This is a genomic window from Roseovarius sp. PS-C2 (genome assembly GCF_018862045.1).
Lineage (GTDB): Bacteria > Pseudomonadota > Alphaproteobacteria > Rhodobacterales > Rhodobacteraceae > Roseovarius.
Window position 1 is genome coordinate 274,780 of record NZ_JAHKSQ010000002.1, and the last position, 54,731, is coordinate 329,510.

Genomic DNA, 54,731 nt, shown 5'->3' on the forward strand with positions numbered 1-54,731 from the left:
CCACGGGGCAGGCCTTTGGCATGCAGCGGGCGCAGGGGCTGAAATATTTCCGTGCCGATATTTCCGTGCCGCCATCCCATGAGATCGGCCAGATCGAATGGCCCGGCAAAACCGCCGACGCGGCCACCGACTTTGTCGTGACAAATACCGATGTCCTGCCGGGGCAGGGGGCGCTCGTGCGCGAGGTGCGCCGCGCCTATCCGGGGCAGCAGACGCTGGTTTTCGTGCACGGCTATAACAACACCCTGTCCGATTCGATGTACCGGCTGGCGCAGATCCGGGCGGATTTCGATCTGGCGATGCCCTCGGTTCTGTTCTCGTGGCCCTCGGCGGGCGATCCGCGCGGCTATGTCTATGACCGCGACAGCGTGCTCTATGCGCGCGATGAATTCTTGTCGGTTCTCGACGCCCTCGCCGCCGCGCCGGGCGAACGGGTGTTCATCCTTGCCCATTCCATGGGCTCGCAACTGGTGATGGAAACCCTGCGGCAGGCGGCGATCCGGGGCGACCATGCACTTTTGAACCGGATCAGCGGCGTGGTCCTGATGTCGCCCGACATCGACCCCGAACTGTTCCGCAAACAGGTCGAGGCCATAGGCAACCTGCCGCAACCCTTCCTGATCTTCACCACCCGGCAGGATCGCGCGCTGTCCATCGCGGGCCTGCTGACCGGGCGCAAGGAACGGCTGGGGCTGATCGACGGGCCGGACAAGGTAAAGGGACTGCCGGTCAAGGTTGTCGATTTTACCGCCCTGGCCGATGGCGAAGGCTATAATCATTTCGTCCCCGTCACCGCCCCGGCGGCGGTCAATCTGCTGCGCGACATGATCTCTCAGGCCGGTGCCGGGGCCGAGGGGTTCGACGATTACATGGTGCTGAGCCCGCAAGCCGCCCAGTGAGACCGGGCGGCTGAGATCGGGCCAGTTGCGTCCCTTGCGTCCATCATGGATGCGACAGGCGGGGAAAGGACCGGGTTTCGTACAAAACGCGCGTACACTTCGTACGTTTTGTACGATTTGCGCGGCGTTCAGCCCTCCATCGCCTCCAGCTCGTCGATCAGGCGCGAGATCATGCTCAGTCCCTTGTCCCAGAACGCCGGATCGCTGGCATCTAGCCCGAACGGGGCCAGCAATTCCTTGTGATGCTTCGATCCCCCGGCCTTGAGCATATCGAAATACTTGTCCTGGAACCCTTCGGGGGTTTCCTCGTAAACCGCATACAGCGCATTCACCAGACCGTCGCCGAACGCATAGGCATAGACGTAAAACGGCGAATGCACGAAATGCGGGATATAGGCCCAGAAGGTTTCGTAGCCGTCCATGAATTCGAATGCCGGGCCAAGCGATTCCGCTTGAACGGACATCCACAAGCCATTGATATCATTCGGAGTCAGCTCTCCGCCCCGGCGGGCGGCGTGCAGCTTGCATTCGAAATCGTAAAACGCGATCTGCCGGACCACGGTGTTGATCATGTCCTCGACCTTGCCCGCCAGAAGCACCTTGCGCTCGGTGTCCGTTTTCGCCTTGTCCAGCATCTTGCGGAAGGTCAGCATCTCGCCGAACACACTGGCCGTTTCCGCCAGCGTCAGCGGGGTGTTCGCCAGCAACTCGCCCTGATCGGCGGCCAGCACCTGATGCACTCCGTGGCCCAACTCATGCGCCAGGGTCATCACGTCGCGCGGCTTGCCCAGGTAATTCAGCATCACATAGGGGTGCACATCCGTCACCGTGGGATGCGCGAAAGCCCCCGGCGCCTTGCCCGGCTTGACACCTGCATCAATCCAACCCTTTGAAAAGAAAGGATTTGCAATGTCGCCCATGCGCGGATCAAAGGCCGAATAGGCCTCCATCACGATATCGCGGGCACCGTCCCAGTCGACGATCTTGCTGTCCTCGATCGGCAGCGGCGCGTTGCGATCCCAGACCTGCATCCTGTCCAGACCCAGCCATTTGCGCTTGAGTTCGTAATACCGATGGCTCAGTTTCGGATAGGCCGCGACCACCGCTTCGCGCAGCGCCTCGACCACCTCGGGTTCCACATCGTTGGACAGGTGCCGCCCGGTTTGCGGCGTCGGCATTCCGCGCCAGCGGTCGATCACCTCTTTTTCCTTGGCGGACGTGTTGTGCACGCGGGCGAATGTGCGGATGTTCTGCCCGAACACGCGCGCCAGCTCGTGCGCGGCGGCCTCGCGCTTGCTGCGGTCCTGCTCGGTCAGCAGGTTCAGGGTGGCCTCGATGCCCATGTCCTCGCCATCGACGGTAAAGCTCAGACCGGCGATGGTTTCATCGAACAGGCGTTCCCACGCATCGCCGACCACGCCCAGATCGTGCAGGAATTTCTCAAGCTCGTCAGACAGTTGATAGGGTTTCATCGCACGAATGCGATCCAGCACCGGCTTGTAACGCGCCAGATCGGCGTTTTCCGCATACATCGCCGTCAGCGCCTCTTCCTCCAGCCGGTTCAGTTCCAGCGTGAAGAACACCAGAGGCGTGGTGTAATTGGTGATCTTTTCCTGACAATCCGACAGGAACTTGGCCCGCTCTCCATCCGTGGTTTGCTGGTGATAGCGCAGCCCGGCAAAGGACATGATCCGTCCGGCGATGTTGCTGATCTTCTCGTCGCGCTTGATGCACTCCAGCAGGCCATTCGCATCAAGATCGGCCAGCTTCCCCTCGTAATCGTTGGCAAAATCCGCACAGGCCTTTTCCAGCCAGTCCAGATCACGCTTGAGTTCGGGCGCGTCGGGGCTGGCGTAGAGGTCCGTCAGATCCCACTCGGGAAGCTTGCCCAGATTGTCGTCGCCGGAACCGGCATTCGCGTCATATGCGGGCTGGGGATGGTGGAACATGCAGGAAACCTCCGTTGATTTACGCCAACACATATGCCCACGCACCGGGCGGCTCAAGGCTTGTTCGGGAATGTACGGAAACCCCTGGGCTGGCGGAGCGGTCTGCTGGCCCCTTGCACCGCTCCGGTCAGCAGTTATTCTGCCGCCGAAACAAGCGAAGGGGACAGGGTATGCGGTTCGTCAGATATGGGGAGGTGGGGCAGGAAAGGCCCGGTATGCTGGATGCCGAGGGCCGCTTGCGGGACCTGTCAGGCGTTATACCCGACCTTTCCGGTACTGTTCTTGCCAAACTGCCCAATGTCGACCCCAAAGGCTTGCCATTGGTCGAAGGAGAGCCGCGCCTTGGCCCGCCGGTGGGCCAGGTGGGCAAGTTCATTTGCATCGGACTGAACTATTCGGATCACGCCGCCGAAACCGGTATGAGCGCGCCCGATCATCCCATCGTTTTCATGAAGGCCACTTCGGCCATCTGCGGACCGAACGACACGATCTTGCTGCCCCGTGGATCGGAAAAAACCGATTGGGAGGTGGAACTGGGCGTGGTGATCGGCAAGCCTGTCAAATATGTCAGCGAGGCCGAAGCCCTGAATCACGTGGCCGGCTATTGCGTGATCAACGACGTGTCCGAGCGCAGTTTCCAGATTGATTTGTCCGGTCAGTGGACCAAGGGCAAAAGCTGTGACACGTTCGGGCCGATCGGCCCCTGGCTGGTTACGCCGGACGAGATCGGCGATCCGGGTGCGCTTGAGATGACGCTCGATGTCAATGGCGAGCGGATGCAGAACGGAACCAGCGGAACAATGATCTTTACCGTACCGCAGATCATTTCCCACCTGAGCCAGTTGATGAGCCTTCAGCCCGGTGACGTGATCGCAACCGGCACTCCACCGGGCGTAGGGATGGGGATGTCTCCGCAGCGTTTTCTAAAGGAGGGCGACGAGGTGGTGGCCGAAATCAAAGGACTGGGCCAGCAGCAGCTTTCGGTCGTTCGCGATTCATAGCAGGCACCATGCCTGTCGAGCGGTTGTAATGATCGCAAATCCGGGTGAACACCTGTGTGCGGATTGCGGCGCTGTCCATCAGAACCTCGTGTCGCCCGCCGTTGATCAGTTCCAGATCGCCTTGGGGCCAGCGTTCCATCCGGTCGTGGATTCGATTGACATCGACAATATCCTCGTCAGTGCCCAGAATGGTCAGGCAAGGCATGTCGGGCGACGGGCGGCGGGCGAGCAACCGGGTTTCCTTGAGCGCTTCGTGCAGCCAGTGCAGGCTTGGGCCGCCAAGGCCCAGTTGCGGATAGGCGCGGGCCTGGTCGATCATGTAATCGTACATGCTGCGGTCGCAGGTCAGCTTGTTGGTCTCGAACGGTTCACTCAGAACATAGTTGTCCTGAGACGTTCCCGGCGCATAGACATGCCCCATACCCAGTTGCCGGCCACTCCAGGATAGCGACCACGCCAAAGGCCGCAGCGAACTTGCCATGCGGATTCCCCACATCGGCCCGGAAAAGACGCAGCTTTGTACCGGCAAGCCCTCCATGATCGCACGCAGGCCGATGCAGCCGCCCATCGAATGCCCCAGAAGGTGCCACGGGCGGGGCAGGTTCAGCGCCTGTGCGGCAGCTACGGCGGCAGCCACGTCATGCTGATAATCGGTGAATTTCAGAACATGGCCCGACATGGTGTCGTTTAGCAGCCGGTCGGCCAGCCCCTGACCGCGCCAGTCAACCGCCAGCGTGGAATAGCCGCGCAGCGCGAAATCCTGCGCTGCGCGACCGTATTTTTCGGCATACTCGGTGCGGCCGGGAAACAGCAGCACCGTGCCTTTCTTCGCATCCCGCGCCCATGCGCCAACACGCACGCGCAGGCCGTCTTCGGTGGTCAGCCACCAAGCCGCGCCATCGTCGGGGCCATGCGCCACATCCGCGAAGAAAGGTGCGTTTTCCATCAGGCCAGAATGCTGCCCAGTTTCATGGCCATTCCCATGTCGCCATCGACGCTGAGCTTGCCCGACATGAAGGCGGCGGTCGGGTCGAGGTCGCCTTCGAGGATGGCCTGAAAGGTTTCCGCATCGGCGCTCAGGGTCACGTCCGCGTCGTCGTCCGCCGCGCGCGCGCCATCGGAATCGATCATGATCGCGCCTTCGCCTTCGATCTGGAATTTGGCCGTTCCGTCAAAATCGCCGCTGATTTTTCCATTCAGGGCCGTCACGGCACTGTCGATGATATCGCTCATCCTTGTGATCCTTCTGTTTTCGTTGCGCCGGGGGGTGTGAAATCCGGCAGTAAACGCTACATTCAGAGTCGTTATGAGCGCAAAACATCGACATCTCAATCGTATCGTCGCGGCATTTCTGGCAGTAGTCATGATTTCCCTACCTGCCGCCGCGCAGGACACGTCACGCCTTGACGATCTGTTCGAGCGTCTTTCGCAAGCCGAACCCAACGATGCCAGACGGGTGGCCCGCGATATCGAACATGCGTGGTCGCAGTCGGGCTCGCCTGCCATGGACTTGCTGCTCGAGCGCGGGCGCGATGCTTTGGAAGGGGGCGATTCGCAGGCTGCGATCGAGCATTTTAGCGCCCTGACGGATCATGCGCCGGATTTCGCCGAAGGGTGGCATATGCGCTCTGTCGCCTATTCGCGGGTAGGCCGTTACGGTCTGGCGCTTGCCGATGTCGAACACGCGCTTGCGCTCAACCCCCGCCATTTCAACGCGATTTACGGTCTGGGTGTCATTCTGGAAGAGTTGAACCAACCCGATCTGGCCCACCGTGCCTTTGCCCGTGTTCTGGCTATACATCCCCATCACGAGGCCGTAACCAAGGCCCTGGAACGACTGGACAATCAGGTGGACGGCTCAGCGCTGTGATCTGACCGGAACGGAGCAAGCCAATGGCCGAGCAGTCAAGAACCCTGGCGGTTCTGGGGCCGACGAATACGGGCAAGACCCATTTCGCGATCGAGCGGATGCTGGGCTATCGCACGGGGGTGATCGGCCTGCCGCTGCGCCTTTTGGCGCGCGAGGTTTATGACAAGATCGTCGCCTTGCGCGGGCCATCGGTGGTTGCCCTTGTTACCGGGGAAGAGCGGATCGTTCCCGAGCGCACCCAATATTGGGTCTGCACGGTCGAAGCGATGCCCGAAGGCCTGGGCGCGGATTTTGTGGCCATCGACGAAATCCAGCTTTGCGCCGATCCCGAGCGCGGCCATGTCTTCACCGACCGCCTGTTGCGGATGCGGGGCCTGCGCGAGACCCAGTTTCTGGGCAGTCAGACCATGCGCGGGGCAATTGCCGCACTGGTGCCCGGAGTCGAGTTCCTGAGCCGCGAGCGCATGTCGCAATTATCGTATTCAGGTTCAAAAAAGATAAGTAAAATGCCTGTGCGCAGCGCGATTGTCGGCTTTTCGGTTGATAATGTATACGCGATTGCCGAGCTGTTACGCCGCCAAAAGGGGGGTGCAGCAGTGGTTATGGGGGCGCTCAGCCCGCGAACGCGCAATGCACAGGTGGAATTGTACCAAAACGGCGATGTTGATTATCTGGTAGCGACAGACGCCATCGGTATGGGGCTGAATCTGGATATCGACCACGTTGCGTTTTCGTCGCTGACGAAGTTCGACGGTCGCCGGATGCGCCCCTTGGCCCCCAATGAGCTGGCGCAGATCGCGGGCCGTGCGGGACGGGGGATGAGCCACGGCACGTTTGGGGTGACCGGTGAAGCGCCCGAGCTGCCCGGCGAAGTGGCGCAGGCGATCATGGATCATCGCTTTACCCCCATTCGCAAGCTGGAGTGGCGCAACTCCGATTTGCCGTTTGGAAACCTCGATGCGCTCATTCAGGCACTGGAGGCCAGGCCCGACGATCAGTGGCTGGCTCGCGCCCGCGAGGCCGATGACCTTGGGGCGCTGAAAACCCTCGCGCAGGTGGCTGAGGTCCGTGCGCGGGCCAGTGACGGGCCTTCGGTGCGGCTGTTGTGGGATGTTTGCCGGGTGCCCGATTTCCGGGGTATCAGCCATGCCGAACATGCCGGGCTGCTGGAGCGCATCTATTGCGATCTGCACGAACATGGACGGGTGCCCGACGATTGGCTGGCACGGCAGGTCAAGAGGATCGACCGGACCGATGGAGATATCGACACATTGTCGAAACGTCTCGCCTATATCAGGACTTGGACGTATGTTGCGCAGCGAAAAGGCTGGGTCGATGACGAAACGCATTGGCGCGGCGCGACGCGCGCGGTAGAAGACCGCTTGTCGGATGCGCTGCACGAGCGTCTGACCCAGAGATTTGTGGACCGGCGCACATCCGTGCTTTTGCGCCGGCTCAAGCAGAAGGAGGCCATGGTGGCCGAAGTGAACGAAAACGGTGATGTGACGGTCGAGGGCGAGTTCGTCGGACGTCTGGAAGGGTTCCGCTTCATGCAGGACAAGGCGTCGGCAGGGCAGGAGGCCAAGGCGATTGCGCAGGCCAGCCTGCAAGCGCTTGCGCCGCATTTCCATCTCAAGGCGGACCGGTTCTATAACGCGCCGGATACCGAGATCGACTTCACCGAACAAGGTGGCCTGATGTGGGGCGATCAGGCCTTGGGCAAGCTGGTGGCGGGGGCTGATCCTCTGAAGCCGCAGGTCGAGGCGTTTGTGGATGCCGCCGCCGGTGCGGACGTTGCGCAGAAGGTACAGCGCCGTCTGCAACACTTCATCGACCGCAAGGTCGCGACCCTGTTCGAGCCGCTTTTGAACATCCAGCGGGATGAGGCGCTGACCGGCCTTGCGCGTGGTTTCGGCTTCCGTCTGGTCGAGAATTTCGGCGTCATTCCGCGCGGCGAGGTGGCCGAAGACGTCAAGGAACTGGATCAGGATGCGCGCGGCGCGCTGCGCAAGCACGGTGTGCGGTTTGGACAGTTCACCATTTTCATGCCGTTGCTGCTCAAGCCTGCGCCGACGCGCCTGCGTCTGGTGTTGTGGTCGCTGGCGCAAGGGTTGTCCGACTTCCCCGAAGCTCCCCCGCCGGGGTTGGTGACGGTGCCCGCAGGCACGGCGCTGCCGCGTGGTTACCATTCGATGGCAGGCTATCGCGCAGCTGGCGAGCGGGCGATCCGAATCGATATGCTGGAGCGGCTGGCCGATATGCTGCGCAACGAGGACAGCCGCGCCGGGTTCGAGGCCAGTGCCGATATGCTGTCGATCACGGGCATGACGCTGGAACAGTTTGCCGATCTGATGCAGGGTCTTGGCTACAAGGCCGAAAAGGGCGAGCGGGAAAAGGTCAAACCGGTCGATCAGTCCGTCGTTGAAGCCCCCGCCGAGGAAACTGCCGAACCGATGGCGTCCGAACGGGTCGAAGATATCCCCGATGAGGGCGAGGCGCCTGTCGTTGCCGAACCAGCCGAACAAACCGAGCAACCCGCCGATATTCCCGCTGCGACGGAAGGCGAGGTGCTGCCGGGTGAAGCGCCTGCTGCCGATCCCGCAGAGCCCGAGATCGAGGTGTTTTATACTTTTACCTGGGCCGGGCGCGCAGCGCGGGGCCGACCGCAGGGGCGGGGCAAACCACACAGTGGCGACAAGCCCAAGGGGAAGGGCGGAAAGCCACCCAAGGGCAAGCCGCGCCGCGATCAGGGGCCCAAGACCTTCTCGGCCAAGCCGCAGAAAAAGAAAGACCAGATCGACCCGGACAATCCCTTTGCCGCGGCCCTTATGGGGCTGAAGGACAAGGGCTGAACCGGGGCTGTATTCGGTTTGCACGATACCCCCGCCAAGATCCGCCTGGACAAGTGGTTGTGGCAGGCGCGGTTTTTCAAAACGCGCAGCTTGTCGGCGAAACTGGTTTCGGGCGGGCATGTGCGTGTGAACAGCGCCAAGGTGTCGAAAGCGGCTCATTCGGTCGGGCCCGGTGATGTGCTGACCTTTCCGCAGGCGCGTGCGACACGGGTGATCCGTATCGTCGCCGTCGGAGAGCGGCGCGGCCCGGCCCCCGAAGCGCAGGCGCTTTATGAAGACCTGAGCCCTCCGGCAGAGCGGCCAAATGTCCCATCTGCGCCGAAATACGAAGGAAAAGGTCGTCCAACCAAGCGGGATCGGCGCAAACTCGATCTCAACCGCCCGGATACGCTTGATTGATACCCGTGGCTGGATTAGGTGAGGCCAAGACCGGTAAAGGTGAGAGACTGAAATGACCTATGTCGTGACGGATAACTGCATCGCATGCAAATATACCGATTGTGTCGAGGTGTGCCCCGTGGATTGTTTCTACGAGGGCGAGAACATGCTGGTGATCCACCCCGATGAATGTATCGACTGCGGTGTATGCGAACCCGAATGCCCCGCAGACGCCATCCGTCCGGATACCGAACCGGATATGGAACAATGGGTCGAGTTCAACCGCAAGTACTCGGAGGCATGGCCGGTTATCATCACCAAGAAGGATCAGTTGCCCGAGGCCGAAGAGCGAGACGGCGAAGAAGGCAAACTGGACAAGTATTTTTCGGAAGCGCCGGGCGAAGGCGGCTGATTCGCGCGGGCGCGGGGATTTTTGATCAAATATCGATATGAAGATGGGTGTAAGGCCCTGATATGAAGTCAAAAATCAGGTTCGTGAATGCGTGCCACTTCCGAAAGCACGTATTTTGTGCTATATTACTGTTACAAATGTAGAACGCTGCCAGATATCCATTCCCCACGGCGCTGCCGGGTGTGTGGATACTTTTGCGCTTGAGGCCAGATTTCGTCGGTTAGCAGCCGTTGGAAACAAGGCGACGAGTTTTGGCCAGCAGCCCTGTGAGGAAGAACTGAATGAGCAAAGCGAAAAAGCTTGAATTTCGCCCCAACGATTACGTTGTATATCCGGCCCACGGTGTTGGCCAGATCGTCTCGATCGAAGAGCAGGAAATCGCCGGCATCACACTCGAGTTGTTTGTCGTATCCTTCGAGAAGGACAAGATGACCCTGCGGGTGCCGACCAACAAGGCCACCGAGGTGGGGATGCGCTCTTTGTCCAGCCCCGATGTGGTGTCCAAGGCGATGACCACGCTGAAAGGCAAGGCCAAGGTCAAACGCGCGATGTGGTCGCGCCGTGCCCAGGAATACGAACAAAAGATCAACTCTGGTGATCTGATCGCGATTGCCGAGGTGGTGCGCGACCTGCACCGCACGGACGATCAGCGCGAGCAAAGCTATTCCGAGCGTCAACTGTACGAAGCCGCGCTCGAGCGGTTGACCCGCGAAGTGGCCGCTGTCAGTGGCGGTGACGAGGTGCAGGCCGCCAAGAAGGTGGACGACGTCCTGGTGTCGCGCGCGGCCTGATCCGGGCGAAATTCGACTGATGACCGGCCGTGCCCATGAGGGTGCGGCCTTTCTTTTCGACTTAGCTTATGAGTGCGAAAAGTACCGTGATTTCCGTGACTTGCTGACACGCGCCCAGGATATCGCCGGTTTGCCCGCCGATCTTGGCGCGTGCAATCAGGGCGACGCTCAACGCGGCCAGCCCGGCCCAGACGATTGCCCCGATCCCGGAAAACCCCAACAGCAATACCGCCAGCCCTGTTGCTATGGCGATGGCCAGCCATACCGTGCGTGCGGGTGGGCGGCCGGTGGCGTGGGATAGGCCGGTGTTGCGGGCATTGGGCAGGGTGGCCATGAGGGCTGGCAAGGGGGCGCGTGACAGGGTTGCCGCGGCCAGAATGCCAATAAAAGCAAGGCCTGCGCCGCTGTCGAACAAGGTCCACAGGGCGGCCCATCTGGCGGCGAAGCTGAACAGCAGGGCCAGAACGCCATAGCTGCCGATATGGCTGTCCTTCATGATCTCCAGCCGCCGGGCGCGATCCCATCCGCCCCAAAGGCCATCGGCGCTGTCGGCAAGGCCGTCTTCGTGCATGGCGCCGGTCAGGATGGTCAGAAAAGACAGTGAAATCAGTGCGGTAACAGCGGGTGGCAGCCCCAGCCAGACAGCGATAAGGCCCGCTATTGCGGCCAGAGAGCCGACCATTACCCCGACCAGCGGATAGGCCCAGGCGGCGCGGGCGCCGCGGTCGAAACGGCTTGCGTGAATTGGCAGGCGGGTCAGCAGGGCCAGCGCGAGGGGAAAATCCTCAGCCATGACAAGGGGTTGGTCGTTTTTCGCCATTGCAGAGGCCTTTTTCGGCTGCGCCCAAATCCTTGGCTGCGATACATGGTGACAGGATTAGCACGCAATGGGTACGACATGCAGCAGGATTTTACCACGGTTTCCGAATTTGTTGATATTCTTCAAAGGCTTCCCGCATCGGATGCCGGGGCGTGCGCCGCCGCGCGAGAGCGGGACGGGGAGTTGACCAAGCCGCCCGGATCGCTTGGCCGGTTGGAGGATCTGGCGGCGTGGTATTGCGGCTGGCGGGGCGATCCGAAGCCCTGGATCGAGCGGCCTCAGGTCATAGTTTTCGCAGGAAATCATGGGGTTACGGCGCAGGGGGTGAGTGCGTTTCCGCCCGAAGTGACCGTTCAGATGGTGGCGAATTTTCAGGCGGGAGGGGCGGCTGTGAATCAGTTGGCCGAGGCGGTTGGCGCGACGATGGATGTGCATGCTTTGGCGCTGGACACCCCGACCGAAGACTTTACCCAAGGGCCTGCGATGGACGAGGCCGGCTTGGTGGAGGCGTTGCGCGTGGGGTGGCAAGCCGTTGATTCCAAATCGGATTTGCTGGTCGTCGGTGAAATGGGAATTGGCAATACGACCAGTGCTTCGGCGATTTCGCTGGCGTTGTTCGGGGGGACGGCGGGGGATTGGACGGGGCGCGGGACCGGGGTGGAGGGCGATGCCTTGACCCACAAGGCGCAGGTCGTGGCGCAGGCAGTCGAGGTTAATAAACAGTGTAAAACCAATGGGTTGGAGATTTTGCGCTGCCTTGGCGGGCGCGAGTTGGCTGCGATGGCCGGGGCCATGGTGCGCGCGAGAATATTGCGTATCCCCTTGATTTTGGACGGTTTTATCTGCACTGCGGCGGCGGCCTGCCTTGAGCGGGCGCAGCCGGGGGCGTTGGATCATGCGGTGGCGGGCCATGTCAGCGCCGAGGTGGCGCATCCCAAGCTGTTGAAAGAATTGAATAAAGAACCGATCCTGTCGCTCGGGATGCGGTTGGGGGAGGGCTCGGGCGGGGCCCTGGCCATTGCCATCCTGAAAGCTGCGCTGGCCTGTCATTCGGGCATGGCGACCTTTGCCGAGGCGGGGGTTTCGGACGGCTGAGTTTCGCACGAAACGTACGAAGTGTACGCGCGTTTTGTACGAAACTCCGGGGGTCTCGCCGGACTTGCGTCCGTCATGGACGCAACTCAGCCGCCGGTGCCCGAGCGCGGCTCGTCCGCTGCGGTTTCTTCGAGCTGTGACAAGAGCATCGTCTGTAGCTCTTTTTCCAGTTCCTTGGCGCGGGCGATATAGTCCTTGTTGTCGACCGTCGGGATATCGGGGTTCCAGAGCGTCGCCAGATCGCGCACCGATTGCCTGTCGTGCTGGTAGAAGGTTTTCTCGAGTTCGGCGGCCTCGAATTCGGTCAGGCCCATGTTTTCGAGAACGTAACGTCCGGCGCGCAGGGAGCTATCGAAGAGTTCGCGCACGATGTCATCCGCCCCGGCCTTGTAGAGGCGGAACACATGGGTGCGGTCGCGGGCGCGGGCGATGATGTGCAGATCGGGCCGTTCGCGGCGGGCGTAGGCGACAAGACGGGTCGTGGCCTCGGGGTTGTCGAGGGCGGCGACCAGAACGCGGGCCTCGTCCAGACCGGCGGCGCGCAGCAATTCGGGCCGGGTGGGATCGCCGAAGAAGCCCTTGACCCCGAAACGGCGCATCCGCTGGATCGCGGCGAGGTCGTGATCCAGCACGACGGTGTTGAACCCGCTGGAGCGCACCAGCCGGTTGACCACCTGGCCGAAGCGGCCGATGCCCGCCACGATGACCGGCGCCTGCCGGTCGATATGGTCGGCCTCCTGCGGTTCGGCGATGTCTTCGACCCGGCTGGAGAGCCAGTCATAGAGGATGAACAGCAAGGGCGTGATCAGCATGGTCAGCGCGACGACCAGCAAGAGCATCTCGGACATCGCGGGGGGCAGGACGTTCTGTTGCGCCGAAAACGAGATCAGCACGAAGCCGAATTCACCCGCCTGCGCCAGTGACAGGGTGAAAAGCCACAGGCTGCGCCCGCGCAGGCCGAAGACCAACCCGAGAACGTAAAGCACAGCCCCCTTGAGCAGGATCACCGCCGTCGCCAGGCCAAGCACGGCAAAGGTGTCGCGGGCGAGAACCGAGAAATCTATGCCCGCGCCCACCGTGATGAAGAACAGGCCCAGCAACAGGCCCTTGAACGGGGCGATGTCGCTTTCGAGTTCGTGGCGGAATTCCGAGTTGGCCAGAACCACACCCGCCAGAAACGCGCCGAGCGCGGGCGAGAGGCCCACCAGCATCATCACGAAGGCGATGCCGATCACGATCAGCAGGGCGAGTGCGGTATACATCTCGCGCAGGCGGGCGGTGTGGATATAGCGGAACACCGGGTTGATCAGGTAGATCCCGGCGAGGATGATCGCCGCCACGGCGGCCAGCGTCACCAATGTGACCCCCCAGCCCGGAAGGTTGCTGATGAAGTATGCGGCGGCCTCGTGCGCGGGTTGCGGGGTGGTTTCTGCGGCGGTGGTTTCGCTCAACCGCTCCAGTGTTTCGCCAAGCACCATGCCCGGCGGTTTGGGCAGCGCCAGAAGCGGCAGCAGGGCGAGCATCGGGATCACCGCGATGTCCTGTGTCAGCAGCACGGAAAAGGCCGAGCGCCCGCCGCCGGTCTGCATCAGCCCCTTTTCCGACAGGGTTTGCAGCACGATGGCGGTCGAGGACAGGGCGAAGATCAGGCCGATGGCCAGTGCAATGCTGGTCGGCTGGCCAAGGTAGATCGCGCCCGCCATGACCGCCAGTGTCGTCAGCACGATCTGGAGCCCGCCAAGCCCCAGAAGGTGGTGGCGCATGTCCCACAACGCGCGCGGTTCCAGTTCCAGCCCGATGAGAAACAGCATCATGACGACGCCGAATTCGGCGAAATGCTGGAGTTCCTGCGTTTCGTGCCCGACGACGAGGCCGAGGACGGGCCCGATCACGATTCCGGCGGCGAGATAGCCCAGCACCGAGCCGAGCCCGAGCCGCGCGGCCAGCGGCACCGCGATCACCGCGGCGGCCAGAAAAACCGAAGCCTGAAACAGGAATCCTTCCATGTGGATCTATGCCTTGTCTGTCGAAATCGTGTTGGTATCGGGGACTTGCGTCTAGCGTAGTCGGAGCCTGTGACAGCCGCAATGCAGCGCCGGTGCAAGGGTGTGTTTTTCGGTCGGATTGTGGCCGGGATGCGCGTGGTGTGCGCAGGATCGGGGCGTCAGCCGCGTGGCATGCGCAGGACGATGCTGCGCCCGCGTTTCTGATAACGCAATTCGCTGTCGCCGATGGCGGCGACCTGTCCACCATCAAGGCGGTCGCCCACCTTGACCTTTTGATAGCGCCCGTTGGCCAGCCGGACGAGCGCGCGGCGGTTCGACGGGCTGCCATAGACGCCGATCAGGTTGACCTGACGCATCGAGATCACGTTCTTGTCGGTGGCGGCGCGGGCCACGGTGGTGGTGGTGGTGGGTGCGTTCGGCGTCACCTTTTGCGAGGCGCTGACCGGCGCGGCGCGGGCGGCCTGGGTGGTGCGGGCCACGACCTTGTCGAAGTTGCGCGGCCGCGAATTGGGCTTGAGCGAGGCGCTGACGGCCTGCTTCGTGGCCGAGGCAAAGGGATCGGGGGCCTGGACGGCCTCGGCCAGGGCGGCGGCGACGGCCTGGGGGTCGGTCGCGGCGGCGGCTGTTTGGGCGGCTTCGGCTTGGGCTGCGGCGGCCTGGGCGGCGGCCATCGCGGCCTCTTGCGCGCTTTCGGGGCGCAGGCGCGGGCGCAGGGCGGCCAGTTCGACACGGGTGCGCCCGCCGAGGCCAAGGCTGCCGCGTTCGTTCTGTTCGCTCAGGGTGTCGGGGCGCAGGCGCGGGCGGACGCCCATCAGGCGCAGCACCTCGTCATTGGGCAGGTCGGTGACGATGGCCTCGGGGCGGTCGGGCAGTTGCGGCGGTGTCAGGGCGGGAGATCCGGCATAGACGGGCACGCCTTGCGGGGTCAGCGCGCCGTCCGGGGTGGCCACGACCAGCCCGCGATCGTCGAAGCGAAAACGGGTGCCGGCGGCGGGCGGATCGCCGGGGGTTTCCGGGCGCGTATCGGCGGGTGTCCGGGACGGGTCGGGCAGGGCGACCGCGTCGGAGGATTTGATCTGGCTGTCGATCGAGGTCTGGTAGAAATCGTCGAGCGTCAGGACGCCCGGCGCGGTGGGGGCGTCGGGGGCCATTTGCCAGATGCCGGTGGCGGCGTAGCGGGCGCGCACCTCGTCGGCGGAGAGGTCCGCCGGGGCGGCGATGGTTTGCGGGGCGGGGTCCGGGGCCTCGGCGGGGGGCTCTGTTGGCTGGTCGTCGGGCTGTGTGAGCGCGGCGTCGGCCTGTGCCTCGGGGTCGTCCTCGGGGAGGTCGATATCGGGTGTGGCGACGATCTGGCGCTGGTCGTCCTTGCGGAACAGGCTGGCGATGCCGTCGTCCAGAAAGACCGAGGCCCATGCGGCCACGGCCACCAGGAACAGCAGCAGAACGGCGGTCAGGATCAGGCCCAGATAGCGCGGCTTGCCACGGCTGGTGGCGGGTTCGCGCGCGCCGAAGACGGTCATGCGCTGTTTTTCGTCGCCCGGAGGCGGGGGCGTGGGGACCGTTGCCTCGATCCGCGTGCTGCGGCGGGTGAAGAAGGAAGAGACCGGGGAGTCGTCCTCGGCGGGCGATGCCGGGTTCGGGGCGGGGGGGTCATCCGCTTCGGTGGCGGCGAGCGAGGCGGCGAGATCGGCCACGGCGGCGTCCGACATGGCGTTTTGCGGCTGGCCCGTGACCGGCGGTGCGGCGGGGGCGTCGCCGTTGGCGGCGCCGGGTGCGACCGGGGTGAAGCCGCGCGCGGCCCCTTCGAGGCGGCGCGGGGCCGAGGGCGGGGGATCGCCCCGGCTGGCGCGGATCGAGCGAAAGGCGGCGGCTGGGGTGTCGTCCGTCTTGTCGGGGTCGTCGTCGTCCTGCGGCGAGCCGGTGTCGGGGGTATCATCCCCGGCGGTTGCCGGTGCGTTGTCGTCGGCATCTGACGGCGCTGGCGCTACGGCAGGTGTTTCGGGTTCGGGCGAAGTTTCGGCGGCGGGGGGCGTTTCGTCTTCGGCGGCTGTCTCTTTCGTGGCGTCGGGCACCGGGGCCGGGCCGATTATGCGGACCGGGGCGGTGTCGCGTTCGAGCGTTTCACCCTCGGGGAGGTGTCGGGCGGCCTGCGCGGTTTCCCCGAACCACGGTTCGCCCACGAAACGGCCCTGTGCGGGCCGGGCCACGAAGCTGACCGGGGCGAAGCCGTGCAGCGTTGCGAAATCCTCGGCCTCGGCCAGCGTTTCGTGCGCCACGGCGGCAACGTGGACCTGTCCGGCCTCGAACGACCAGTCATAGGCCAGATCGTCAAGCGCATAAGGCGTTGCGCCGTCCAGATGGGTGCGCACGGCCTGTTCCAGCGCTTCGCCGGTCGCCCCCTGGCCATCGAATGTCAGGTATTTGATCTGCGCATCCGGGATCACCAGCTTGCAGATCATCGGCGATGCGGTGAGCGCCTGTGCCCGGTCCCGCAATGCGGTGAGTTCGGTGGGAAGATCCTCGACCTCGAGCGACACCTCACCGACATCGTGCCAGCCGGGGAAGGCGCGATGCAGAAGGCGGATGCCTTCGAACGACAGGAACAGGGCAAAATTCGGTTTCATTTCCACCGCATTAGCATCGGGTTTGGGGCGAGTGGAGTCAGCCCCTGAACTGATCCGATTTTATAGCAGCTTCCCGCCGAGGGAAAGGGACGTGACAGGGGGCAGACCGGAGAGGCGCACACGCAAAGCGAGCGGCGGGGCGCGAGGTTTCGTCCCGCAACGATCCACAGATTACCGCGTCAGTGCCACATTTTCGGACATTTCTGTGCCTAATCAGGCTGGGAAGGACCAGTTGAAACAGGGCGTTTGCAATGAAACTGATTATCCAGATCCCGGCCTTGAACGAACAGGAAACCATTGCCGAGGTCATCGAGGCCCTTCCGAGGAAGGTTCCCGGATTCACCAGTATCGAGGTTCTGGTGATTGATGACGGATCGACGGATGACACGGTTGACATCGCCCGGAGGGCCGGGGCCGATCATATCCTGCGCATGGGGTGCAACATGGGCCTCGCACGGGCGTTCGCGGCCGGCATGGAAGAGGCGCTGGCGCTGGGGGCGGACGTGATCGTGAATACCGATGCCGATCATCAGTATTGCGCCGACGATATCCCCGCGCTGGTGCGTCCGATCCGCGACGGGGAGGCCAAGATCGTGGTCGGGGCACGCCCCATTCGCGACAATGAAAGTTTCTCGCCGACCAAGAAGCTGCTGCAACGGTTCGGCAGCTGGGTCGTGCGCAAATGCTCGGGCACGGATATTCCCGATGCGCCAAGCGGGTTTCGTGCCTATTCGCGCGATGCGGCGGCGCGGATGTGTGTGGTGAATACCTATACCTACACGATTGAAACGCTCATTCAGGCGGGGCGCAAGCGTATCCCGATGACATGGGTGCCGGTGCGGGTGAACCGGGTGGAGCGCCCGTCGCGCCTGTTCCGGGGGATGGGAGAATATATCCGCCGCTCGGTTGCGACGATCCTGCGGGTGTTCGTGATGTATGCGCCATTGCGCTTTTTCGCGTCGCTGGCGGCGTTGTGCGCCTTGCCGGGGATCGTCGGGATCGTGCGATTCCTGGGGTTCTACCTGTCGGGCGATGGCAGCGGGCATATTCAGTCGCTGGTTTTGTCCAGCGGGCTGATGGCGATGGCCATGGTTCTGATGGCGGTCGGCATTCTGGGCGACATGATCGCGGCGAACCGGAGTTTGCTGGAGGATATCCGAGCACGCGACCTGCTGGGGGCAACCACGCGGCGCCGCCACGATGCCACGATCCTGAAACTGGCGGATGCGTCCTGAGGGCTTGTTGGAGGCCGGTGAGGCCCTTCGGTGATGTGCCCTGCGCTTATGAAAAACCGGGCCCCGTGACCCGGTTTGGACTTTTGACACCCCCGGAGGATGCAAAGAACACGTTCAAAACATCTGAAATTGGTCCATACGACGCTTGTCAAAACTCTGGCCCGGACTGAAAGGCCGGGCCGCGCCCGACCTTTTCACGCGTGGAGCGGTTGCTATGTGGGTGTTTTGGTGACGAGGCCCTGGCGTTCGGAGCGTCGTCATTGTGAGAACCGGGCCTCGTGGCCCGGTTTTCCGTTTCTCTGCGCGGTGTTGGTTCAGCCCGTGGCCTTGGCCAGTGCCTGATCGAGATCGGCGATGATGTCCTCGGCGTTCTCGATCCCGATGGAGATGCGCACCACGTTGGGCGATGCGCCCGCCGCGACCTGCTGTTCCTCGGACAACTGGCGGTGGGTGGTCGAGGCCGAGTGGATGATCAGCGAGCGCGTATCGCCGAGGTTGGCGACGTGGCTGAACAGGTCGAGGCTGTCCACCAGCTTGACGCAGGCCTCGTAGCCGCCCTTGAGCGCCACGGTAAACAGCCCGCCCGCACCCTTGGGGCAAATCCGCTGTGCCCTGTCGTGATAGGGTGAGGAGGGCAGCCCGGCATAGGTGACGGATTCGATCCGGTCGTCGTTTTCCAGCCATTGCGCGACCTTCATGGCGTTTTCGCAATGGCGCTCCATCCGCAGCGACAGGGTTTCGATGCCCATCAGGGTGTAATGCGCCGCCTGGGGGTTCAGCGTCATGCCCAGATCGCGCAGGCCGATGGCGATCCCGTGGAAGGTAAAGGCCAGCGGGCCGAAGGTTTCGTGGAACTTGAGCCCGTGATAGGCTGGTTCCGGTTCGCTGAGCGAGGGGAACTTGCCGCTGGCGGACCAGTCGAACGTGCCCGAATCCACGACCACGCCACCGGTGACGGTGCCATTGCCGGTGAGGAACTTGGTCATGGAATGCACCACCAGCGTCGCGCCGTGTTCGATGGGGCGGCACAGGTAGGGCGTGGCCGAGGTGTTATCGACGATCAGCGGCAGGCCGGCCTTGTCGGCGATGGCCGCGATGGCATCGAGATCGGTGACATAGCCGCCCGGATTGGCGATGGATTCGCAGAATACGGCGCGGGTGTCATCGTCGATCGCGGCCTCGACGGCGTCGAGATCGTCGAAATCCACGAATTTCGCGGACCAGCCGAAGCGTTTGATCGTCTGGCTGAACTGGGTGATCGAGCCGCCGTAAAGCCGTGTGGACACCACCACGTTGAGGCCCGGCCCCATCAGCGGGAACAGCGCCATGATCTGCGCCGCGTGACCCGAGGAGCAGCAGACCGCCCCGGCGCCGCCTTCCAGCGTGGCGACGCGCTCCTGAAGGACGGCCACGGTGGGGTTGGTGAGGCGCGAATAGATATAGCCCACCTCTTGCAGGTTGAAGAGCGCGGCGGCGTGTTCGGCATCGCGGAACACATAGGCCGTGGTCTGGTAAATGGGGGTCTGGCGTGCGCCGGTGGCCGGATCGGGACGGGCGCCCGCGTGAATCTGCAATGTGTCGAAGCCGTATGCCATCTGGATGGTCCTCCCTGAGGTAATCGTTCGGGAAATGTGTAGGGCATCGGCCGGAAGGGAACAACTGGCATGGCGGGGTGGAGGGTTTGTTCCGGTTTTTCCGTTCCGTGACGGATGGTGTTCCGGTTTGGTGCGGCGGGCGGGAATTATGGCCGGATTTGCATCCGTGAGGCGGATTGCGGTGACGGTTTCCGGCATGTCCTGCGGTGGAAAATCGCGGGCTTATCCGTCGCGCGGCCCCTTGAAGCGGCCCTTGAGCGGCGGTGCGGTGCCGGTCAGCAGGAAGATCACCAGTGCCAGGAGACGCCGCCACCAAGGCAGGTGCGGTGCGTCTTCGGGCGCGGTGTCCGGCGTGGCGGGCCGGTCGAGCGCGTCGAGAAAGCGTGCGGCCTCGGCGGCCTGATCGCTGTGGACCATGACGGGGATGCCGCCGAAGGCCACGGCCATGTGGGGCACGGTGTTATGGGTGTGATAGCCGGGCACGAACACCTGAAACCCGGCCCCTTCGAGGGCGGCGACGGTCAGCGCGGCCTCGGTTGGGGAATAGACCTGCGCGATGCGGCTCAGGCCGCTGCCGGGGGAGGCTGAGCCGGACATCAGCGCATCCAGAAGCCGTTGCGCTTGATCGTGTTGCGAATGGCCTGTTCCTTGCGGGGGAGATCGTCGCGATCGAACAGCGCGCGCACCTTCTGGCCGCGCCCGTGATAGATCATGAACTTGATCGCGTCGTAGGATTTCAGGACTTTCTTGAGCTTGTTCGGGGCGCTGACCTGTTCCAGCACCTCGACCACGCGATCCGATTCGCGGGCATAGAGCAGGGGCAGCAGGCGGTAATGGCAGGTGATGTCGCCATCCAGCAGCCCTGCGGGCAGGGTATCGCGCCCGCCGCCGAGGGAATGGATCACCAGCGGCAGCGCCACCTGATCGAGCCACGGGTCGAGCGACTGGCAGACCAGTTCGGCGGGCGGGTCGTCGCGGATTGCCAGGGCGTAGTCGAGGAAGCGCTGGCCGAAGGTGTGCGGGCATTTGTAAAAGAAGAACCCGGCGTTGAAATACAGGTATCTGCGCCAGAATTCATCGGGCCAGGCCGGGTCGAGCGAGGAGTCGAAATCGAGCCCGAACTTGTCGTAGAGCGATTTCCAGGTGGCGGTGTAGCCGGGGCCGTAGAGTTCGATCTGGGGCCATGTGTCTTCGCGGCGCAGCGAGGCGGTGGGGCGGGCGAAATCGAAGGGCACCGAGGTGATATCGCCGGTGACCAGCGTGTCGGTGTCGAAGAACACGAAGGGGTCGCCCTTGGGCAGGGCGAACAGGGCTTCGATCTTGTTGCCATAGGGGTAGGCCTGCCCGAAATGGTGCGAGTCGAAGGGAATGATTTCGGCGCCCAGATGGGCGAGCAGGTCGCGGGTATCCTGCCCGCGAATGGAGGGATCGTTCTGCCAGAGCGGGCCGGGCCGGGGCTCGGCCACGATCAGGCGGCCCTTGAAACCGGGGGAACTGGCGCGCAGCGAGGCGGCAAAGAGAATCGCCTCGTATTGCAGCCGTCCGCCCTGGCCGACGATCAGGATATTGTAGGGTTTGGGGGTCTTTTTTGCCTTGGCGGCCATTACTCACACTCTGCCCGGTTCTGCCTGCGCGCGCAGTATAGGGAGGATGGCGCGCGGGCAGAAGGGGGAAGACGGGCATTCTTGCGGGATGATGTGCGCAAGTTATTTAGCTTGCTTTTTGGCTTGGCAAGTGATAATGCTTGCAGTCATGTTTGCAGTTCTGACTGGCGATATCGTGGACTCGACCGGCTTGAGCGTTGGGGAGCTGGAGGCGACGCTGAAGGCGATCGGCGTGGCCTCCGATGCGATTGGCGCATGGCCGGGGGTCAGTGTGGTCGGGTTTGCCCGGCGCGGCGGGGATGCCTGGCAGATGGCGTTCGATGCGCCGGTCTTTGCCTTGCGCGCCGCGCTTTACGTCAATGCCTGCATCCGGCGGCTGGACAAGGCGCGGGCCTCGCGCATGGCGATGGCCACGGGGGCGGGGCAGATGCCGGGGCAAGATCCCAACGCGGCGCATGGCGCGGCCTTCACGGCGTCGGGCCGGTTGCTGGACAGTCTGCCGTCGGGGCGTCATCTTGATCATGCGGCGGGCGGGGCCGAGGCGGCGGCGGCGCGGCTGGCCGATCATATCGCGCAGGGCTGGACGCAGGCGCAGGCCCGTGCGCTGGCCGAGCAACTGCCCCCCGGTGCGGGCACGCGGGCCGAGGCAGCGGGGCGGCTGGATATCTCGCGCCAGGCGGTGGACCAGGCGCTGTGGGCGGCCGGGTTTCCGGCCATCGAGGCGGCGTTGAGCGCGCTGGAAACAAGGTAAGGCAAGTGAAAATGCTTTCTTTTTCGACGGGCAAGCTGAAATGATTGCCGTGACGGCACCGATGCTCCAGAGCTTCGCCGCGCTTTTGCTGGCGCATGTGCTGGCGGATTTCGTGTTTCAATTCAACTGGATGATCGAAAGAAAGCGCCAGTTCGGGGTGTTTCTTCTGCATATCGCGATTGTCGCTGTGCTGAGCCTCGCGGCGCTGGGCGGAGCGTGGCAACTGGCGCTGCTTGTCGCGGGGGCGCATCTGGCGATCGACGCGATCAAGACCTATGCGCTGCCCGATGGGATACGCGCGACGTTCGGGGCGTTCATGGCCGATCAGATCGCGCATCTGGCCACGATCATCGCCGCCGCCCTGTGGTGGCCCGGCGCGGCGGCGGCGGGGCTGTGGGCCGGGTGGGTGCCGCTGTTTCTGGTGCCGGCGCTGATCCTGTCGGGGTTCATCCTGACGGTGCGTGCCGGGGGCCATGCGGTGGGTCTGATCACCGCGCCTTATGCGCAGGAGTTCAAGAAACAGGGCTTGCCCAAGGCCGGGCAGATGATCGGCCAGTTGGAGCGCGCGGTGATTTTCCTGCTGATCCTGATCGGACAGCCCACGGGAATCGGGTTTCTGATCGCGGCCAAATCGCTGTTGCGATTCGAGGCGACCAAGGAACAGCGCGCCAGCGAATACGTGATCATCGGGACGCTGACGTCGTTCGGCTGGGCCCTGGCAATCAGCAGCGCGACGGTGGCGCTGATCGGGCTGGCGGGCCGGGTCGGATAGGCGCAGCCGGGCCTGTGCGGCGCGAATACCATTTCCGGAGGAGGAAAATGGTGGGCGACCTTGGAATCGAACCAAGCGTGCGTCTCCGCGAGGGAGTTACAGTCCCCTGCCACACCTTGCGGCCTGTCGCCCACTGCCGGAAGCATTCAGGATGCTCCGAAGCGTGAGGGCGTATTTAGGAAAGCCGTGGTGCAGCGTCAACCGGAAAATGCCTTGCGCGGGGCGCTGTGCGCGCGCATTGTCGCGCCGCGCAAGGAAAGGACCGGAATGGCCCAGAAAAAACCCCGTTGGGTGATCGAGAAAGAGCAGGCGAAAAAGGCGGCCGAGGCTGAAACCGTGTGGCTGTTCGGGCTGCATGCGGTGCGCGATGCGCTGATGAACCCCGCGCGGGTGAAATTGCGGCTGATCGTCACGAGGAACGCTGCCGACAAACTGGCCGAGGCGATTGCCGCAAGTGGTGTCGAACCGGAAATGGCCGATCCGCGCAAGTTTTCCGCGCCGCTGGACCCGCAATCGGTGCATCAGGGCGCCGCGCTGGAGGTGAAACCGCTGGATTGGGGGCGGCTGGAGGATATCTGCGCCGCCCCGCCGGGCGAGGCCGCGCCGCGTGTCGTGTTGCTGGACCGGGTGAGCGATCCGCATAACGTGGGGGCGATCCTGCGCTCGGCCGAAGTGTTCGGGGCCTGTGCCGTGATCGCGCCGCGCCATCATTCGGCGCCGGAAACCGGCGCGCTGGCCAAGACGGCCAGCGGTGCGCTGGAGCGGCAGCCCTATCTGCGGGTCACCAACCTGGCGCGCGCCATCGAGGCGTTGCAGGGCATGGGCTATGCCGTGCTGGGGCTGGCGGGCGAGGCCGGGGATACCATCGACGCGGCGCTGGAGGGGCGGCGCGATCAGCCGGTCGCGCTGGTGCTGGGGTCCGAGGGGCCGGGATTGCGCGAAAAGACGCGCGACACCTGCGACCAATTGGTGCGAATCGGGTTTTCGGGCGATTTTGGTTCGCTCAACGTCTCCAATGCGGCGGCGGTTGCCCTATATGCCTCGAGAACGGATTGAGCGCCGAGGAGACATGGGCCCCAAGATCGCGACATGCAGCTATTGTGGAATGCGCGCCGCGCTGGTGTTCGACCGGGGGCGTCATGAATTGACCTGTTCGGCCTGCGGGGCGCCGCTGCACGACATGAAGGCGATGCCGCAATCGCCTGTGAAGACAGCGAAAAAAGCCGCCACGAGCGCGCCGGTGCAGCCCCGGCGGCGGCGCAAGGCCCATGACGCGCACGAGCGCGAAAGCTGGTTCGATCATGGCGGGCAGGCGCGCCGGAAGCCGCGCAAGCGGCGCAAGCCGATGGCCCGCAGGATGCTGGAAGAGCTGTGGGATGTGGTCGAGGATATTTTCGATTGAGCCGGACCAGACGGGCCGATCACATCCTGTTGAGCGCCCCCTTTTTATTCGCAAATGCGCCCCTATCTATGGATCAGAAACGTCGATACGGAACATCGGCGTTTCACTTCACTGTCCCTCGTTCCGCGACTGGCGCCCAGGGCTTTCGCCTTGGGCGCTTTTTTCTTTGCCGCAAGGGGAGTAGGTTGTGACCCATGAGCAATAACTATTCCGACGCCTATCTGCGCGATATCCTGACCCGCACCCGCCGCGTGGCGGTGGTGGGCGTGTCGATGAACCCGGTGCGCCCGAGCTATTACGTGGCGCGCTACCTGAGCCTGAAAGGGTTCGAGGTGGTGCCCGTCAATCCCGGCCATGCGGGGGAAACCGTGTTCGGGGCCAGGGTGGTCGCCAGCCTGAGCGAGATCGAGGGCGGGGTGGACATGGTGGATATCTTCCGCCGCCCCGAGCATGTGCCGCCCATCGTGGACGAGGCGCTGGAAGCGTTCCCCGATTTGCAGACGATCTGGATGCAGATCGGCGTGGTGAACGAGGACGCCGCCGAAAAGGCGCGGGCGCGGGGCGTGGACGTGGTGATGGATCGCTGCCCCAAGATCGAGTATCAGCGCCTGTTCGGAGAGCTGCGCATGGGCGGGTTCAACACCGGCGTGATTTCATCGAAGCTGTAACGGCTGTTCGCCGGATCAGGCGCTTTCGATATCGGCGGCGATGCGCATGTCGCGCAGGGGTTTGACCAGTTCGATGCCGCGCGCATAGGCCGGGTGGGCCTTGTAGGCGTCCAGATCGGCCTGGGTGTCGAATTCGGCGTAGACCACGTAATCGACCTCGGCCCCGGTCAGGCGGTCGGCATGCAGGTTGCGGCCCACCTCGAAATGGCGCGAATGGGGGATTTGCGACAGCGTTTCGAGCCCCTCGCGGATGCGGTCGAGGTCCTTGGGGTCGCGGGCGGTGAAAAAGACGATGTGACGGATCATTTCGGGCGGGATGCCTTTTCCTGAAGGCCGGATTGCGATTGGCGGCGGGAGAGTTCCTGCATCACGTCAGCGACGCTGACGCCACGGGCGTGCAGCATGACGAGCAGGTGAAAGAGGACATCGGCGGCCTCGGATGTCAGGCGTTCGGGGTCGTTTCGGACGGCTTCGATCACGGCTTCGATGGCTTCTTCGCCGAATTTCTCTGCGGCCTTTTCGGGGCCTTTGGCGAGCAGTCTGGCGGTCCAGCTTTCGTCCGGGTCGGCCTGTGCGCGGGCGGCGATGATCTGTTCGAGGTCGTCGAGGGTCATGCGCCTGTCCTCATCGGGATGCCGGCGGCGGCCATGTGATCCTTGGCCTGCTGGATCGTGTAGTCGCCGAAATGGAAGATCGAGGCGGCCAGCACGGCGGAGGCGCCGCCCTTGGTCACGCCTTCGACGAGGTGGTCGAGATCGCCCACGCCGCCCGAGGCGATGACGGGGATATCGACGGCGTCCGAGATCGCGCGGGTGAGCGGCAGGTTGAAGCCCGCGCGGGTGCCGTCGCGATCCATCGAGGTGAGCAGGATTTCACCGGCGCCCTTTTCTTCGACCAGCCTGGCGAATTCGACGGCGTCGATGCCTGTGGATTTGCGCCCGCCATGGGTGAAGATTTCCCATTTGCCGGGGCTGACGGTTTTGGCGTCGATGGCCACGACGATGCACTGGCTGCCGAACTGGCCGGCGGCGCGGCGCACCACGTCGGGGTCGGCCACGGCGGCGGAGTTGAAGCTGACCTTGTCCGCGCCCGCAAGCAGCAGGGCGCGGACATCGTCCACCGTGCGCACGCCGCCGCCCACGGTGAGCGGGATATAGCATTGCTCGGCGGTGCGGGTGACGACATCGAGCATCACGCCCCGGTTTTCATGGGTGGCGTGGATGTCGAGAAAACACAGCTCGTCGGCGCCTGCGGCGTCATAGGCCTTGGCGGCGTCCACAGGATCGCCGGCGTCGCGCAGGTTGACGAAATTCACGCCTTTGACCACGCGGCCGTCGGCCACGTCGAGGCAGGGGATGATGCGGATCTTCAACATGGGGGTGAGGTAGCCTGAAACACTGTCCCTTGAAAAGGTCTGACCTGCATGGCGCGGCGTTTTTGCATGACGCGGGCCGTTCAGCGCCGGGCCAGCCGCAGGGACATGATCCCCGAGGCGAGGATCACGCCGAGCCCGATCAGCGACAGGGTGTCGGGCCAGTCGCCGAAGGCCAGCCAGCCAAGGATCGTGGCGGCCAGCAACTGGGTATAGATCAGCGGTGCGATGACCGAGGCCGGGGCGTTACGGTTGGCGGTGGCCAGGAGGAGGTTGCCGAGCGCCGAGCAGGACGCGCTGACCCCGAAGAGCAGCCAGAGCCAGGGAGTCATCGCCGGTGCGCCGATGGCGAAGGCCACGGGGGCCAGGAGGATACTGCCGACCATCAGTTGCGAAATCAGCAGGAACCGGGGCCGGAAGCTGCTGGCCAGCCAGCGCGTGGCGGTGAGGAAGGAGCCGAAGAACAGCCCTGCCAAGAGTGCGAACCCCATGCCCGCGCCCGCGCCGAAGCCCGGTTTGACGACCAGCAACACCCCGCCGAAGCCCAGCCCCAGAAGCAGGCTGCGCAGGGGGGTGATCCGTTCGCCCAGGATGAGCGCGGCCAGCACGTAAGAGATCACCGGACCGATGAAGAACGCGCCGAAGACATCGGCCATGGGTTCGGTTCGCAAGGCGGTGAGGATCGACGAGACGACGCCGACGATCAGCGCCCCGCGCAGCAGGATGCGCCAGTCAAGGAGTTGCGGCAGTTCTGCCCGTGACAGGCCGCTGAACGGCAGGAGCACCAATGCGGCCATGGCGAAGCGCGCCCATGCCACGAAAAACGGATGTGCCCCGGCGGCGGTCAGTTCCTTTCCGGCGGTGTCGCCCAGAACGATGCTGAACATGGCCGTGACCACCATGATCAGGACCAGCCATAGCGGCGCGCCCGCGATGGCGCGGGGCGCAGCGGGCTGCGCTGACGCGGCTGAGGGGGGAGGTCTGGACATGAAACCGCCGATCTTCTGGAACTCACGGTTTTGTTTATGGGCAAAGCGGGCGGGTTACCAGAGGATGAGGGCGTTGGTGTATTCGGGAAAGGAGAGTGCGATGAAACGGATTTTGACCGCTCTGGTATTGGGGCTGGCGGCGCAGGGGGCGTCGGCCTCGGAGGACGATATCCGCAAGGTGCGGGCCGCTGGCGATGTGGCCGCCACGATGGATGCGCTGGAATCGGCGGTGACAGGGGCCGGGGCCACGGTATTTGCGCGAGTCGATCATGCGGGCGGCGCGGCCGGTGTGGACATGACTCTGGCGCCGTCGCAATTGTTGATATTCGGCAATCCGATGCTGGGCACGCCCGCCATGCAGGCGAACCCGCTGGCGGGGTTGTACCTGCCGCTCAGGGTGCTGGTTTACGAGGACATGCAGGGGCAGGTCTGGCTGGCCTATGAAGACCCCGAGGAAACGCTGGACGATCTGAACGGCATTGACGACGACGCCGCATATATCGCCAAGATGCGGGGCGCGTTGGGTAATTTGACGGCCACGGCGGCGGGCGGCTGACGGCGGATCAGGCTTTCATCACCTCAAGCGCCTCTTTGAGGTCAATGGCCCCGTCATACAGCGCGCGGCCCGAGATCGCGCCATTGAGCGGCGCCCCGCAGGATTTGAGCGCCCTGAGATCATCGATGGAGCTGACGCCGCCCGAGGCGATCACCGGGATCGACACGGCATTGGCCAGTGCGGCGGTTTCGGCCACGTTGGGGCCTTGCATCGCGCCGTCGCGGTTGATGTCGGTGTAGATGATCGCCGCCACGCCGGCATCCTCGAACGAGCGGGCCAGATCGGTGGCGAGCACGTCGGTTTCCTCGGCCCAGCCCTTGGTGGCGACGCGGCCATTGCGGGCGTCGATGCCGACGGCGACCTTGCCGGGGAATTCACGCGCCGCCTGGCGCACGAGATCGGGGTTTTCCACGGCCACGGTGCCAAGGATGACGCGGGCCAGCCCTTTGGACAGCCAGCGTTCGATCGTGGCCATGTCGCGGATGCCGCCGCCCAGTTGGGCGGGCACCCGTGTGCGTTCGAGGATCGCCTCGACCGGGGCGGCGTTGACGGGTTCGCCTGCGAAGGCGCCGTTGAGGTCCACCAGATGCAGCCATTCGCAGCCCGCTTCGACGAATTCCATCGCCTGCGCGGCGGGATCGTCGTTGAAGACGGTGGCCTTGTCCATTTCACCCTTGAACAGGCGGACGGCCTGACCGTCCTTGAGGTCGATGGCGGGGTAGAGGATCATGGGCCCAAATCCTTGTTGGCTGCGTTGTTGGCCGTTTGGCACGGGGTGCGCGGAAATGCAACGCGACCCGACGTCAGACTTGATTTCAAAGCGGTGTGCGCGCCAGACTTGCACAGATATCCGAGGGAGGAGGACCCCCATGAAACGAATGGCGATGGCCGCGATGGCATTGGTGGCAAGCGCGGGGATGGCGATGGCCGATCCGGTGTTGGGCACATGGAAGACCGAAGTCGACGACGGCTCTTATGCGCATGTGGAAATGCAGAAATGCGGCGCGAATATCTGCGGGACGATCGCGCGGACGTTCAAGGATGGCGGCGAATACAAATCGCCCAATATCGGCAAGATGCTGGTGCGCAACATGGCTCCGCAGGGTGACGGGCAGTACGAAGGCAAGGTCTGGCGCCCGTCGAACGACAAGATCTATATCGGCAAGATCGACCTTCAGGGCAATTCGCTGAAGCTGCGCGGCTGTGTGGCCGGCGGGCTGATCTGCGCCAAGCAGACATGGACGCGGGTTCAGTAAGCCATTGCAGATAAAGAAAAAGCCGCCTGTCCTGTGTGACGGGCGGCTTTTTTGCGCTTTGCGGGACGGTTCAGGGTTTCCAGTTCAGGAAATTGCCGATGATCCGCAGGCCGGTGGACTGGCTTTTTTCCGGGTGGAACTGGGTGCCGACGATATTGTCGCGCCCCACCACGGCGGTGATCGGCCCGCCATACTCCACATGCGCCAGCAGGTGGGCGGGGTCGTCCACGCGGAAGTGGTAGGAATGCACGAAATAGGCGTGATCGCCGGTTGAGACGCCGTCGAATACCGGATGCGGCTGGTCGATCACCAGATCGTTCCAGCCCATATGCGGCACCTTGAGGCTGTCATCGGAGGGCGCGATGCGTTCCACCGTGCCGCCGATCCAGTCGAACCCGGCGGTTTCGCGGTATTCCAGCCCGCGCGTGGCCAGCATCTGCATTCCGATGCAGATGCCCATGAAGGGGCGGCCCTGTGTGATCACGGCCTCTTCGATGGCTTCGAACAGGCCGCGATGGTCATAAAGTTCGTCCCGGCAGGCCGGAAAGGCCCCGTCGCCCGGCAGCACCACGCGGGAGGCCCCGCGCACGACATCGGGGTCGGAGGTGACGGTGACCTTGCCCGCGCCGACCTCGGACGCCATGCGCTGAAACGCTTTTTCGGCCGAGTGCAGGTTGCCGGATTCGTAATCGACGATAACGGTGGTCATGCCGCTCACAGCGCCCCTTTGGTCGAGGGGACCGCATCCGATTTGCGCGGATCGGTTTCGACCGCCTCGCGCAGGGCGCGGGCGACGGCCTTGAACGCGGCCTCGGCGATGTGGTGGCTGTTGATCCCGTGCAGGGCGTCGACATGCAGGGTGATGCCGCCATGGGTGCTGAGCGCCTGGAAGAATTCGCGCACCAGTTCGGTGTCGAAGCTGCCGATCTTCTGCGTGGGCATTTCCGCGTTCCACACAAGGTAGGGACGGCCCGACAGATCGAGCGCGGCGCGCACCAGCGCGTCGTCCATCGGCAACAGGCAGGCGCCATAGCGGCGAATCCCGCGTTTGTCGCCAAGCGCCTGCGACAGGGCCTGACCGAGGGCGATACCCACGTCCTCGACGCTGTGGTGATCGTCGATATGGGTGTCGCCCGTGCAGCGGATCGTCATGTCGATCAGCGAATGGCGCGCAAGCTGGTCCAGCATGTGATCGAAAAAGCCGACGCCGGTCTGGTTGTCGTAAACCCCTGTGCCGTCGAGACCTATCTCGACGCTGATGTCGGTTTCGGCGGTCTTGCGTGTGATCGTGGCGCTGCGCATGCGATGTGCCTCTTGCTGATATGCCGCGCCCTTATAGGCGGGTGCGCGGGCCGCGCCAAGAGGCGGCGCAGCGAATGCGCGCGACTGCATCGCCTGTGTCACAAGCGGTTACGGCAACCGGTTGGGGGAAGAGAAATTGGAGCGGGTGATGAGATTCGAACTCACGACATTTACCTTGGCAAGGTAACGCTCTACCCCTGAGCTACACCCGCGTCCTTGGGTAGGGCGGGATGTATAAATTCTTGGCGGTGGCTGCAAGAGCAAATTTCGGGAAAAGTGAGAAAAAAGTGAACGACGGCCGGATACGGGGCGATCCTCGTCATCCGAAGCGCAGGGCCAGTTCGACATAAACAAGGGCCGAAGACAGCAGCAAGACACCCAAAAGCACCAGTTTGCGGGCAGGCGGGCGCCGGCGGGGGCAGGAGGGCGGGCGGTGAACAGGGTGTGACACGCTAGGTGCTCCTGAACTGAGGATCGGGATTGCAAGCGGATACTCGTGACGCACAACTTATGGTAGAGGCTGGTAAAGGTCCGGGCAAGCGAGTCAGCGATCCGGGCGGCAAGTTGCCGGTTTGCCGCCTGAACATGTGCGAAAAATTGCCGGTGCGGGCCGGGTCAGGAATATGTGCGGGCCTCGGCGCGGGGCAGGTCGAAGTCCTCTGTATGCACGACCACGCCATCGGGGCCGATCAAAAGCAGGCCATAGGCGCCCGGTTCGTCCACCGACAGGTGGGGGCTTTGATCGCCGAGGATCAGGGGCATCTGGTGGCAGGGGCTTTTGAAGACGGCATTGGGAATGCCGCCCGCCGCGCCCTGCATCGTGCGGTGGATATGGCCCGAGACGATCTGTGCGACCGGTCCGTGGCTGTGCAGCGTGTCGATCAGCGCGTCGCTGTTGCGCAGGCCGATCCGGTCCATCCCGCCGAATCCGGTGCGAAAGGCCGGGTGATGGGTGAACACCACGGTTGCGCGGCCCTGCGCCCCGGCCAGCGCGTCGGCCAGCCATGACAGGCGGGAGGGGCAGAGATAGCCGCTGTGCAGGTCCGGGGCCTGTTCGTCCAGCGTGTCCAGCAGGATCAGGCGGGCGTGGTCAAGGTCCTGAATTTGCTGGATGAATCCGTCCCCGGTGCGCGGCGTTTCGGGGAAGGCGGCGGCAAAGGGCGCGCGGCGGTCGTGATTGCCGAGCATCAGGCTGACGGGCAGGGGGCAATCGGCCAGAAGGGCACGCAGGCGGGCATATTCGGCGCCCTTGCCATGATGGGTCAGATCGCCGGTGATGACGATGCGCGCGGCGTCGGGGTGGTAGTGCAGGGCATGGGCCAACCCCTGAGCGAAGCGCGCCGAAGGGTCCAGCCCGATGATCGTTTCGCCCTCGGGGAGGATATGGAGATCGGTGAAGACGATGATTTTCTGCATGAGAGTCGCCGCGTTGTTGCCGGGGGCAGGGTAGGGGATTTCGGGCGGTTTGAAAGAGGGATGCACGAATCGGGGGCAAGTCCCTGGTTAAGAGGGAAAAAACCCGGTCTGTAACGTATCGGTATCACGTCGGTATCGCGTCGGTGTCTTTTGCCGCAGCCCTGCGGGTTAACGGGGCGTGCGGTGCGTTTTGTACGTTTTGGGCGTCAGTTTCGTACGCACCAGTGTGGGCATGGGGAGTGTGGGAAGGGGTGGATTGTACCTTTGCCCGGCACGCAAGGTCGGTTTCGGTTTCACCCTCCCATCGGAAAGGCCCGAAAGAAAAAAGGCCCCGGAGCATCCTCCGGGGCCCTTTGGCGTTATTCGAATTCGACGAGCAGGTCCTTGGCGTCGATCTGGCCGCCGGGTTGGACGTGGACGGCCTTGACGGTGGCGTCGCGTTCGGCGTGGATGCCGGTTTCCATCTTCATCGCCTCGATGGTCAGCAGCATGTCGCCTTCCTTGACGGTCTGGCCCGCGCTGACGGTGACGCTGGCGACGACGCCGGGCATTGGCGCGCCGACATGGGCGGGGTTGCCCTGTTCGGCCTTGGGCCGGGCGGCGGTGGTGGATTTCACCAGGCGGTTGGGCACCCGGATCACGCGGGGCTGGCCGTTGAGTTCGAAGAACACCTTGACCTCGCCGTTCTCGTCGGTTTCGCCCACGGCCTGCAGGCGGATTTCGAGGATCTTGCCGGGGTCGATCTCGGCGCTGATTTCCTCGCCCGGTTCCATGCCGTAGAAGAAGGTGCGCGTGGGCAGGGTGCGCACCGGGCCATAGTTGCGGTGGCGGCCCATGTAATCGAGGAACACCTTGGGATACATCAGGTAGCCGTTGAGGTCTTCGCTATCGACGGCCTTGCCTTCGAGCTGGCCGACAAGGTCGGCGCGCGCCGTGTCCAGATCGACCGGCGCAAGATGCTTGCCGGGGCGTTCGGTGTTGGGCTTTTCGTCCTTCAGGACCTTTTGCACGATGCCATCGGGGAAGCCGCCCGGCGGCTGGCCGAGATTGCCGCGCATCATGTCGATGACCGAATCGGGGAAGGCCACATCGGTATCGGGGTCTTCCACCTGTTCGCGGGTCAGGCCCTGGGAGACCATCATCAGAGCCATGTCGCCCACCACCTTGGAGGACGGCGTGACCTTGACGATGTCGCCGAACATCTGGTTCACGTCGGCATAGGTTTTCGCCACCTCGGGCCATTTTTCCTCGAGCCCCAGGCTGCGGGCCTGCGCCTTGAGGTTGGTGAACTGCCCGCCGGGCATTTCGTGCAGGTAGACCTCGGAGGCCGGCGCGGCGAGGCCGGATTCGAAGGCGACATATTGCGCGCGGACATGTTCCCAGTAGTTCGAGATTTCGCGGATGCGCTCGATGCTGAGGCCGGTGTCGCGTTCGGTGTGCATCAGGGCCTCGACGATGGAGCCGAGGCAGGGCTGCGAGGTGCCGCCCGAGAACGCGTCCATCGCCGCGTCCACGGCATCGACGCCCGCATCGCTTGCCGCCAGAATGGTGCCGCCCGCGATGCCGCTGGTGTCATGGGTGTGGAAATGCACGGGGATCGTCAGCTCGTCCTTGAGGGCCTTGACCAGCGCCCGCGCGGCGGCGGGTTTCAGCAGGCCCGCCATGTCCTTGAGGCCGAGGATATGCGCGCCTGCGGCTTCCAGCTCTTTGGCCATCGAGACATAGTATTTCAGGTCGTACTTGGCGCGGTCCGGGTCGAGGATGTCGCCGGTATAGCAGATCGTGCCTTCGCAGATCTTGCCTGTGTCGATCACCGCGTCCATCGCGACGCGCATGTTTTCCACCCAGTTGAGGCTGTCGAACACGCGGAACACGTCGACGCCGGTTTCGGCGGCCTGACGGACGAATTCCTGCACCACGTTGTCGGGGTAGTTGGTGTAGCCCACGCCGTTGGAGGCGCGCAGCAGCATCTGCGTCAGAAGGTTGGGCATGGCGGCGCGCAGGTCGCGCAGGCGCTGCCAGGGGCATTCCTGAAGGAAGCGGTAGGCCACGTCGAAGGTGGCCCCGCCCCAGCATTCGACGGAGAAGAGTTGCGGCAGGTTGGCGGCATAGGCCGGGGCGGCCCTGACCATGTCGATCGAGCGCATCCGCGTGGCCAGAAGCGACTGATGCCCGTCGCGCATGGTGGTGTCGGTCAGCAGAAGCCGGTTCTGCCCGAGCATCCAGTCGGCCACGGCCTTGGCGCCCTTTTCGTCCAGCAGGGTCCTGGTGCCGGGGGCGGGATCGCCGATCAGGCGCGGCGGGCGCGGGGGCTTGGCATCGGCGGCGGGTTTCGCGCGACCGGTGGTTTCGGGGTGCCCGTTCACGGTGATGTCGGCGATATAGGTCAGAACCTTGGTGCCGCGGTCGCGCCGCTTGGCGAACTGGAACAGTTCGGGGGTCTCGTCGATGAATTTGGTGGTGTATTCGTTGCCGAGAAACGTCGGGTGTTTCAGCAGGTTTTCCACGAAGGCGATGTTGGTGGAGACACCGCGAATACGGAATTCGCGCAGGGCGCGGTCCATCCGGGCGATGGCGGCCTCGGGGGTTTGCGCATGGGCCGTGACCTTGGTCAGCAGGCTGTCGTAATAGCGCGTGATCACCCCGCCCGCATAGGCCGTGCCGCCATCGAGGCGAATGCCCATGCCGGTGGCCGAGCGATAGGCGGTGATGCGGCCGTAATCGGGGATGAAGTTGTTGAGCGGGTCTTCGGTGGTGATCCGGGTTTGCAGGGCGTGGCCGTTCAGGGCGATGGCGTCCTGGCTGGCCTTGCCGGTGGCCTCCTGGATGGTCCTGCCTTCGGCGATCCTGATCTGCGCCTGCACGATGTCGATGCCGGTCACTTCCTCGGTGACGGTGTGTTCGACCTGCACGCGGGGGTTCACCTCGATGAAGTAGAACTGGCCGGAGTCCATATCCATCAGGAATTCGACCGTGCCCGCGCATTCGTAGTTCACGTGCTTGCAGATCTTGTAGCCCAGTTCGCAGATCTCGGCGCGCTGGAGGTCGCTCAGATACGGGGCGGGGGCGCGTTCGACGACCTTCTGGTTGCGGCGCTGCACGGTGCAGTCGCGCTCGAACAGGTGATACATGTTGCCGTGCTTGTCGCCGAGGATCTGCACCTCGACATGGCGGGCGCGGGTGATCATCTTTTCGAGATAGCCCTCGCCGTTGCCAAAGGCGGCCTCGGCCTCGCGGCGGCCTTCCATGACCTTTTCGGGCAGTTCATCGGCGTTCTGGATCGGGCGCATCCCGCGCCCGCCGCCGCCCCAGGAGGCCTTGAGCATCAGCGGATAGCCGATTTCGCCCGCTTCCTTGCGGATGGCCTCCATGTCGTCGCCCAGAACTTCGGTGGCGGGGATCACCGGCACACCGGCCGCGATGGCGACCTTGCGTGCGCTGGCCTTGTCGCCGAGGGCGCGCATGGTTTCGGCCCTGGGGCCGATGAAGGCGATGCCGTTGGCCACGCAGGCATCGACGAAATCGGGGTTTTCCGACAGCAGCCCGTAGCCGGGATGGATCGCGTCGGCGCCGCTTTCCCTGGCGACGCGGATGATCTCGTCGATCGACAGGTAGGCGGCCACGGGGCCGAGCCCCTCGCCGATGCGATAGGCCTCGTCAGCCTTGAACCGATGCAGGCCCAGTTTGTCTTCTTCGGCGAAGACGGCGACGGTGCGTTTGCCCATCTCGTTCGCCGCCCGCATGATACGGATCGCGATCTCGCCGCGGTTTGCGATAAGGATCTTTTTGAAGTCGCTCACGGGCTTCAGCCCCCCTGTCTGTCGCATGTTGTCTGGCCGGCGCGTGCGATGCGCGGTTGCTGCGGTGCAGCGCCGGTGCGGCCAGTTTGTAGGAATTGTGAAAGGTTTGCGCAATGCCGCTGCGACGTCTTTCACCGTAACGCGACATTTCCCGCCCGAACGGGTAGCCGCGCCACCCTGCCGGGCAGAGAGTGTTATATGTTTTGTTTCAAGGGTTTGGCGTTTTTCTGGCTATTAGGGTGCCGCGTGGCGGGTGTATAGGTTTCCTATGGGGCGGGAATCATCCTGCCGCGTGCCCCGGACAGGGCGGACAGGCCGAGCTGGCCCATGTTGGCCTGAAGGTCGAGCGAGAGGATGTCGCACAGATGGGCCGGGCCATCGGCCCCGAGCGCCCCGAGCGCATAGTGCCAGGGCCGCCCCATCATCACGAAATCCGCCCCGAGCGCGATGGCGCGCAGGATGTCGAGCCCGCCCTCGAACCCGCCGTCGATCAGCACGGGTTTCGAGGTGGCGGCGCGGATGGCGGGCAGCACCTCGATCGTGGCGGGGGCGGCGTCGAACTGTCGCCCGGCATGGTTGGAAATCCAGACCGCATCGACGCCCTCGGCCTCGAGCCGTTCGGCATCGCGCGCTTCCATGACGCCCTTGACGATCATCGGCCCGTCCCATGCCTCGCGCAGCCAGCGCAGGTAATCCCAGTCCGGCGCGGTGCGCAGCAGGTAGCCCGCGTGTTTGGTCGAGGGCAGGCCGCTGACATTCCCGGCATATTCGTCGATCAGTTTCATCCGGGGCATGCCGCGCTGCGCGATGCCGAGCGCCCAGGCCGGGCGGCACGCGACCTGCGCCATCAGGCGGGGCGTCAGCTTTGGCGGGGTGGTCAGGCCTGAACGCACCTGCCGTTCACGACGGCTGGGCACCGGGACGTCGACCGTCAGGACCAGCACGCCAAAGCCCGCATCGCGTGCCTTTTGCAGCATGTCCTTGCGAATGTCGGGATCGCGGGGCGGATACATCTGGAACCAGGCGTGGTCGCCGAGCGTGCCCTTGAGATCGGCAGGCGTCTGCGTGGCGACGGTGGACAGGCAATAGGGAATGCCCGCCTGTGCCGCGGCGCGTGCCAGCAGGTGTTCGGCCCCCGGCCAGATCATGCCCGACATGCCAAGCGGCGCGATGCCGAAGGGCAGCGGCAGGGTGTGGCCGAACAGCTGCGCCGACAGGTCGGGCGCGACCTCACCATGCAGGGCCGAGGGCATCAGCAGAACCTCGTCCAGTTTGCGGCGGTTGCGGGCGGTCGTGGCCTCGGACCCTGTGCCGCTGTCGAGATATTCCCAGACGAAATGCGGGATGCGGCGGCGGGCGCGGGCGCGCAGGTCGCCGAGCGCGGGGTATCGGGAATGCAGATCCATGACGCGACTGTAAGCGCGTCCCCGGTATTGTCCAGTGCCGGGACGGAGAGGCGCAAGGCCTTGGAACAATCCCTGAACATTCTCTTTAACTCGAATTTAACCCGCGCTATCCTGAGCGGCATGAGCAGTTATGACGAATCCGACGCCTTCGACGGCGCCAGCCTGTCCGCGCGCGCCCTGGCGGCGCGGCCGATGCCCTATCTCGACGATCTCAACCCCGAGCAGCGCGCGGCGGTCGAGGCGCTGGATGGCCCCGTGTTGATGCTGGCCGGGGCGGGGACCGGGAAGACCAAGGCGCTGACCACCCGTATCGTGCATCTGCTGAACACCGGTTCGGCCCGTCCGAACGAGATTCTGGCGGTGACATTCACCAACAAGGCGGCGCGCGAGATGAAAGAGCGCGTGGGCCGGATGCTGGGCGAGGCGGTGGAGGGAATGCCGTGGCTGGGCACGTTCCATTCGATCTGCGTGAAACTGCTGCGCCGCCATGCGGAACTGGTCGATCTGAAATCGAACTTCACCATTCTGGACACCGACGATCAGGTTCGCCTGCTCAAGCAGTTGATTCAGGCGGCTGGCATTGACGACAAACGCTGGCCTGCGCGGCAATTGGCGGGGGTGATCGACAACTGGAAAAACCGTGCGTGGACACCGGATACGGTGCCTGCCGGCGAGGCATCGGCGTTCGATGGCAAGGCCCCGGCGCTGTATCGGCAATACCAGACCCGCCTGCGTGAGCTGAACGCGGTGGATTTCGGTGACTTGCTGTTGCATGTGGTCACGATTTTCCAGCAGCACGCGGATGTGCTGGCGCAGTATCAGCGCTGGTTCCGTTATATTCTGGTGGACGAGTATCAGGATACCAACGTCGCGCAGTATCTTTGGCTGCGGCTGCTGGCGGGGGGGCACAGGAATATCTGCTGCGTGGGGGACGACGATCAGTCGATCTATGGCTGGCGCGGGGCCGAGGTGGGCAACATCCTGCGCTTCGAGAAGGATTTTCCCGGCGCCACGGTGATCCGGCTGGAGCAGAATTACCGCTCGACCCCGCATATTCTGGCGGCTGCGGGGGGCGTGATCGCGGCCAACAAGGGGCGGCTTGGCAAGGAGTTGTGGACCGACGCGCCCGAGGGCGAAAAGGTGCGCCTGATCGGCCATTGGGACGGCGAGGAAGAGGCCCGTTGGATCGGTGAAGAGATCGAGGCGATGCAGCGCGGCACACGCGGGATGCGGCCCATCGGGCTGGACGAGATGGCGATTCTGGTGCGCGCCAGCCACCAGATGCGCGCCTTCGAGGATCGGTTCCTGACCATCGGCTTGCCCTATCGGGTGATTGGTGGGCCGCGGTTTTACGAGCGGATGGAGATTCGCGACGCCATGGCCTATTTCCGGCTGGTGGTCAGCCCTGCAGACGATCTGGCCTTCGAGCGGATCGTGAACACGCCCAAGCGCGGGCTTGGCGACAAGGCGCAGCAGACGATCCAGCGAATCGCGCGGGAGAATGGCGTGTCGTTGCTGAATGGCGCGGCCCTGGCGGTGGAGCAGGGTGCGATCAAGGGCAAGGGCGCGCAGGCGCTCGGCAAGCTGGTGGTGGACCTGTCACGCTGGGGCCGGATGACGGGCGATGCGGACCTCAGCCATGTGGAGCTGGCCGAGATCATCCTAGATGAATCCGGCTACACGGAGATGTGGCAGAACGACAAGACGCCCGAGGCTCCGGGGCGTCTGGAGAACCTCAAGGAACTGGTGAAGGCGCTGGAGCAGTTCGAGAACCTTGGCGGGTTTCTGGAGCATGTCAGCCTGATCATGGACAACGAAAGCGACGAGCAGGGCGAGAAGGTGTCGATCATGACCCTGCACGCCGCCAAGGGGCTGGAATTTCCCGCCGTGTTCCTGCCGGGGTGGGAGGATGGGCTGTTTCCCTCGCAGCGCTCGATGGACGAAAGCGGGCTGAAAGGTATCGAGGAAGAGCGGCGGCTGGCCTATGTGGGCATCACGCGGGCCGAGGAACTTTGCACGATTTCCTTTGCCGGGAACCGCCGGGTCTATGGGCAGTGGCAATCGCAATTGCCCTCGCGCTTTATCGACGAATTGCCCGAGGCGCATGTCGAGGTGTTGACCCCGCCGGGGCTGTATGGCGGGGACTATGGCGCGGCGGCGGGCGGTGCGGCGCAAAGCGGGCTGGAGCAGCGCGTGGCCGAGGCCAATGTCTATAATTCGCCGGGGTGGCGGCGGTTGCAGGAACGTGCCGCCGAGCGGCCCGCCAGCCAGCCGCGCGGGGCGAAATCCAGCGTGATCGACGCGCAGGCCGTCAGCGCTCATACGGTGGGCGAGCGGGTGTTTCACCAGAAATTCGGTTATGGCGCGATCATCGGAATCGAGGGCGACAAGCTGGAGATCGATTTTGAAAAGGCGGGCGTCAAGAAAGTGGTGGCGCGATTCGTCATGGGCACGGACGACGTGCCGTTCTGATCCCGTTCTCACAAGCCGCGCGGAATATTTCGAAACGGACGAGGGTTGCGGCGTGTCGGTGGCCGGCCGGAAATGGCGTTTTCACAGCTTGCGCGACTCGGCGTTCCGGGGCACTCTCAAACTCCGAGGTGCCCGCATAATGCGGGAGAATTGGGAAGCCGGTGAAACTCCGGCGCTGCCCCCGCAACGGTAAGGATGGGGGATGCGGCACAAGGCCACTGGACGCGTGAACAGGTCCGGGAAGGCGCTGCATCCGATCTCTCCAAGCCCGGAAACCAGCCTTGGACAACGTCAAGCTGCGGAGGGCGGTGCGGACGGGGGAAACCGGCGTCCGGTTTCGTTTCGTTCACATGGTCCTTTGCCCCAGATCGGCCCGGGGTGTGGCCGAAGGAGTGAACGAAATGAGTGCAGGCCGCATTCTGAGCGGATTGGAAACCAGCGACGCAACCGGGGCCGAGGCCGAGGCGGTGGCGCGCATGGGATTTCTGGAATGGGTTTTCGCCGAACCGGACGCGGTGACCGCACGGGCGGCGCAGGTCGCACTGGACTGTCCGGAGGCGCGCAATGCGGTCAGCCCGGCGGCGCAGGCCTTTGTCGGGTTTCTGAAACAGGCCGGAAGCGGTGGCGCGGCGCGCCCGGTGCGCCGCAGGCGGCGGGCGCTGGCCCTGCATTAACCCCCTATTGGTCGCAATCCGCACCAGTCGGCGATGAACAGGGCGATCACCTCGGTGCAGCGTTGCATCGAGGCGAGATTCACCTTTTCGTCAAAGCCGTGGATGCTGTCGGCTTCGGGGCCGTAACACAGGCTGGGGATGCCGTGGTAGAGCCCGTAAAACCGCGTGTCGGTCAGGGCTGTCCATGACTGATCCTCGGGTTTGGCCTGCCCTGTGGCGGCGGCATGGGCGCGGGCCAGCGCGGCCTCGGGGGCGTCGGCGTTTTCGAGCGCGTAACCATCGGCCATGAACCCCGTCCATTCGATTTCGGGCGGGGTGTCGCGCAGGAAGGGGTGGGCGGCGGCGGCTTTTTCGACGGTATCGACGATTTGCGCGCGGCGCGCCTCCACGTCATCGCCGGGCAGCAGGCCCATGCGGCAATCCACGTCGCACCAGGCGGGCAGGCTGGAGGTCCAGTCGCCGCCCCGGATCATACCGGCGTTGAAATTCAGCGGGTGCGTGACTTCGCGGTAATGCGGGTGATTGGCGGCTTCGGCATTCCAGTCGTTCTCCATGTCCTGAAGCGCGTTGATGAGGTGCATCGCGGCGGTGATCGCACTGGAACCGGTGCCGGCATAGGCCACATGGGCGGGCCGTCCGCGCACCTTGAGGCGGAACCAGATCGCGCCGACCTGCGCGCGCACCAGCCCGAGACCGGTGGGTTCGGGGATGAAGGCGCAATCGGCGCGATAGCCGCGCGCGAGGGTGGACAGCGCGCCGAGGCCCGAGCTTTCCTCTTCGACGACCGATTGGTAATGCACCCGGCCCGCCGGGGCATGGCCCGCCCGGCGCAGGGCATCGACGGCGAACAGCGCCGCGACCTTACCCGCCTTCATGTCGCCCGCGCCGCGCCCATACATCCAGCCATCGCGGATTTGCGGATCATAGGGCGGCGTTGCCCACATTTCATGCGGGCCTTCGGGCACGACATCGAGATGGCCTTGCAGTATCAGAGAGCGCCCGCCGCCGGTGCCGGGGTCGAGTGTGCCGACCACCGAGCGGATATGCGTGACCTCGCCGTTGCAATCGCAAAATCCCGGCTGGTCCCGCAGTGCGGCTGTCGGAACGCTCCAGTCATCCACGTCCCAATCGCGCTCCTTCAGGGCCTTGGCCATGAAGTCGAGCGCGGGGTCTTCCTGTCCGCGTGTGCTGGGGATGCGGGTGAAATCGGCCAGAAATTCGGTTTGCCGCTCAAAACCATCGGCGACGGCGTCGATGATGGCCTGACGGATCGAAGGGGTGTCGGCGGAAAGGGTCATGTTTGCTGTCCCGTGCTGTTCACCGGGATACGAGCAGGTTGGGCCACTCTCCGTCAAGTGTCTGGCACAAAAAGAAAACGGCGGCGCCAGGGAGGAGGAGAGGCGCCGCCGTTCCATCTTACGAGCGGCCCAGGGAGGAGGAGAGGGCCTATCGCAATCTTTTGGGTCTGGATGTGACCCGGGTCTTTAGGGCGGCGGCTCCTAAGGGAGGAGGAGGGGAGCCGCCGCCATTGACAGGTGCTTCAGGGAGGAGGAGAGAAGCACCTGAACTCGAAAAATCTTTAGTTCTGAATGCCGTATACGGCTTCCAGTGCGGCGGAGCGCAGGCCCGAGCGGTGCAGGCCGAGATCGGCCAGCGAACGGTCGTCGAGGTTCTGCAACTCGTTCAGAGTGGCGCGATAGATGCGGTAGTCGGAAAAGCGTTGCATCAGGTGATGCAGAGCGGCACTGATTTCCAGTCCGAGGCCGGTTTCCGTTGCGCGGGTGTAGTTTGCGAAAGTCATCGTCTTGCGTCCGAATTTAAGTGGTGAACACCGTTTGGGTGTGTGTGTGTCTTGCTGTTGACCTCAAGATACGCCGATGCTGCGTGTGCACAATACCCCGCGTGATCAATGCTGCTATGCAGAAAATGCATAAGAAAGGCTGACCTAAGGTTAAGCGATCATTCGATAATTTTGGCGGTTGGCGAACGCCCATATGCGCAAGGCCGATCCGTGCGCCGTTCTGTTGAGCGGAGCGCACAGAGCGCAGGCGGTTTCGGGACGATTGCGGGAAATCGGCCACCGGACGGCTGTGGCATTTCGATCACACTGCCATGCGGCAACTGCGAAAGGATGTGCGAATCGATGGGCCTGCCCGGACCGAATCCGGCGTTATGCGACGCTCAGCCGGGGGACAGCGGGTCTTCGACAACGGCAAGGCCCAGTTGCCGGGCGGACTTAAGCGACAGGATGCCCGAATCGAGCCCCTGCGGCGCCTGAAACGCGCGTATGGCGGCGCGGGTGCGGGGCTCCATGCGGCCCGTGACCGGGCCACGGTAGTGACCCCGCACCTTGAGCGCCCGTTGCAGCGAGGCGATGAAATCGGGGGTCAGTTCGCGGGGGCAGGGGGTTTGAAACCACGTCACCTTGCGTTCGCGCAGGATCGCCTGACGGGTTTCCGTTTTGTAGATCGCGGGTTGGAGCACCGTGCCGTCGTCGAGAACCTGCGCCGGTTGCAGCAGGACCTGCCGGGTCTCGGTCTCGATCACGGCGGGGGCGGTCTCCTTGCCCCAACAGGTGCCGGGGGGCGCACCCGGAGGAGCCTCTTGCAGGGTTTGCACGATCTCGGGGTCATTCATCGCCGACGGCACGTCCGGGTTGCAGGCCATCAGCAAGCCACAGGCCAGCAAGGCGGGAAAGGCGGTGCGGGAGATCATGCTCGGGCCTCGGAGGCGTTGTTTTGCAATACCCTAGCGGTTTTGGGCCCGGCAGGAAAGCCGGGCTGTGCGGTGCGCGTTGGGGAACAAAGTGAGAATATGCGGATTTTGTCGCATCTCTTTTCCCGAAAGGTCGCAAATGGGGCTGGTCTGGCGGGGTCGGCTTGTCTAGGTAACGGGCGTGTCTGCCACATCAAGGGAGAACAGGAGTTCATGGCGAAGATCACCTATATCGAGCATAACGGGACCGAACATGTGGTCGATGTGGCCAATGGCCTGACCGTGATGGAAGGCGCGCGTGACAACAATATTCCCGGCATCGAGGCGGATTGCGGCGGTGCCTGCGCCTGTTCGACCTGCCATGTCTATGTCGATCCGGCCTGGGTGGATAAGCTGCCCGCCAAGGACGACATGGAAGAGGACATGCTGGATTTCGCCTATGAGCCCGATCCCGAACGCTCGCGCCTGACCTGCCAGCTCAAGGTTACCGATGCGCTGGACGGGCTGATCGTCCGGATGCCCGAGAAACAGATCTGAACGATGCGGACGGGGCCAGCGATTGCAGGCCTTGCCGCGCTGTTCGTCAGTGCCGCCACCCCGCTTGCCGCGCAGGATGTGACCAAGCCGCGCGGATCGGGCCGGGGATGTATCCATACAGAGGGACCGCCCGGAAGCTCCGTCGCGCGATCGGCGCAGCGGCCCGTTGCGCTTGCGTGGTTCGCCGGGCGCAGCACGGCCTATGATCACGGGGTTCTGGGCGATAGCGTCGAGGCGACGGCGCTATATGTCGGGATCGTGCCGCCGGGCCAGGGCAAGGCGGCGTTTTGTGATTCCGTATCTGCCGGGCCCGACAGGGTTTTCGAAGACACGAGCCCAAGGCTGGCGGACCTCGATGGCGACGGGCGCAACGAGGTGATCGTCGTCGCCTCGCATGTCCGCTATGGGGCGCGACTTGAAATCTATGGCTATCGTGCGCCGGGGCGGGATTTCACCCTGCTGGCCCATACGCCGTATATCGGACAGGCCCATCGTTGGCTGGCCCCGGTGGGCGCGGCCGATCTGGATGGCGACGGGACGATCGAGATCGCCTATATCGACCGTCCGCATTTGGCGAAAACCCTGCGCATCTGGCGCTATGACGATGGGGCTCTCGTTCCCGTGGCAGAGCGAGCCGGGTTCACCAATCACAAGATCGGCTGGGATTTCATTCCCGGCGGGATTCGGGAATGCGGGTCGCGCGCCGAAATGATCGTGGCCTCGGGCGACTGGTCGAGGGTCATGGGCGTCGGGCTGACGCAGGGCAGGGTCATCGCGCGCGATCTCGGTCCTTATACCGGACCGGACAGCATGAGCGCCGCACAATCCTGCCGCTGATCTTCACCGTTCCGGAAATACTCCGGGGGTGCGGGGGTTGGCCCCCGCGATATACATGCGTCAGCTCAGGTAATAGTTGTCGGGCTTCACGGGCGGCGGGGCCTCGACCCCCAGATGCGGGGCCATGCTGATTTCGATCGTGCGGCACATGGCGTCCAGCGGCAGGCCGTTCACCGTTTCCCCGAAGGGATGGGCCAGTTCCTCGGTCACTTCGGCCAGACCGAAGAACACATAGGCGACCATGCAGACGAAAAGCGGTGTCATCCAGCCGGCGGTGTCCATAAGCGCGAAAGGCAGCAGCAGGCAATAAAGATAGGTCGTGCGGAACACCAGCAAGGAATAGACATAGGGCAGCGGGGTGGTTGCGATCCGCTCGCATCCGGCCTGCGCCAGGGCGATGTTGGCCATCCGTTCGCCAAGCGCCCTGAGGCCGAATCCGTCGATTTCGCCCTTGGCCCTGGCGGCCTGCAATTCATGGGTCATTCTGTTCAGCACGCCACAAGGCGGGTGCGGCGTGTCGCTGAAGGTCTCGGCGGACCAGTCATTCACGCGGCTGTGGTCGCTGAGACCGCGCAATTGGATGCGGTGGTGATGGATAAAGGCCAGTGCCAGCCGTTGGATGCGCTCGCGCCGGGCCGGGTTTTCGATGAACAGTTCGGTTTCGCGGGGCAATGCGCGCATGTCGGCCACCAGCTGCCCCCATAATCGGCGGCCTTCCCACCAGCGTTCGTAGGCGGCGTTGTTGCGAAAGCCGAGGAACAGCGAAAGCGCGACACCGAATACGGCGAATGCCGCAGGGCTGGTATGAACGAGGGTGAAAACATGCTGATCTATTGCGACCAGCCCCGCCGCGATCAGGGACATGCCCAGAATGCGGGGCAGGATGGCAGGCAGGACCGAGCCGCGCAGCGCAAACAGCAACTGCATGATGCCCGGTTTGTCACGCAGGATCATCCAAGCGCGCGCCAGCCAATGTCACGGCGGCAGAATCCTTCGGGCCAGTCGATCCGGTCGACCATGGCATAGGCGCGGTCGCGGGCCTGTTCCAGCGACGCCCCGCGTGCGGTGACGTTCAGCACCCGACCGCCCGAGGCCAGGATCTGCCCGTCCTTTTCGGATGTTCCGGCGTGAAAGACCATGTGAAAGCTGTCCTCGGCGCAATTGTCCAGCCCCTTGATCACGCTGCTCTTTTCATAGGCGCCGGGATAGCCCCTGGCGGCCATCACAATGGTCATGGCATGATCGTTGGCCCAGTTGACCCGTGTTTCGGCCAGCCGCCCTTCGGCGGCGGCCTGCATCAGGTCCAGCGCCTGCGCGCCGAGGCGCATCATCAGCACCTGGCATTCCGGATCGCCGAAGCGCACGTTGTATTCCACCAGACGGGGCTGGCCGTTTTCGATCATCAGCCCGGCATAAAGCACCCCCTGATAGGGCGTGCCGCGCCGGGCCATTTCGGCCAGCGTGGGTTTGACGATTTCATCGAGCGCCTTTTGCGCGATCTCGTCGGTCAGAACCGGGGCGGGGGAATAGGCCCCCATGCCGCCGGTATTGGGGCCGGTGTCGCCCTCGCCGACGCGCTTGTGGTCCTGTGCGGTGCCGATGGGCAGGGCGGATTCACCGTCGCAGAGCACGAAAAAGCTGGCCTCTTCGCCGGTCATGAATTCTTCGATCACCACCTCGGCGCCTGCCGCGCCGAACTCGCCGCCGAACATGTCGTCGATGGCGGCGAGCGCCTGATCTTCGGTTTCGGCCACGATCACGCCCTTGCCGGCGGCCAGCCCGTCGGCCTTGACGACGATGGGCGCGCCCTGTGATTTGACATAGGCTTTGGCGGCTTCGGCATCGGTGAAATGGGCATAGGCCGCCGTGGGGGCGTTTGCCGCATCGCAGATGGCCTTGGTGAAGCTTTTCGAGGCTTCCAGTTCCGCTGCTGCCTGCGACGGGCCGAACACCAGCAGCCCGGCATCGCGCAGCCGGTCGCTGACGCCTGCGGCCAGAGGGGCCTCGGGGCCGACGATGACGAAGTCGATGGCGTTGGCCTCGCAGAAATTGACCACAGCCGCGCCGTTTTCCACATCGAGGCTGGCGCATTCGGCGATTTGCGCGATCCCGGCATTGCCCGGCGCGACGATCAGCTTGTCGCATTTGGGGTTCTGCATCACCGCCCAGGCCAGCGCATGTTCGCGCCCACCACCACCGAGGATCAGGATATTCATGCCGCCACTCTCCTGCTTGGCCTTGCCTGACAGGCGTTCTAAGGTGGCGCGCAGGCAGACACAAGGCGCAGGCATGTCCGATCTGATCGACGACCGCATGGAAGGCGAAAACGCCCCGGAATTTTCAGTCTCCGAGATTTCGGGGGCTGTGAAACGCGTGATCGAGGGCGAATTCGCCCATGTCCGGGTCAAGGGCGAGGTCGGGCGCGTCAGCCGGCCGCGCTCGGGGCATGTATATCTGGACCTCAAGGACGATCGTGCGGTGCTGGCCGGGGTGATCTGGAAAGGGGTCGCATCGCGCCTGTCGGTGCAGCCCGAGGAAGGCATGGAGGTGGTGGCCACAGGCCGATTGACCACGTTTCCGGGGCAGTCGCGCTATCAGATCGTGATCGAGGATATCAAACCGGCGGGCATGGGCGCGCTGATGGCCATGCTGGAAAAACGCAAGGCGCAACTGGCCGGTGAGGGGCTGTTCGCGCCCGAGCGCAAGCGCCCCCTGCCGTTCCTGCCCGAGGTGATCGGGGTGGTGACCTCGCCTTCGGGGGCGGTGATCCGGGATATCCTGCACCGGCTGCGGGATCGTTTTCCGCGCAAGGTGTTGATCTGGCCCGTTGCCGTGCAGGGCGAAAAATGCGCACCCGAGGTGACGCGCGCCATCGAAGGGTTCAACCGGCTGACGCCCGGCGGTGCGCTGCCGCGTCCCGACCTTCTGATTGTGGCGCGGGGCGGGGGCAGTATCGAGGACCTGTGGGGATTCAACGAGGAATCGGTGGTGCGCGCGGCTGCGGCCAGTGAGATACCGCTGATTTCCGCCGTCGGGCACGAAACGGATACGACCCTGATCGACTTTGCCGCCGATCAGCGCGCGCCGACACCCACGGCGGCGGCGGAACTGGCGGTTCCGGTGCGGCTGGACCTGCTGGCGTGGCTGGATAATCAGGAGGCGCGTCTGACCCATGCGCTGACCTCGGGGGTTACGGCGCGTGGCCAGCGGTTGCGCGATCTGGCGCGTGCCTTGCCCCGCCCCGAGCGTCTGCTGGACGGGCCGCGCCAGCGTCTCGATGCGTGGTCGGATCGGTTGCCTGCCGCGTTGACGCGTACGGTGCAGACCCGCCGGGTGCGGCTCTACGAGGCATCGGGCGCTTTGCGCCCCGGCACGTTGCAATCGCGGTTGAGCGGGCGGCAGGATTGGCTGAAATCCTGGGGCGCAAGGCTGGATCCGGCGCTGCTGCGCGGGGTTGCCGCCAAGCGCGAGGCGCTGGATCGCCGGGCTGACCGGCTGACTCTGCGGCCCATCGAGCGCGATATCGCGCAGAAGAAGGTGCAGCTTGGGCAGATCGGTCAACGATTTTCGGATGCGGCCACGCGGCAGACCAAGGGGTGGCGCGACCGGATCGACGGGTTGGACCGGCTGCGCGAAACACTTGGCTACAAGGCGACGCTGAAGCGGGGTTATGCGGTGGTGTATGGCGATGGCGGTGTCGTGACGACCAAGGTTGCGGCAGCGAAGGCCGAGGCCCTGGAAATCGAGTTTTCCGATGGCCGTTTGTCACTGGACCGGGACGCCGGGGACGAAACCTCGGGGGCAAAACCCGCGCGCAAGGCCGCGAAACCGGCCAAGCCGAAAGCCGATCCGCCGGATCAGGGCAGTTTGTTCTGAATGGCCTGAATTGTTCGATTTCTGTAAGAATTTTGCCTATGGATGTGGATGGAGGCGTATTTGAGATCGCATATGTGATGCTCAAACGCCGATTTCAGGGCCCGGACATTCCAGTGGTTCGGCGCTTTTCTCGACTTCGTACAGTTCGGTTTCGCTGTCTTCCGACACGAACCGCGCGATCAGGCCCGAGGCGCTTTGCGTGAAGCTCCAGCATTGCGGTTCGGGGCGGTCTTCGTAGACGAAACAGATCAGCCCGTCCTGTTCGAACCAGCGCCCGTCCTTGCATTCGCCGTCCAGAAACGACCAGCGCACGCGGCGGTCGGACAGGTATTCCTCGGCCCCATAGGGCGCGCCCTGACTGGCGTAGTAAAAGGTCTTGCCACGGGTGTAGGCATCGAACGCCTCGGCGCTCATCATCGGATCGGCGCGCAAGGGCGCGGCGGACAGGAGCAGGCAACAGGCCAGTGCGGTTCGTTTCATGCGGCCAGTCTGGCAGAGAGATCGCGCGCAGGCCAGATATTTGCAACAGTTGAGCGGGGGTAGGCAGAATGGCCCGGATATGCGCATTATAGGAAACACCGTATGTGATTTCGCCTCCGTGCGAACGCTTCCAGTAGCGCAGGTGTCGCTTTTGATCAGGCGAATGGATGGCCGGGGCGTTATCTGATGGCTCGAACCGGATCAGGGGATAGGCAAATGGCATTGGATGATCGCAAGGGCGTCTGGAAGTCGGGCAAGGGCAAGGGGCGTGTCACGCCCAAGGGCCGCCAGGTGGACGATCAGGCGATGGACGATCTGCGCGCCCTTGTGGGCGACGGCCCGCTGCGCCGTGATCTGCTGATCGAGTACCTGCACCTGATTCAGGACGAATACGGCCATTTGTCCGCAGGCCATTTGCGCGCGCTGGCCGAGGCGCTGCGCATCGCACAAGCCGAAGTTTACGAGGTGGCGAGTTTCTACGCCCATTTCGACGTGGTGAAAGAGGGCGAGACCCCGCCGCCCGCCCTGACGATCCGGGTGTGCGATTCGCTGAGTTGCGAGTTGGCGGGGGCGGAACAGTTGCAGCAAGCGCTCGAGCAGGGCTTGGACCCGGCGCAGGTGCGGGTGCTGCGCGCGCCGTGCATGGGCCGCTGCGATAGCGCGCCGGTGCTGGAGATCGGCCATAACCATATCGACCACGCCACGCCGGAAAAGGTGCAGGCGGCGATTGCGGCGGGCGACACCCATGCGCATGTGCCGGATTATGAGGCGTTGGAGGCCTATCGCGCCGAGGGGGGCTATGACGTGCTGACCCGGCTGCGCGAGACTGGGGATTTCGAGACCGTGCAGCAGGAATTGCTGGATGCGGGCCTGCGCGGGCTTGGCGGTGCGGGCTTTCCGTCGGGGCGTAAATGGGGGTTCGTGCGGGCCGAGCCGGGGCCGCGTTACCTGGCCGTGAACGGTGACGAGGGCGAGCCGGGCACCTTCAAGGATCGCTTTTACCTCGAGCGGCAACCGCATGTTTTCCTTGAGGGAATGCTGATCGCCGCCTGGGCGGTCGAGGCGCAAACCTGCTTTATCTATATGCGCGACGAATATCCTGCCGTTCTGGACATCCTGCGCCGTGAAATCGCCGCGTTGGAACGGTCCGGGATCGTTGGGCCGGGCTATATCGAACTGCGCCGGGGCGCGGGCGCTTATATCTGCGGCGAAGAATCCGCGATGATCGAATCGATCGAAGGCAAGCGCGGCCTGCCGCGTCACCGGCCGCCCTTTGTGGCGCAGGTGGGGATTTTCGATCGCCCGACCCTGGTGAACAATGTCGAGACGCTCTATTGGGTGGCGCGTGTGCTGCGCGAGGGCGGCGAGATCCTGTCCGGTGTCGAGAAGAACGGGCGCAAGGGGTTGCGCTCTTATTCGGTGTCGGGGCGGGTGAAAAATCCGGGGGTGCATCTGCTGCCCGCCGGGTCGACCATTACCGATATCATCGAGGCCGCCGGGGGCATGGTGGACGGTCACAGCTTCAAGGCGTATCAGCCGGGCGGTCCGTCCTCGGGGCTGTTGCCTGCGTCGATGAACGACATCCCGCTGGATTTCGATACGCTGCAACCGCATGGCACGTTCATCGGGTCGGCGGCCGTGGTCGTTCTGTCGGATCGGGACAGCGCGAAACAGGCGGCACTGAACATGCTGCGGTTCTTCGAGGATGAAAGCTGTGGGCAATGCACGCCCTGCCGGGTGGGCTGCGAAAAGGCGGTCAAGCTGATGCAGGCCGACAGGTGGGATCAACCGCTGCTGGAAGAGCTGTGCCAGGCGATGGGCGATGCGTCGATCTGCGGACTGGGGCAGGCCGCGCCCAACCCGATCCGCCTGACGATGAAGCATTTCCCTGACGAGATATGATCGGTCTGTTGACCTCTGTCAGCGGAGTCACCGCTCTGCTCTATGGGGGATGGTTCTGTTTTTGTGACCCGTCGCTGTTGCGTTCGGCCATCAAAACTGGGGCCATCGGGGCGCTTGCCGTGCTGGCATCGTTGCATGGGGCCCCTGTCTTGCTGGTGTGCGCCCTGGCCCTGTCCGCGGTTGGCGATCTGGCCTTGTCGCGGTCGGGCGAGCGCGCCTTTCTGATTGGCCTGTGCAGTTTCGCCCTGGCGCATGTCGCCTATATCGCGCTGTTTGCCGGGTTGGGCAGCGGGCTGCCGCCGCTTTTGCCCGCAATCGGGCTGATCCTCTATGCGATCGCGTCGGAAATCTGGCTGGCCCCCCATACCGGCGACATGAAATGGCCGGTGCGGGTTTACGTGGTGCTGATCACCCTGATGGGGCTGGCCGCGCTGACGCTTCCCGGCGGGCTGAACGTGGCATTGATCGGGGCGGGGGCGTTCATTGCGTCGGATACGCTTTTGGCCGTTCAGTTGTTTCGCCTCGATCCGGCCAACCCGTTGCACCGGATTATCAGCCCGGCCTTGTGGGTGTTGTATTACGGCGCGCAGGGGCTGATCCTCTGGGCGGTTCTTGGCTGAGGCTTCCATCTGCCGCCGTTCCGCATTAGGTGAAAGAAAAGCATCGGTGTGGGGGACGCATGGCGTTTTTCAGGAAACTCAAGGATCGGTTGTTCAAGTCGTCGTCGAAAATCGAGGACGGTCTGGATGCGATCATCGAAGACGGCGGTGAAGAGGAGGAGGTCGAAACCCCGGCCCCCGCACAGCCTGAGCCGGAAACGCCCCCCGAACCCGACCCCGAGCCGACGCCGGAGCCAGAACCGGTGCCCGAACCGGAACCGGAACCCGAGCCCGCACCTGAACCTGCGCCGCAACCGGAGCCGATGCCCGTACCCCCCCCCGAACCGGCGCCGCAACCACAACCGGCCCCCGAGCCGCGCCCGCAGGAAGTGCCTGCGCCGCCTTCGGAAATTCCCGGCCCCGCGCCAGCAGAGATGCCGGATGCCACCCCTCAGGAAGCCCCGGTCCGGGCGCCCGAACCGCAGCCCACGCCTGCGCCTCTGGAAATTCCCGTTCAGACGCCGGAAAGCGATGTCTCTACGGCCAGGGCGGAAAAACCGGGTATTCTGGGCCGTCTTCTGGGACGCAAGGAAGGAAAGACCGTTATTCGCCGCGTGCTGGATGACGACATGCTGGAACAGCTGGAAGAGTTGCTGATCACCGCCGATATGGGCGTGGATACCGCCCTGCGCGTCACGGCCAACATGGCCGAGGGGCGCATGGGCAAGAAACTGTCCACGCAGGAGATCAAGGAGCTTCTGGCCGGGGAGATCAGCCGCATCATGGAGCCTGTGGCGCGGCCCATGCCGCTTTATCCCAGGACGCCGCAGGTGGTGCTGGTCGTGGGGGTCAACGGATCGGGCAAGACCACGACGATCGGCAAGCTGGCCAGCCAGTTCAAGGCCGCCGGGAAATCGGTGGTGATTGCAGCGGGCGATACGTTCCGTGCCGCAGCGGTAGAGCAGTTGCAAATCTGGGGCGATCGCGCCGGAGTGCCGGTGCTGACCGCGCCGGAGGGTTCGGACCCGGCGAGCCTGGCGTTTGACGCGATGGAAAAGGCGCAGGCGGATGGGGCCGATCTGTTGATGATCGACACGGCGGGCCGTTTGCAGAACCGCGCCGATTTGATGGAGGAACTGGCCAAGATCGTCCGCGTCATACGCAAGAAAGACGAAACCGCGCCGCATAATACGCTGTTGGTGCTGGATGCCACGACGGGCCAGAATGCGCTGAGCCAGGTCGAGACCTTCCAGAAACTCGCCGATGTCAGCGGCCTGGTCATGACCAAGCTGGACGGCACCGCCAAGGGCGGGGTTCTGGTGGCGCTGGCCGACAAGTTCGGTCTGCCCATTCACGCCATTGGCGTGGGCGAGCAGATCGACGATCTTGCCCCGTTCGATCCCGAAGAGTTCGCCGCCGCGCTGACGGGGCTGGAGCGGGAATGAGTCACTCCGGGGGTGTCGGGTCGTTGGTGCCCAGCCATTTTTCGAACAATCTGAGCACCAGCAGCACGACCAGCACAATCAGCGTCGCCATGACGGCCAGTGGAATCTGCCCCGATCCGCAAGCCAGGCCGATGGCCCCGGCCAGCCACATGGAGGCGCCGGTCGTGATGTTGTGCACCTCGCCCCTGGAGGTGAAGATGATCCCGGCGGCCAAAAAGGCGACACCGGCGGTCACCGCCTCGATCAGGCGCAAGGGATCGACGCGCAGGGCTTCGTCATCGCCGAACGGTATCGTGGCCAGTTGCTGGCTGACGATGATGAACAGGCAAGCGGCCATCGACACCAGCATGTGCGTACGCAGCCCTGCCGGTTTGCGCAGCCATTCGCGCTCCATCCCGATGATGCCCCCCAGAAACAAGGCCGCCGTCAGGCGCGCGGCGGAAACAACCGGGGGCACGGCGGAAAATGTGCCGGTGAATTCATTGGCGAAAGTGTCGAACGAAAATTCGTACATGCGGCCTCGAAATCGTGGTCATGGCAGACTCTGGCCACCCTATCATGAAATGCAAGGGGCGGCATCGACATGACGGTGAGCGACTGGCTGCTCTCGCTGGAAGGGACGGAGGCAGGGCATCAGCTGGCCCTTGCCCTGGCGGTGCTGGCGGCGCTGTTGCATGCGGTTTTCGGGGCCTTGCAGAAAGGGAAGCATGATCCGTGGCTCAGCCGTGGGGCCATCGACGGAAGCTATGGGATCATGGCCGCACCTTTCGCCCTGTTCGTGGTGCCGTGGCCGGAGCCGCATATGTGGCCGATCTTCGGCTGGGTGTTCCTGATCCATCTGAGTTACAAGATCCTGCAGGCGCAGGCCTATACCAAGGGGGCCTACACGGTGGTCTATCCGGTGGTGCGCGGCACCAGCCCCTTGTTCACGGTGGTCGGGGCATACCTGCTGTTTTCCGAAATCTTCACGCCGGTGCAATGGCTGGGCGTTGCGGTGTTGCTGTCGGGGATCTTCGGGCTGGCCGTCTATAATCTGCGCTATCTCGAGGTGAACCGCGAAAACCTGCCGTCGGCGCTGATGCTGGCCGTGGCGACGGGGTTGTTCGTGGCGCTTTACACGACATATGACGCCTATGGCATCCGCGCTGCCGCCGACCCGTTCACCTTTCTGGCGTGGTTTTTCATGCTCGACGGGGTGGTTCTGCCGATCTATGCCTTTCTGCGATGGCGGGCGATGCCTGCGCGGCCTGCGCCGGGGCCATTGTTCCTGCGCGGACTCGTGGGCGGTGTGGTGGCGTTCTTTTCGTTCGGGTCGATCCTGATGGCCACGCGGCTGGACAAGGTGGGCGAGGCGGCGGTGTTGCGCGAAACCTCGACTGTGTTCGCGGCTCTGATCGGCTGGCTGGTGCTGAAGGAAACGGTGGGACCGCGCCGGATCGCGTTGATGACGTTGATCGCGGCTGGCGCTGTGATAGTTGAAATGGGCGGATAACAATGAGGCCGGACATGAGCGAGCGCAAGATCAACCCGATGCTGAAAACAGGGCTGGAGCTGGGTCCGATCCTGGGCTTTTTCGCCGCTTACCTGTGGCTCAAGGATCGGATTTTTACCATCGGCGGAACCGAATACGAGGGGTTCATCGTCGTGACCGCCGGGTTCATTCCGGTATTCCTGCTGGCGATGGGGCTGTTGTGGTGGCTGACCGGGCATTTGTCGAAAATGCAGGTGGTCACGGCGGTGCTGATCGTGGTGTTCGGGGGGCTCAGCGTGTGGTTCAACGATCCGCGGTTCTTCAAGATGAAACCGACGATCATCTATGTGCTGTTCGGCGGTGTTCTGGTGGCCGGATTGTTGCGTGGCCAATCCTGGCTGCAATACGTGATGGAGGGCGTCATGCCGCTGACCGACCAGGGCTGGATGATTCTGACCAAGAGGCTTGCAGCGTTCTTTTTCGGCCTTGCGATTGCCAATGAACTGGTCTGGCGCCTGATGAGCGAAGAGGCCTGGGTTTATTTCAAGACGTTCGGCCTGACGGCGGCGATTTTCCTGTTTTTCATGGGGCAGGGCCGGTTGTTTCGCGATCATGGAACGCAGACCGACGATAACGGCTGACGTTACGTCATCTATCGGCGGCTGTGAATTTCGTGGAAAACTCACATGCTGGTCGGGATTTTGCCAGATTTCGCCCGTATCGCGGGAGGTATGATCAAGTCGACCTCCACCCGGTTGTGGTTCGCCGCCACCTCGATCCCGCCAATCCGGCCGGAGAATCTCCTTCCCGTTGTCATGATGCTGATCCTCTGGATCGTCATGCGCCAGTCCGGTTTTTCCGAAGAGCGCGCATTCGTGTCGTCGGTCGTGTTGGCCGAGGTC

54 protein-coding genes, 2 tRNA genes and 1 riboswitch (2 of these 57 only partly in view) are annotated in these 54,731 nt (G+C 64.0%); of the genes, 27 read left to right on the plus strand and 29 right to left on the minus strand.

Annotation, left to right across the window (positions count from 1 at the left end; translation table 11 throughout):
• A protein-coding gene (locus KPG71_RS04730) for an alpha/beta fold hydrolase (protein ID WP_216336977.1) crosses the window boundary here: on the plus strand, positions 1-899 show its 3' portion. It extends 160 nt beyond the left edge of the window; the window shows 899 of its 1,059 coding nt (coding positions 161-1,059); its start codon lies off the left edge, out of view; its stop codon occupies positions 897-899.
• A 128-nt stretch (positions 900-1,027) separates the two neighbouring features.
• Here KPG71_RS04730 and KPG71_RS04735 read toward each other — a convergent pair whose 3' ends face one another.
• Entirely contained in the window at positions 1,028-2,848 is a 1,821-nt protein-coding gene (locus KPG71_RS04735; RefSeq protein WP_216336978.1) for a M3 family oligoendopeptidase, read from the minus strand.
• Positions 2,849-3,018: 170 nt separating this feature from the next.
• Here KPG71_RS04735 and KPG71_RS04740 point away from each other — a divergent pair, with 170 nt between their 5' ends.
• The gene (locus KPG71_RS04740) at positions 3,019-3,849 is read left to right on the plus strand and encodes a fumarylacetoacetate hydrolase family protein (protein WP_216336979.1); all 831 of its coding nucleotides are present in this window, start codon (positions 3,019-3,021) and stop codon (positions 3,847-3,849) included.
• On the opposite strand, the gene KPG71_RS04745 is transcribed toward KPG71_RS04740, so the two are convergent.
• Both KPG71_RS04745 and KPG71_RS04750 read right to left on the minus strand, forming a co-directional pair.
• Positions 3,803-4,795 carry an alpha/beta fold hydrolase gene (locus tag KPG71_RS04745; protein ID WP_216336980.1) on the minus strand — a complete coding sequence of 331 codons (993 nt, stop codon included), beginning with the start codon at positions 4,793-4,795 and terminating at the stop codon, positions 3,803-3,805. The genes KPG71_RS04740 and KPG71_RS04745 overlap by 47 nt on opposite strands.
• Entirely contained in the window at positions 4,795-5,082 is a 288-nt protein-coding gene (locus KPG71_RS04750) for an SCP2 sterol-binding domain-containing protein (protein ID WP_216336981.1), read from the minus strand. The genes KPG71_RS04745 and KPG71_RS04750 overlap by 1 nt, the downstream gene beginning before the upstream one ends.
• A gap of 130 nt (positions 5,083-5,212) precedes the next feature.
• Here KPG71_RS04750 and KPG71_RS04755 point away from each other — a divergent pair, with 130 nt between their 5' ends.
• The 5 genes from KPG71_RS04755 (at position 5,213) to KPG71_RS04775 (ending at position 10,152) form a co-directional block, all read left to right on the plus strand.
• The gene (locus KPG71_RS04755; protein ID WP_253196095.1) at positions 5,213-5,719 is read left to right on the plus strand and encodes a tetratricopeptide repeat protein; all 507 of its coding nucleotides are present in this window, start codon (positions 5,213-5,215) and stop codon (positions 5,717-5,719) included.
• A 23-nt stretch (positions 5,720-5,742) separates the two neighbouring features.
• Positions 5,743-8,571, plus strand: coding sequence for a helicase-related protein (locus tag KPG71_RS04760; RefSeq protein WP_216336983.1), 2,829 nt, complete (start codon positions 5,743-5,745; stop codon positions 8,569-8,571).
• A gap of 18 nt (positions 8,572-8,589) precedes the next feature.
• Entirely contained in the window at positions 8,590-8,970 is a 381-nt protein-coding gene (locus KPG71_RS04765) for an RNA-binding S4 domain-containing protein (protein ID WP_216336984.1), read from the plus strand.
• Between the two features lie 52 nt (positions 8,971-9,022).
• The gene (fdxA, locus tag KPG71_RS04770) at positions 9,023-9,361 is read left to right on the plus strand and encodes a ferredoxin FdxA (RefSeq protein WP_073034795.1); all 339 of its coding nucleotides are present in this window, start codon (positions 9,023-9,025) and stop codon (positions 9,359-9,361) included.
• Between the two features lie 281 nt (positions 9,362-9,642).
• Positions 9,643-10,152 (plus strand): CarD family transcriptional regulator, encoded by a 510-nt coding sequence (locus tag KPG71_RS04775; protein WP_073034796.1) that lies wholly within the window; start codon positions 9,643-9,645, stop codon positions 10,150-10,152.
• 61 nt (positions 10,153-10,213) lie between these two features.
• Here KPG71_RS04775 and cobS read toward each other — a convergent pair whose 3' ends face one another.
• Complete coding sequence (cobS, locus tag KPG71_RS04780) at positions 10,214-10,945, minus strand: adenosylcobinamide-GDP ribazoletransferase (protein ID WP_253196096.1); 732 nt, start codon at positions 10,943-10,945, stop codon at positions 10,214-10,216.
• 105 nt (positions 10,946-11,050) lie between these two features.
• On the opposite strand from cobS, the gene cobT reads away from it, so the two are divergent.
• On the plus strand, positions 11,051-12,067 hold the full coding sequence (gene cobT / locus KPG71_RS04785; RefSeq protein ID WP_216336986.1) for a nicotinate-nucleotide--dimethylbenzimidazole phosphoribosyltransferase: 1,017 nt from the start codon (positions 11,051-11,053) through the stop codon (positions 12,065-12,067).
• A gap of 86 nt (positions 12,068-12,153) precedes the next feature.
• Here the strand turns inward: cobT and KPG71_RS04790 are convergent, their stop codons facing one another.
• Both KPG71_RS04790 and KPG71_RS04795 read right to left on the minus strand, forming a co-directional pair.
• Positions 12,154-14,073 carry a cation:proton antiporter gene (locus KPG71_RS04790; protein ID WP_216336987.1) on the minus strand — a complete coding sequence of 640 codons (1,920 nt, stop codon included), beginning with the start codon at positions 14,071-14,073 and terminating at the stop codon, positions 12,154-12,156.
• A gap of 158 nt (positions 14,074-14,231) precedes the next feature.
• Positions 14,232-16,697: a hypothetical protein gene (locus tag KPG71_RS04795; protein WP_216336988.1), complete on the minus strand. Its 2,466-nt coding sequence runs from the start codon at positions 16,695-16,697 to the stop codon at positions 14,232-14,234.
• 251 nt (positions 16,698-16,948) lie between these two features.
• Here KPG71_RS04795 and KPG71_RS04800 point away from each other — a divergent pair, with 251 nt between their 5' ends.
• Positions 16,949-17,932, plus strand: a complete 984-nt coding sequence (locus tag KPG71_RS04800) for a glycosyltransferase family 2 protein (RefSeq protein WP_216336989.1) — start codon at positions 16,949-16,951, stop codon at positions 17,930-17,932.
• 314 nt (positions 17,933-18,246) lie between these two features.
• Here the strand turns inward: KPG71_RS04800 and KPG71_RS04805 are convergent, their stop codons facing one another.
• The 3 genes from KPG71_RS04805 to KPG71_RS04815 form a co-directional block, all read right to left on the minus strand.
• Positions 18,247-19,527: an O-acetylhomoserine aminocarboxypropyltransferase/cysteine synthase family protein gene (locus tag KPG71_RS04805; protein ID WP_216336990.1), complete on the minus strand. Its 1,281-nt coding sequence runs from the start codon at positions 19,525-19,527 to the stop codon at positions 18,247-18,249.
• 222 nt (positions 19,528-19,749) lie between these two features.
• Entirely contained in the window at positions 19,750-20,124 is a 375-nt protein-coding gene (locus tag KPG71_RS04810; protein ID WP_216336991.1) for a hypothetical protein, read from the minus strand.
• Positions 20,124-21,131, minus strand: coding sequence for a hypothetical protein (locus tag KPG71_RS04815; protein ID WP_216336992.1), 1,008 nt, complete (start codon positions 21,129-21,131; stop codon positions 20,124-20,126). The genes KPG71_RS04810 and KPG71_RS04815 overlap by 1 nt, the downstream gene beginning before the upstream one ends.
• 148 nt (positions 21,132-21,279) lie before the next feature.
• Between KPG71_RS04815 and KPG71_RS04820 the strand changes: the two genes are divergently transcribed.
• Both KPG71_RS04820 and KPG71_RS04825 read left to right on the plus strand, forming a co-directional pair.
• Positions 21,280-21,882: a MarR family transcriptional regulator gene (locus tag KPG71_RS04820; protein WP_216336993.1), complete on the plus strand. Its 603-nt coding sequence runs from the start codon at positions 21,280-21,282 to the stop codon at positions 21,880-21,882.
• 40 nt (positions 21,883-21,922) lie between these two features.
• The gene (locus KPG71_RS04825) at positions 21,923-22,654 is read left to right on the plus strand and encodes a DUF3307 domain-containing protein (RefSeq protein WP_216336994.1); all 732 of its coding nucleotides are present in this window, start codon (positions 21,923-21,925) and stop codon (positions 22,652-22,654) included.
• 48 nt (positions 22,655-22,702) lie between these two features.
• On the opposite strand, the gene KPG71_RS04830 is transcribed toward KPG71_RS04825, so the two are convergent.
• Positions 22,703-22,786 (minus strand) — tRNA-Tyr (locus KPG71_RS04830).
• Between the two features lie 135 nt (positions 22,787-22,921).
• Here KPG71_RS04830 and rlmB point away from each other — a divergent pair.
• The 3 genes from rlmB (at position 22,922) to KPG71_RS04845 (ending at position 24,724) form a co-directional block, all read left to right on the plus strand.
• Complete coding sequence (gene rlmB, locus KPG71_RS04835) at positions 22,922-23,710, plus strand: 23S rRNA (guanosine(2251)-2'-O)-methyltransferase RlmB (RefSeq protein ID WP_216336995.1); 789 nt, start codon at positions 22,922-22,924, stop codon at positions 23,708-23,710.
• A gap of 13 nt (positions 23,711-23,723) precedes the next feature.
• Positions 23,724-24,056 carry a hypothetical protein gene (locus tag KPG71_RS04840; protein WP_216336996.1) on the plus strand — a complete coding sequence of 111 codons (333 nt, stop codon included), beginning with the start codon at positions 23,724-23,726 and terminating at the stop codon, positions 24,054-24,056.
• 194 nt (positions 24,057-24,250) lie between these two features.
• The gene (locus tag KPG71_RS04845; RefSeq protein ID WP_216336997.1) at positions 24,251-24,724 is read left to right on the plus strand and encodes a CoA-binding protein; all 474 of its coding nucleotides are present in this window, start codon (positions 24,251-24,253) and stop codon (positions 24,722-24,724) included.
• Between the two features lie 15 nt (positions 24,725-24,739).
• On the opposite strand, the gene KPG71_RS04850 is transcribed toward KPG71_RS04845, so the two are convergent.
• From KPG71_RS04850 to KPG71_RS04865, 4 genes are all read right to left on the minus strand, one after another.
• Entirely contained in the window at positions 24,740-25,030 is a 291-nt protein-coding gene (locus KPG71_RS04850) for a Dabb family protein (protein WP_073034806.1), read from the minus strand.
• Positions 25,027-25,338, minus strand: a complete 312-nt coding sequence (locus KPG71_RS04855) for a phosphoribosyl-ATP diphosphatase (protein ID WP_216336998.1) — start codon at positions 25,336-25,338, stop codon at positions 25,027-25,029. The genes KPG71_RS04850 and KPG71_RS04855 overlap by 4 nt, the downstream gene beginning before the upstream one ends.
• Positions 25,335-26,099 carry an imidazole glycerol phosphate synthase subunit HisF gene (hisF, locus tag KPG71_RS04860; protein ID WP_216336999.1) on the minus strand — a complete coding sequence of 255 codons (765 nt, stop codon included), beginning with the start codon at positions 26,097-26,099 and terminating at the stop codon, positions 25,335-25,337. Before hisF ends, KPG71_RS04855 begins: the two co-directional genes overlap by 4 nt.
• 80 nt (positions 26,100-26,179) lie before the next feature.
• Complete coding sequence (locus KPG71_RS04865) at positions 26,180-26,998, minus strand: DMT family transporter (RefSeq protein ID WP_216337208.1); 819 nt, start codon at positions 26,996-26,998, stop codon at positions 26,180-26,182.
• Positions 26,999-27,185: 187 nt separating this feature from the next.
• Between KPG71_RS04865 and KPG71_RS04870 the strand changes: the two genes are divergently transcribed.
• A complete protein-coding gene (locus tag KPG71_RS04870; protein WP_216337000.1) occupies positions 27,186-27,641 on the plus strand; it encodes a DUF302 domain-containing protein in 456 nt (151 codons plus the stop codon).
• Positions 27,642-27,648: 7 nt separating this feature from the next.
• Here KPG71_RS04870 and hisA read toward each other — a convergent pair whose 3' ends face one another.
• Complete coding sequence (hisA, locus tag KPG71_RS04875; RefSeq protein ID WP_216337001.1) at positions 27,649-28,371, minus strand: 1-(5-phosphoribosyl)-5-[(5-phosphoribosylamino)methylideneamino]imidazole-4-carboxamide isomerase; 723 nt, start codon at positions 28,369-28,371, stop codon at positions 27,649-27,651.
• 139 nt (positions 28,372-28,510) lie between these two features.
• Between hisA and KPG71_RS04880 the strand changes: the two genes are divergently transcribed.
• Positions 28,511-28,897, plus strand: coding sequence for a DUF2147 domain-containing protein (locus tag KPG71_RS04880; RefSeq protein ID WP_216337002.1), 387 nt, complete (start codon positions 28,511-28,513; stop codon positions 28,895-28,897).
• 70 nt (positions 28,898-28,967) lie between these two features.
• Here KPG71_RS04880 and hisH read toward each other — a convergent pair whose 3' ends face one another.
• The 7 genes from hisH to KPG71_RS04910 form a co-directional block, all read right to left on the minus strand.
• Positions 28,968-29,606, minus strand: a complete 639-nt coding sequence (gene hisH / locus KPG71_RS04885; protein ID WP_216337003.1) for an imidazole glycerol phosphate synthase subunit HisH — start codon at positions 29,604-29,606, stop codon at positions 28,968-28,970.
• A gap of 5 nt (positions 29,607-29,611) precedes the next feature.
• A complete protein-coding gene (gene hisB / locus KPG71_RS04890) occupies positions 29,612-30,199 on the minus strand; it encodes an imidazoleglycerol-phosphate dehydratase HisB (protein WP_073034814.1) in 588 nt (195 codons plus the stop codon).
• Between the two features lie 137 nt (positions 30,200-30,336).
• Positions 30,337-30,411 (minus strand) — tRNA-Gly (locus KPG71_RS04895).
• Between the two features lie 107 nt (positions 30,412-30,518).
• Positions 30,519-30,650, minus strand: coding sequence for a hypothetical protein (locus tag KPG71_RS19735; protein WP_301182884.1), 132 nt, complete (start codon positions 30,648-30,650; stop codon positions 30,519-30,521).
• A gap of 164 nt (positions 30,651-30,814) precedes the next feature.
• Entirely contained in the window at positions 30,815-31,615 is an 801-nt protein-coding gene (locus KPG71_RS04900) for a phosphodiesterase (protein ID WP_216337004.1), read from the minus strand.
• Between the two features lie 359 nt (positions 31,616-31,974).
• Positions 31,975-35,415 carry a pyruvate carboxylase gene (locus KPG71_RS04905; RefSeq protein WP_216337005.1) on the minus strand — a complete coding sequence of 1,147 codons (3,441 nt, stop codon included), beginning with the start codon at positions 35,413-35,415 and terminating at the stop codon, positions 31,975-31,977.
• Between the two features lie 266 nt (positions 35,416-35,681).
• Positions 35,682-36,821 carry an alpha-hydroxy acid oxidase gene (locus tag KPG71_RS04910; protein ID WP_216337006.1) on the minus strand — a complete coding sequence of 380 codons (1,140 nt, stop codon included), beginning with the start codon at positions 36,819-36,821 and terminating at the stop codon, positions 35,682-35,684.
• Between the two features lie 120 nt (positions 36,822-36,941).
• On the opposite strand from KPG71_RS04910, the gene KPG71_RS04915 reads away from it, so the two are divergent.
• Both KPG71_RS04915 and KPG71_RS04920 read left to right on the plus strand, forming a co-directional pair.
• Positions 36,942-39,293: an ATP-dependent helicase gene (locus KPG71_RS04915; protein WP_216337007.1), complete on the plus strand. Its 2,352-nt coding sequence runs from the start codon at positions 36,942-36,944 to the stop codon at positions 39,291-39,293.
• A 109-nt stretch (positions 39,294-39,402) separates the two neighbouring features.
• Positions 39,403-39,592: riboswitch (cobalamin riboswitch) on the plus strand.
• A gap of 102 nt (positions 39,593-39,694) precedes the next feature.
• Complete coding sequence (locus KPG71_RS04920; RefSeq protein WP_253196098.1) at positions 39,695-39,967, plus strand: hypothetical protein; 273 nt, start codon at positions 39,695-39,697, stop codon at positions 39,965-39,967.
• On the opposite strand, the gene KPG71_RS04925 is transcribed toward KPG71_RS04920, so the two are convergent.
• The 3 genes from KPG71_RS04925 to KPG71_RS04935 all read right to left on the minus strand — a co-directional run bounded on the left by KPG71_RS04925 (position 39,964) and on the right by KPG71_RS04935 (position 42,682).
• The gene (locus tag KPG71_RS04925; protein ID WP_216337008.1) at positions 39,964-41,265 is read right to left on the minus strand and encodes an ArgE/DapE family deacylase; all 1,302 of its coding nucleotides are present in this window, start codon (positions 41,263-41,265) and stop codon (positions 39,964-39,966) included. The two genes, KPG71_RS04920 and KPG71_RS04925, sit on opposite strands and share 4 nt — an antisense overlap.
• Before the next feature lie 281 nt (positions 41,266-41,546).
• Entirely contained in the window at positions 41,547-41,768 is a 222-nt protein-coding gene (locus KPG71_RS04930) for a DUF1127 domain-containing protein (protein ID WP_216337009.1), read from the minus strand.
• Positions 41,769-42,148: 380 nt separating this feature from the next.
• The gene (locus KPG71_RS04935) at positions 42,149-42,682 is read right to left on the minus strand and encodes a peptidoglycan-binding protein (RefSeq protein ID WP_216337010.1); all 534 of its coding nucleotides are present in this window, start codon (positions 42,680-42,682) and stop codon (positions 42,149-42,151) included.
• A 213-nt stretch (positions 42,683-42,895) separates the two neighbouring features.
• Here KPG71_RS04935 and KPG71_RS04940 point away from each other — a divergent pair, with 213 nt between their 5' ends.
• Both KPG71_RS04940 and KPG71_RS04945 read left to right on the plus strand, forming a co-directional pair.
• Positions 42,896-43,219 carry a 2Fe-2S iron-sulfur cluster-binding protein gene (locus tag KPG71_RS04940; RefSeq protein ID WP_073034821.1) on the plus strand — a complete coding sequence of 108 codons (324 nt, stop codon included), beginning with the start codon at positions 42,896-42,898 and terminating at the stop codon, positions 43,217-43,219.
• A 3-nt stretch (positions 43,220-43,222) separates the two neighbouring features.
• A complete protein-coding gene (locus tag KPG71_RS04945; protein ID WP_253196099.1) occupies positions 43,223-44,056 on the plus strand; it encodes a VCBS repeat-containing protein in 834 nt (277 codons plus the stop codon).
• A gap of 60 nt (positions 44,057-44,116) precedes the next feature.
• On the opposite strand, the gene KPG71_RS04950 is transcribed toward KPG71_RS04945, so the two are convergent.
• Positions 44,117-45,010, minus strand: a complete 894-nt coding sequence (locus KPG71_RS04950) for a bestrophin family protein (protein WP_216337011.1) — start codon at positions 45,008-45,010, stop codon at positions 44,117-44,119.
• Positions 45,007-46,272 (minus strand): phosphoribosylamine--glycine ligase, encoded by a 1,266-nt coding sequence (gene purD / locus KPG71_RS04955; RefSeq protein WP_216337211.1) that lies wholly within the window; start codon positions 46,270-46,272, stop codon positions 45,007-45,009. Before purD ends, KPG71_RS04950 begins: the two co-directional genes overlap by 4 nt.
• Before the next feature lie 73 nt (positions 46,273-46,345).
• Here purD and xseA point away from each other — a divergent pair, with 73 nt between their 5' ends.
• Entirely contained in the window at positions 46,346-47,932 is a 1,587-nt protein-coding gene (xseA, locus tag KPG71_RS04960; RefSeq protein WP_216337012.1) for an exodeoxyribonuclease VII large subunit, read from the plus strand.
• A gap of 81 nt (positions 47,933-48,013) precedes the next feature.
• Here the strand turns inward: xseA and KPG71_RS04965 are convergent, their stop codons facing one another.
• Positions 48,014-48,412, minus strand: a complete 399-nt coding sequence (locus tag KPG71_RS04965; protein WP_216337013.1) for a hypothetical protein — start codon at positions 48,410-48,412, stop codon at positions 48,014-48,016.
• A gap of 216 nt (positions 48,413-48,628) precedes the next feature.
• On the opposite strand from KPG71_RS04965, the gene KPG71_RS04970 reads away from it, so the two are divergent.
• From KPG71_RS04970 to ftsY, 3 genes are read left to right on the plus strand one after another with little or no spacing between them, the layout of a single operon-like run.
• On the plus strand, positions 48,629-50,314 hold the full coding sequence (locus KPG71_RS04970; RefSeq protein WP_216337014.1) for an NAD(P)H-dependent oxidoreductase subunit E: 1,686 nt from the start codon (positions 48,629-48,631) through the stop codon (positions 50,312-50,314).
• Complete coding sequence (locus KPG71_RS04975) at positions 50,311-50,934, plus strand: lysoplasmalogenase (protein ID WP_216337015.1); 624 nt, start codon at positions 50,311-50,313, stop codon at positions 50,932-50,934. Before KPG71_RS04970 ends, KPG71_RS04975 begins: the two co-directional genes overlap by 4 nt.
• A 59-nt stretch (positions 50,935-50,993) precedes the next feature.
• Entirely contained in the window at positions 50,994-52,358 is a 1,365-nt protein-coding gene (gene ftsY / locus KPG71_RS04980; protein WP_216337016.1) for a signal recognition particle-docking protein FtsY, read from the plus strand.
• A 1-nt stretch (position 52,359) separates the two neighbouring features.
• On the opposite strand, the gene KPG71_RS04985 is transcribed toward ftsY, so the two are convergent.
• Entirely contained in the window at positions 52,360-52,872 is a 513-nt protein-coding gene (locus tag KPG71_RS04985) for an MgtC/SapB family protein (protein WP_216337017.1), read from the minus strand.
• A 75-nt stretch (positions 52,873-52,947) separates the two neighbouring features.
• On the opposite strand from KPG71_RS04985, the gene KPG71_RS04990 reads away from it, so the two are divergent.
• The 3 genes from KPG71_RS04990 to KPG71_RS05000 form a co-directional block, all read left to right on the plus strand.
• Complete coding sequence (locus tag KPG71_RS04990; protein WP_216337212.1) at positions 52,948-53,850, plus strand: EamA family transporter; 903 nt, start codon at positions 52,948-52,950, stop codon at positions 53,848-53,850.
• Between the two features lie 14 nt (positions 53,851-53,864).
• Positions 53,865-54,470, plus strand: coding sequence for an inner membrane-spanning protein YciB (locus tag KPG71_RS04995; protein ID WP_216337018.1), 606 nt, complete (start codon positions 53,865-53,867; stop codon positions 54,468-54,470).
• Between the two features lie 90 nt (positions 54,471-54,560).
• On the plus strand, positions 54,561-54,731 hold the start of the coding sequence (locus KPG71_RS05000; RefSeq protein WP_216337019.1) for a hypothetical protein. Its footprint extends 465 nt past the window's final position; 171 of the gene's 636 nt are visible here — the first part of the coding sequence; its start codon is at positions 54,561-54,563; its stop codon lies off the right edge, out of view.

Excerpts from the sequence above, each read along its gene's own strand:
- KPG71_RS04735 (WP_216336978.1), bottom strand. The coding sequence starts at position 2,848 with ATGTTCCACCATCCCCAGCCCGCATATGACGCGAATGCCGGTTCCGGC.
- KPG71_RS04740 (WP_216336979.1), top strand. The coding sequence starts at position 3,019 with ATGCGGTTCGTCAGATATGGGGAGGTGGGGCAGGAAAGGCCCGGTATG.
- KPG71_RS04745 (WP_216336980.1), bottom strand. The coding sequence starts at position 4,795 with ATGGAAAACGCACCTTTCTTCGCGGATGTGGCGCATGGCCCCGACGAT.
- KPG71_RS04750 (WP_216336981.1), bottom strand. The coding sequence starts at position 5,082 with ATGAGCGATATCATCGACAGTGCCGTGACGGCCCTGAATGGAAAAATC.
- KPG71_RS04755 (WP_253196095.1), top strand. The coding sequence starts at position 5,213 with ATGATTTCCCTACCTGCCGCCGCGCAGGACACGTCACGCCTTGACGAT.
- KPG71_RS04760 (WP_216336983.1), top strand. The coding sequence starts at position 5,743 with ATGGCCGAGCAGTCAAGAACCCTGGCGGTTCTGGGGCCGACGAATACG.
- fdxA (WP_073034795.1), top strand. The coding sequence starts at position 9,023 with ATGACCTATGTCGTGACGGATAACTGCATCGCATGCAAATATACCGAT.
- KPG71_RS04775 (WP_073034796.1), top strand. The coding sequence starts at position 9,643 with ATGAGCAAAGCGAAAAAGCTTGAATTTCGCCCCAACGATTACGTTGTA.
- cobS (WP_253196096.1), bottom strand. The coding sequence starts at position 10,945 with ATGGCTGAGGATTTTCCCCTCGCGCTGGCCCTGCTGACCCGCCTGCCA.
- cobT (WP_216336986.1), top strand. The coding sequence starts at position 11,051 with ATGCAGCAGGATTTTACCACGGTTTCCGAATTTGTTGATATTCTTCAA.
- KPG71_RS04790 (WP_216336987.1), bottom strand. The coding sequence starts at position 14,073 with ATGGAAGGATTCCTGTTTCAGGCTTCGGTTTTTCTGGCCGCCGCGGTG.
- KPG71_RS04795 (WP_216336988.1), bottom strand. The coding sequence starts at position 16,697 with ATGAAACCGAATTTTGCCCTGTTCCTGTCGTTCGAAGGCATCCGCCTT.
- KPG71_RS04800 (WP_216336989.1), top strand. The coding sequence starts at position 16,949 with ATGAAACTGATTATCCAGATCCCGGCCTTGAACGAACAGGAAACCATT.
- KPG71_RS04805 (WP_216336990.1), bottom strand. The coding sequence starts at position 19,527 with ATGGCATACGGCTTCGACACATTGCAGATTCACGCGGGCGCCCGTCCC.
- KPG71_RS04810 (WP_216336991.1), bottom strand. The coding sequence starts at position 20,124 with ATGTCCGGCTCAGCCTCCCCCGGCAGCGGCCTGAGCCGCATCGCGCAG.
- KPG71_RS04815 (WP_216336992.1), bottom strand. The coding sequence starts at position 21,131 with ATGGCCGCCAAGGCAAAAAAGACCCCCAAACCCTACAATATCCTGATC.
- KPG71_RS04820 (WP_216336993.1), top strand. The coding sequence starts at position 21,280 with ATGTTTGCAGTTCTGACTGGCGATATCGTGGACTCGACCGGCTTGAGC.
- KPG71_RS04825 (WP_216336994.1), top strand. The coding sequence starts at position 21,923 with ATGATTGCCGTGACGGCACCGATGCTCCAGAGCTTCGCCGCGCTTTTG.
- rlmB (WP_216336995.1), top strand. The coding sequence starts at position 22,922 with ATGGCCCAGAAAAAACCCCGTTGGGTGATCGAGAAAGAGCAGGCGAAA.
- KPG71_RS04840 (WP_216336996.1), top strand. The coding sequence starts at position 23,724 with ATGGGCCCCAAGATCGCGACATGCAGCTATTGTGGAATGCGCGCCGCG.
- KPG71_RS04845 (WP_216336997.1), top strand. The coding sequence starts at position 24,251 with ATGAGCAATAACTATTCCGACGCCTATCTGCGCGATATCCTGACCCGC.
- KPG71_RS04850 (WP_073034806.1), bottom strand. The coding sequence starts at position 25,030 with ATGATCCGTCACATCGTCTTTTTCACCGCCCGCGACCCCAAGGACCTC.
- KPG71_RS04855 (WP_216336998.1), bottom strand. The coding sequence starts at position 25,338 with ATGACCCTCGACGACCTCGAACAGATCATCGCCGCCCGCGCACAGGCC.
- hisF (WP_216336999.1), bottom strand. The coding sequence starts at position 26,099 with ATGTTGAAGATCCGCATCATCCCCTGCCTCGACGTGGCCGACGGCCGC.
- KPG71_RS04865 (WP_216337208.1), bottom strand. The coding sequence starts at position 26,998 with ATGGTGGTCACGGCCATGTTCAGCATCGTTCTGGGCGACACCGCCGGA.
- KPG71_RS04870 (WP_216337000.1), top strand. The coding sequence starts at position 27,186 with ATGAAACGGATTTTGACCGCTCTGGTATTGGGGCTGGCGGCGCAGGGG.
- hisA (WP_216337001.1), bottom strand. The coding sequence starts at position 28,371 with ATGATCCTCTACCCCGCCATCGACCTCAAGGACGGTCAGGCCGTCCGC.
- KPG71_RS04880 (WP_216337002.1), top strand. The coding sequence starts at position 28,511 with ATGAAACGAATGGCGATGGCCGCGATGGCATTGGTGGCAAGCGCGGGG.
- hisH (WP_216337003.1), bottom strand. The coding sequence starts at position 29,606 with ATGACCACCGTTATCGTCGATTACGAATCCGGCAACCTGCACTCGGCC.
- hisB (WP_073034814.1), bottom strand. The coding sequence starts at position 30,199 with ATGCGCAGCGCCACGATCACACGCAAGACCGCCGAAACCGACATCAGC.
- KPG71_RS04900 (WP_216337004.1), bottom strand. The coding sequence starts at position 31,615 with ATGCAGAAAATCATCGTCTTCACCGATCTCCATATCCTCCCCGAGGGC.
- KPG71_RS04910 (WP_216337006.1), bottom strand. The coding sequence starts at position 36,821 with ATGGATCTGCATTCCCGATACCCCGCGCTCGGCGACCTGCGCGCCCGC.
- KPG71_RS04915 (WP_216337007.1), top strand. The coding sequence starts at position 36,942 with ATGAGCAGTTATGACGAATCCGACGCCTTCGACGGCGCCAGCCTGTCC.
- KPG71_RS04920 (WP_253196098.1), top strand. The coding sequence starts at position 39,695 with ATGAGTGCAGGCCGCATTCTGAGCGGATTGGAAACCAGCGACGCAACC.
- KPG71_RS04925 (WP_216337008.1), bottom strand. The coding sequence starts at position 41,265 with ATGACCCTTTCCGCCGACACCCCTTCGATCCGTCAGGCCATCATCGAC.
- KPG71_RS04930 (WP_216337009.1), bottom strand. The coding sequence starts at position 41,768 with ATGACTTTCGCAAACTACACCCGCGCAACGGAAACCGGCCTCGGACTG.
- KPG71_RS04935 (WP_216337010.1), bottom strand. The coding sequence starts at position 42,682 with ATGATCTCCCGCACCGCCTTTCCCGCCTTGCTGGCCTGTGGCTTGCTG.
- KPG71_RS04940 (WP_073034821.1), top strand. The coding sequence starts at position 42,896 with ATGGCGAAGATCACCTATATCGAGCATAACGGGACCGAACATGTGGTC.
- KPG71_RS04945 (WP_253196099.1), top strand. The coding sequence starts at position 43,223 with ATGCGGACGGGGCCAGCGATTGCAGGCCTTGCCGCGCTGTTCGTCAGT.
- KPG71_RS04950 (WP_216337011.1), bottom strand. The coding sequence starts at position 45,010 with ATGATCCTGCGTGACAAACCGGGCATCATGCAGTTGCTGTTTGCGCTG.
- purD (WP_216337211.1), bottom strand. The coding sequence starts at position 46,272 with ATGAATATCCTGATCCTCGGTGGTGGTGGGCGCGAACATGCGCTGGCC.
- xseA (WP_216337012.1), top strand. The coding sequence starts at position 46,346 with ATGTCCGATCTGATCGACGACCGCATGGAAGGCGAAAACGCCCCGGAA.
- KPG71_RS04965 (WP_216337013.1), bottom strand. The coding sequence starts at position 48,412 with ATGAAACGAACCGCACTGGCCTGTTGCCTGCTCCTGTCCGCCGCGCCC.
- KPG71_RS04970 (WP_216337014.1), top strand. The coding sequence starts at position 48,629 with ATGGCATTGGATGATCGCAAGGGCGTCTGGAAGTCGGGCAAGGGCAAG.
- KPG71_RS04975 (WP_216337015.1), top strand. The coding sequence starts at position 50,311 with ATGATCGGTCTGTTGACCTCTGTCAGCGGAGTCACCGCTCTGCTCTAT.
- ftsY (WP_216337016.1), top strand. The coding sequence starts at position 50,994 with ATGGCGTTTTTCAGGAAACTCAAGGATCGGTTGTTCAAGTCGTCGTCG.
- KPG71_RS04985 (WP_216337017.1), bottom strand. The coding sequence starts at position 52,872 with ATGTACGAATTTTCGTTCGACACTTTCGCCAATGAATTCACCGGCACA.
- KPG71_RS04995 (WP_216337018.1), top strand. The coding sequence starts at position 53,865 with ATGAGCGAGCGCAAGATCAACCCGATGCTGAAAACAGGGCTGGAGCTG.